Genomic DNA, 56,507 nt, shown 5'->3' with positions numbered 1-56,507 from the left:
AGTCGTCGATGTCGTGGATGCGCTCGGCATCGTCCTCGGTTTCCAGGCCCAGCCGTTCGGCCAGGACCAGGCGCACGTCGTTCAGGGCCGCGGCGAACTGCGCGGCGGCCGGCGGGGACAGCAGCAGCGGCGAGGTTTCGACGGCAAGCGCGGCGGCGCGCAGGCCCCCAACCTTGCGTTCGCGCAGCCCGCGTTCGGTGAGCCGGCGGAACTCCAGGGAGGCGTCGGCGTCGCCCTGGACAGCATCGGGCAGCAGGCGCAGTTCGGCGCGGTCGCGCGGGACCGGGAAGTGCTCGGCATGGGCGTTGGGGTCCATGCCCACGAGGGCCCAGAGCGGGTCCTCGTCGTCGGTGCGCTCGGGCTCCAGCAGGGTGACGATGTCCTGGAAGAGGCCGCGCAGCAGGTCGCGCTCGGCCTTCTCCAGTTCGCAGGTGATGCCGCGGCGGGTGTTCTTGAATGCCTTTGCCACGGTTCAGGCCTGGTCCGCCCGCTGGAAGGTGGCCCAGAGGCCGTAGCCGTGCATGGCCGCGACGTCAGCCTCGATCTTTTCCCGGGTGCCCGTGGACACCACGGAGCGGCCCTGGTGGTGGACCTCGAGCATCAGCTCGTTCGCCTTGGCCTCGCTGTAGCCGAAGTGGCTGCGGAAGACGAAGCTGACGTAGCTCATGAGGTTGACCGGGTCGTTCCAGACGATCAGGACGTAGGGGGTCTCGGTCAGGGTCGCCCCCTCCGTCTCCGGGCGGGGCAGGACATCGGTCCGCGCGGTCGCAATTGGCATGCCCCCATTCTACGTCCGCGGCGGGTTCCGGCGAGGCGCCGGATCCCGCGGGCGCCCCGGATAGAGTGTGTTGCGGGGCCGCCCTGCCGTTCGCGCGCGGGGCCGTCCCTTCGCACGCACCCCGACCCGAGGAGTCCCCCCGCCATGTGGCAGCAGCCCACCTCGCTCTTCACCGACCACTACGAGCTGACGATGCTCCAGGCCTCGCTCCGGGCGGGGACGGCGCAGCGCCAGTCGGTGTTCGAGGTCTTTGCCCGCCGCCTGCCGGAGGGCCGGCGCTACGGCGTGGTGGCCGGCACCGGGCGCATCCTCGAGGGGCTGGAGCACTTCCGCTTCGGCCAGGAGCAGCTGGAGTTCCTGGAGCGGGCCAACGTGGTGGACCGGCAGACCCTGGACTACCTGGCGGATTTCCGGTTCACCGGGGACATCCACGGGTACGCGGAGGGAGAGATCTACTTCCCGGGCTCCCCCGTGCTGATCGTCGAGTCGACGTTCGCCGAGGCCTGCGTGCTGGAGACGTTCATCCTGTCGGTGCTCAACCACGACTCCGCGATCGCCTCGGCCGCGTCGCGGATGTGCGCCGCCGCCGGTTCCCGCCCCTGCGTGGAGATGGGCTCGCGGCGCACCCACGAGGAGTCCGCGGTGGCCGCGGCCCGGGCGGCGGTCATCGCCGGGTTCGGCAGCACCTCGAATCTGGAGGCCGGGCTCCGCTACGGGGTGAAGACCATCGGCACCGCAGCGCACGCCTTCACGCTGCTGCACGATTCCGAGCGCGCGGCCTTCGAGGCGCAGGTCGCCTCCTTCGGCGCGGACACCACGCTGCTGGTGGACACCTACGACGTCGAGCAGGGCGTGCGCACCGCCGTCGAGGTGGCCGGCCCGGAGTTGGGTGCCGTGCGCCTGGACTCCGGGGACCTGGTGGAGCAGGCGCGCTGGGTGCGCGACCTGCTCGATGACCTCGGCAACGAGGACACCCGCATCATGGTGACCTCCGACCTGGACGAGCACGCGATCGCCGCCCTGCAGTCCGCGCCGGTGGATGCCTACGGCGTCGGCACCGCGCTGGTGACCGGGTCCGGGGCCCCCACCGCGTCCATGGTGTACAAGCTGGTCAGCCGCCAGAACGACGACGGCGCCTGGGGCGACGTGGCGAAGGCCGCCAAGGGCAAGGGCAGCGTCGGGGGGCGCAAATTCGCGCTGCGCCGGCTCAACGAGCGCGGCCGGGCCACCGCCGAGCTGGTCGGCATCGGCGAGGTCCCGCTGGCCGACGCCAACGACCGGCTGCTGCTGCGCCAGTTCGTCCGCGGCGGCGAGGTGCTGCCGGGCTGGACCGGAGCCGAGGGGGTCGTGCGGGCCACGCAGCGCCACCACGACAGCATCCAGGAAATGCCCGGCATCGCCCGTCGCCTGCACCGCGGCGAGCCGGTCATCCCCACCGAATACGTCGACGAGGCCTGACCCGCCGGGCGCTACTTGCGCCCGATGAACTACTTGCGCCCGACGAACCAGTCCTGCAGCTTGGACAGGCGCCGGTTCAGCTGGTCCGCGTTGGCCTGGGCGACCGCCGGGCCGCCGCAGACCTCGCGCAGCTTGTTGTGGATCATCCCGTGCGGGGTTCCGGTGCGGGCGCTCCAGGCGGAGACGTTCTTGGACAGCTGGTTGCGCAGGTCCAGCAGCTGGCGGTGGTCGACGACGTCGGCCGCCGATTCCTCCGCGTGCGCCGCCGGCCGGTTGCGGCGGCGGGTGACCTGGTCCAGCTGGCGCTGGCGCAGCAGCACGCCCACCTGGTCCGCGTCCAGCAGGCCGGGGATGCCGAGGAAGTCCTGCTCCTCCTCGGAGCCGACGGCGCCTCCGGTGCCGAACTCGCCGCCGTCGAACAGCACCCTGTCGAAGGAGGCCTGCGAGTGCAGGGCCTCGAACTTCTGCTTGGTGAGCGAATCGGAGGCCTTGTCCTCGCGGTTCGCCTCGTCCATCAGGGCCTCTTCGGGAACGAAGTCGGGGTCCTCGGCGTGCTGCTCCGGGCGGTCCAGGGCATGGTCGCGCTCGAGTTCCATCTGGTTGGCCAGTTCCATCAGCGTCGGCACCGAGGGCAGGAACACGGAGGCGACCTCGCCGCGCTTGCGCGAGCGCACGAAGCGCCCGATCGCCTGGGCGAAGAACAGCGGGGTGGAGGTGCTGGTGGCGTAGACGCCCACGCACAGGCGGGGCACGTCGACGCCTTCAGACACCATGCGCACCGCCACCATCCAGCGCGAATCCCCCGCGGAGAACTCGTCGATCTTCGCCGAGGCCTTGGCGTCGTCGGAGAGGATCACGGTGATCTTCTCCCCCGTGATGCGCTTGAGCTGGTCGGCGTAGGCGCGGGCGTCGTCGTGGTCGGTGGCGATGACCAGCGCACCGGCGTCAGGCACGGTGCGGCGGACCTCGGTCAGGCGCCGGTCGGCGGCGGCCAGGACGGAGGGGATCCATTCGCCCTGCGGGTCCAGCGCGGTGCGCCAGGCGTGGGCGGTGATGTCCTTGGTGAAGCCCGCGCCGAGCTGGGCCTCCATCTCCTCGCCGGCGGACGTGCGCCAGCGCATGGAACCGGAGTAGGCCATGAACAGCACCGGACGGACCACGTGGTCCTTGAGCGCGTTGCCGTAGCCGTAGGTGTAGTCCGCCTTGGAGCGGCGGATGCCGTCCTTGTCCTCGGCGTACTCGACGAACGGGATCGGCGCGGTGTCGGAGCGGAACGGGGTGCCGGTCAGCGCCAGCCGGCGGGTGGCCGGCTCGAACGCCTCGCGGATGCCGTCGCCCCAGCTGAGCGCGTCGCCGCCGTGGTGGATCTCGTCGAGGATGACCAGCGTCCGGGCGGCCTCGGTCTTCGCCCGGTGCAGCAACGGCTTGGAGGCCACCTGGGCGTACGTGACCGCGACGCCGATGTACCCGGCGCCATGGCGGCCGTCGGAGTTCTTGAAGTTCGGGTCGATGGAGATCCCGATGCGGGCGGCGGCGTCCGCCCACTGGCTCTTGAGGTGATCGGTGGGCGCGACGACGGTGATGCGGTTCACGGTGCCGGCGTCGACCAGCATCTTCGCCACGCGCAGCGCAAACGTCGTCTTGCCGGCACCGGGGGTCGCCACCGCCAGGAAGTCCTGCGGGGCCTGGCTGAAGTACAGCTCCAGTGCCTCCGCCTGCCACTGGCGCAGCTTGGGGGCGGTGCCCCACGCTGCGCGCTCGGGATATGCCGGTGGCATGCTCCCGCCCAAAGTGAACAGGGCATCGCCCACGGCCGACCTCCTAGAAACGCTCGGTGGCGTGTGTGGTTGCCGGCGACCGCCGGCGGTGTTCAATCCTACGCGGGGACGGGCCGGACCCGTCCCATCGACACGGCCGGCTACTTGCCGCCGTCGTCCTTGCCCCCGCCGCCCCCGGTGCGCAGGCCCTCGTAGATGGCCTTGCAGTCGGGGCAGACCGGGAACTTGTTCGGGTCGCGCCCGGGAACCCAGACCTTGCCGCAGAGCGCGATCACGGGTTCGCCGGTCAGCGCCGACTCCATGATCTTCTCCTTGCGCACGTAGTGCGCGAAGCGTTCCGCATCCCCGGGTTCGATCAGTTGGCGCTCTTCCTGGCGCTCGATCGTGGCGGTGCCGCCACCGGTGGAGTTCGGGTCGCGCGGGTCGTTGAAGGGATCCGGGGGAAGGCTCATGCGTCCCAGTCTACCGGCCGAGGGCCCCGCCGCGAGCGAAGCGAGGGGCGGGAGGGCGGTGGACGCTACCGGTTACTTGTTCAGGACTGTGGCCTGCATCAGCTCCGGGACCCGGGCATCGTACCAGCGCCCGCCCAGCCGCAGCCCGGCCACCAGCAGCACGGCACCCAGCGCCGGACCCACGACCAGTCCCGCCCAGCCGAAGGCGGCGTTCCCGGTCATCAGCTGCGCGACCAGCAGCGCGAGCGGCGGCAGCAGCAGCAGGCCCATCACCGTCATGGTCGCCAACTGCACGATCACCATCCGCATCCCGGCGCCGGGCGGGTTCTTGAACGGGCTGTCCCCCGGCTGCGGGACGGCGTAGGTGTAGCGGGCCGAGGCCACGGAGGAGACCCCGAAGCCGCTGGCCAGGGCGCCGAGCGAGAGCCCCAGCACGCCCGGCAGCAGGCGGGCCTCGCCCAGCAGCACCAGCGGCAGCACCACAGCTGCCAGGACGACCGGCAGCGCAAACACGGCGCAGGCCACCATCCGGCCGAGCCGGTCGTGCACCCCGCGGACGCCGCTGGTGGCGTGCAGCGCGAAAGCCGTGCTGTCGTAGGAGATGTCGGCGGAGATGCTGAAGGCCAGCAGGATCGCCACGATCGGTCCGAGCCAGAGCATGATCGCCGGGCTTCCGGCCTGCGAGGAACCGATCCACATCATCACCGGCAGCAGCGGGACGATCAGGATCGACACGGCGTAGCGTGGATCCCGGCGCCAGTAGAGCAGGCAGCGGGCCGCCACGGCGCCCCATGGCGTGGCGGGGAAGCGGGCGAACGTGCCCAGGCCCTCCGTGGCCTTGCCGCCGCGGGGGCCCTGCGGCGGGGTCTCCAGCGCCTGCTCCAGGGCGCGCTTCCAGAGCACGACGACGGCGGCCAGGTACGCCAGCGACAGCGCAAAGCGTGCGGCGGCCGTGCCCCAAGCCCCGGCCGCCACGTCCGCGGGCACGGCTGCGAAGGAGCCCAGCGGCGTCCAGCCCAGCCCGGCCGCCACGCGCGGCAGCCACGCCATGGCATCGTCGAACCCTTCCGAGATGAGGCTGAAGACGGGACCGAGCATGATCAGCGGCACGATCAGCAGCACGCCCGCCACGTCGCGGAAGCGGCGGCTGGAGGTCAGGGCCGCGGCCGCCGTCGTGGTCAGCCGGGCCAGCGCCAGGCACAGGACCGCGGCCAGCACGCCGCAGGGCACGGCCAGGACCGCCGCGGCCGGGACCTGGCGCCACGCCAGCGCCTGGCCCACGAAGAGGAGCAGCGTCACCAGACCCGGGATGCCGATGAAGCCGCTGAGCAGCAGCCCTGCTACCAGTTCCCAAGGCCTGACCGTGAACGTGGTGAAGCGGGCGGGGTCCAGGGTCAGGTCCACGCCGGTGGCCAGGACGGGGATCAGCGCCCAGCCCAGCACGGCGGCGGAGACGGCCAGCACCAGGATGGTGGCGGCGAACCCGGGCTCGGTGCCGCCGAGGTAGAAGAGCCCGACGCAGAGCATCGCGACCACGAACAATCCGTAGAGGCCGCCGGCGACCACGCCGACCAGCTGCCAGGGGCTGCGCCGGAAACCGTTGCGCAGCAGGGTGGCCTTGAGCTTCAGGAGGTGTGCAACCACGACAGCCCCTCGGTGTTGGAGCGGCCGCCGACGAGTTCGACGAAACGGTCCTCGAGGCTCCCGCCGTCGCGGACGTCGTCCACGGTGCCCGCCGCCAGCAGGTTTCCCCCGGCGATCACGGCCACGTGGGAGCACATGCGCTGGACCAGGTCCATCACGTGGCTGGAGACCACCACGGTTCCGCCGTGGGCCACGTAGTCGGCGAGGATCTCGCGGATGTTCGCGGCGGAGACGGGGTCCACGGCCTCGAACGGCTCGTCCAGCACCAGCACGCGCGGGGCATGGATCAGGGCGGTGGCGAGGGCGATCTTCTTGGTCATGCCGGCCGAATAGTCGACGACCAGCTTGCCGGCCGACTCCTCGAGCCCGAGCACGCGCAGCAGGTCCTCGGCGCGGGCGGCCACCGTGTCCCGGTCCATGCCGCGCAGCAGGCCCGCGTAGGTGACCAGCTGGCGTCCGGTGAGCCGGTCGAACAGGCGCACGCCGTCGGCCAGGACACCCATCAGCGCCTTGGCGTGGAGCGGGTCGGCCCACACGTCGGTGCCGTGCACCCAGACCTGGCCGGCGTCGGGGCGCAACAGGCCCGTGGCCATGGACAGGGCCGTCGTCTTGCCGGCACCGTTGGGGCCGACCAGACCGTAGAAGGACCCCGCGGGCACGTCCAGGGAAATGCCGTTGACGGCAACCTTGTCCGCGAAGCGCTTGCCGAGGCCGCGGATCGCGATCGCGGGCGCGGCAGGGGGCGTGGTGGGCGGCGTGGCCGGCGGTGTGCTCGATGGCGTGGTCATGGCACCGACGCTAGCAGCGGGCAGGACGTCCCCGCGTCATCCGAAGTGAGGAATCCGCGCCCGCGACTCCCTCCCGGGGAGTACCCGGGAGGCCGGAAGCGGACCGCTAGAACAAGACGCGGGCCAGGGCCTGGCGGGACTTGACGACGCGGGGATCCTGGACGCCGACCACGGCGTAGAGCTCCACCAGGCGCTCGCGGGCCGCCTCGCGCTCCTCGCCGGCATGGCGGCCGATGAAGGCGACCAGGCGGGCGAAGGCGTCCTCCACGTGCCCGCCCGCGACGTCGAGGTCGGCGACCGCGAGCTGTTCGGCGAGCCCGTCCGGCTGGTCGGCGGCGGCCTGGCGCACGGCCTGCAGGTCCAGGTCGGCGGTGCGCTGCAGCAGGCCGACCTGGCTCAGGCCGGTCTGCGCGTCGGCGTCGTTGGGCTTCTCCGCGAGCGCCTGGCGGTAGGCGGCCGCGGCGGCCTCGAAGTCGCCGGCGTCGATGGCCTCGATCGCCTTCTGGTGCAGCGGCGGCAGGGCCGGCTCCTCCGCGCCCTCGCCGAAGGGCGGAACGGTGCCGGCCACGCCGTGCTGCACGCCCAGCTGGAGCAGTTCCTCCAGCAGCGCGCGGATCTCCTCCGGCGCGGCCACTCCCTGGAACATCGGCACGGGCTGGCCGTTGAGCAGGGCGACGACGGCGGGGACCTGCTGGATGCGGAAGGCCTGGGCAATCGCCGGCTCGCGGTCGGTGTCCACGGTCGCCAGGACCAGGCGTCCGGCCTGGGCGTCGACGGCGGCGGCCAGCACGGCGTCGATCTCGGCGGATGCCGGAAGCCGGGCGCTGCCCAGGGAAACGACGACCGGGACGCGAGAGGACAGTTGCATCAGGTCGGCGAAGTCCTGCTGGCCCACGGCGCGGGACCAGGAACCGGCCGGGGGCTGGGCGCCGCCCGGGGCGGCAGCCGGAGCGGGCGCGGCCGCAGGGCCCGGAGCGGGTGCGGCATGGCCGAAGGCGGACAGGTCGACTGCGCCCCGGGAGGCGGGCGCTGCGGGTTCGGGCGTGGTGGTCATGGTCCTACTCTATGCCGCCGCGTCGCCGGGCCCCGTCGTCGGCGCGCCCCCGCCGCGCCCGGCCGGCGCGGCTACTTCACCTTGGCGGAGAGGAAGACGTCGTCCGCGGCAAGCATGGAAATCTTGTCCTGGCTGCCGCTGGCGGGAACGTAGAGGACCATCGGCTCCCCGTAGACCACGTCCACTCCCTTGTCGGTGGAACCCTCCCCGGCGGAAGCGTGGCTCAGCACGTCGAGCTGGATGGTTCCGCCCTCCTCCTTCGGGGTGCTGGTGACCGTGCTGGTCACGTAGGCGGTGACCAGGGCGCCGCCGTCGGGGGTGGACAGGGCAACGGTCTGCTTCTCGTCCACGCTGCGCGAGAACTTGATGTTCGCGTTCTTGTTGGCTTCCTTCAGGTCGTCCTGCGCCTTGTGCATGGAGGAGATGAAGACGTTGTCCTGGACCTTGTCCTTGGCGTCCGAATTGGCGTCGCTCAGGTAGTCCGCCACGGCCTGCACGGCGTCCTTGGGGGTATGGGAGAGTTCGGCGTCCAACGGGAGGGTGCGCACCGAGGTGTCGCCGACGGCGATGCCGGGGAAGGAGGAGCCGGGCAGGGCCGACGGGCCGGAGACCAGCTTGTAGTTGTCGCGGGCCGAGTCCTGCCGCAGGACCAGGACCTGCGGCACCTTGGCGTCCTTGACCCACGTCACGGCCATGGCGGTGCGGGGCCACTCGGTGGTGGTGGTGACGGCGGCCGAACGGACCGGGGAAGCGGCCAACGGCACCGGCGCCTCAATGTCGGCGCCCTTGGCCTGCAGCGCGTAGTTCGCCTTGCGCAGTTCCAGGGCGTTGCCGCCCACGCGGTCCTCGAGCTTGCCGGCGTCCTTGGACTTGTCCCCCTCTTCCACGGCGCCCACCACCGATTCAAGGATGCGTTCCAGCTGGGGCTGCAGCAGCACCGGGTAGGAGTCCTCGGGAGCCGCGGACTCGCTGGCCGGTCCGGAGGACGGCGACGGCGTGGGGGTTGCCTGCAGCTGCGCCTGTGCCGGCACCGCCGGCAGCACGGCCAGGGCGGCGGCCGCGGCGACGGCGGCGATCCGGGTGGCGGCGCGGCGGACGACGGGCGGTTCGCCGCGGCCCTCAGGCTCCTCGCCGGAGGGCTTCCCGCCGACCGTGCCGATGGGACCGGTGGGAGCCTCGCCGGAGGGCTTCCCGCCGACCGTGTCGATGAGGCCGGTGGGAGCGTCGCTCGCGGGCTTGCCGCCCACCGTGCCGATGGGGCCGGTGGGAGCGCCGCCGAACGCGGCCTCCTCGAAGCCGCGGCCGCCGGCCGGGGTGCCTCCCACGGAGCGGCGGCCGCCCGGCCGGGATCCCCCGCCGCCGCGGCGCATGCCGAACGCGAGGGCGATGCCGAAGATGAGCAGCAGGGCGCCGACGATCATCAGCGGAACGGCGAAGGGGGTGCTGGCGTCGTTGGGCCAGGAGACGGTGACCGCGGTGGGCGCGGGCTGGGTGCCGTCAGCGGCGATCAGCAGGGACCAGTCGCCCTCGGCCGGCTCGGTCCACTGGTGCACCAGGTGCCCTTCGGCGCTTTGCGTGGCCACCCACAGGTCGGAATCCTGGGGGTTCGGAACCGTGGCGTCGCCTGCGGTGTGTGCCGCGACCAGGGTTCCCTGTTCGGCGTCCACTCCGGAAATGGTGTTGTGGGCGGCGTTGCCGACCCAGGCGTCGACGTCGGCCGACCTGCCCAGGGACAGCGTGAACTCGCCGTCCGCGTCGATGGCAATGTCGGCCGGTGAACCGGGCACGGAAGCCACGCCGGGTCCGACCACCGTCACGGGGGCGCCCTCGAGGGGGACGGCCAGCGTTGCCGTGGCGATCTCCGGTGGCGCCCAGAAGGTCTTCTGCCCGATGCCGACCACAAGGGCCACTGCACCAAGCAGGATGGACAACACGGATATCAGCAATCGCACAATACACCTCACGGCTGGGTCGGATTCGGGGTCTGTTCCAGTCCCGGGGCGGCCGGACTCCACTCATGGCGGCGGACGGCCCACAACTCAAGGGTAACGAATCGGACAAGGCCTCGGTTCCCGAGCGTGTCCGGGACCACGGCCGCCCCCGCGGGCGGGGGTAGGCTCGGAAGGGTGACGAACGACGACCAGGGACAGCCGCCACCAGCCGATTCCGCCGGGAACGGGGCCGGTACGGAGCCCGGGCCTGCCGCCGGCGGGAACGGGCCGGAAGCCCCTTTGTCCGAGCTGCCGCCGGTCCAGCCGGCCGAGCCCGCAGTGCCTGCCGCCGCGGAACCGCTTCCCGGCCGGTTCCGCCGGCTGGTGGCGGCCCTGGCGCCGCTCGGACGCCGGTCGCGGTATGCCGTCCCGCCCGAACCCGAGGACGGTGGCCCGGAGGAAGCGGCAAGCTTCACCTCGTGGTCCAGCCACCCCATCGCCACCGGGTTCCTGGGGGCCGTGGGGGTGGGCCTGGCGCTGTTGGGGTACTTCATCCTGACGAACGTCGGCCAGTTGATGATTTGGATCGCCGTCGCGCTGTTCATCGCGCTGGGGCTGGACCCGCTGGTCCGCTGGGCCGAGGGCCGGAACGTGCCCCGCCCCCTGGGGGTGCTGGCGGCGATGGCGCTGCTGGCCGGTGGCGCCGCGGCGTTCTTCGGTGTCCTGATTCCCACCCTCGTGTCCCAGACGGGGCAGTTCGTGGAGAAGGCCCCCGACTTCGTCGAGGACTTCATGGCCTCCGAGTTCTTCCGGACCATCGACGCACAGTTCCAGATCCGGGACCGCGTCACGGAAGAGGTCAACAAGTTCTTCGCGGACAGCGGCGCGGTGGGCGGGCTGTTCGGCGGGGTGATCGGCGCCGGGACGGTGATCGCCCAAACCCTGTTCGGGACGCTGACCGTGCTGGTGCTGGCCGTGTACTTCCTGGCCTCGCTGCCGGGGATGAAGGCCTGGGCCTACCGGCTGGCCCCGCGCTCGAGCCGCGCCCGCGTCCAGGCGCTCTCGGAACAGATCACCAACAGCGTGGGCAACTACGTGATGGGCCAGGCCGCGGTGGCCTTCCTGAACGGCACCTACTCGTTCATCATCATGAGCATCCTGGGGGTGCCGTTCAGCATCCTGCTGGCCCTGGTGGTCGCGATCCTCGCGTTCGTGCCGCTGGTGGGCGCCCTGATCGCCGGCATCCTGGTCTCCCTGATCGCGCTGACCGTGGGCTGGCAGACCGGCGTCACCTACGCGGTGCTGTACTTCGGGTACCTGCAGTTCGAGGCCTACTTCATCTCCCCGCGCATCATGCAGCGCGCCGTCGCCGTGCCCGGCGCGGTGGCGGTGATCGCGGTGATCGGCGGCGGCGCGCTGATGGGCATCGCGGGGGCGCTCATGGCGATCCCGCTGGCCGCCGCGGCGATGCTGCTGCTCAAGGAGGTCTTCATCTCCCGGCAGGACCGCCGATAGCGGTTCCGCGCCCAGGTTTGCTGCTTAGGGATCCCCGGTCCCCGCGATGCCCAGCACCGCCTCGACGATCCCGTCCAGCGCCGCGGCGGCGTACCTCTCCCCCACCCACAGGTGCTTGGCGCCCTGCACGGGAACCAGGCGGGCCTGCGGGACCCGGGCGAAGCGCTGCGCGGCCTCGGCCGGGCGCAGGAAGTCGTCGTGCTCCGGGACCAGCACCGTCAGCGGCTTGCCGGAAGTCCCCCAGGCGTCCAGGTCGGCGTCGCCGGCACGGTGCAGCGGCGGGGACAGCAGCACGGCCCCCGCGGTGCGCGAGGCCAGCGGTTCCACCGCCCCGTACTTCAGCGCCAGGTCGGTGCCGAAGGACCAGCCCACCAGCCACGGCGCCGGAAGGCCCTGCGCCAGCGCGAAATCCACCGCGGCCTCGACATCGAAGCGCTCCCCGATGCCCTTCTGGAACGTCCCCTCGCTGCGCCCGCGCGGGGATTCGGTGCCGCGGGTGTTGAAGCGCAGCACCGCCAGTCCTGCCAGCGCCGGCAGCCGGAAGGACGCCTTCCTGAACACGTGGGAGTCCATGGACCCTCCGCCGGAGGGCAGCGGGTGGCACGTCACCAGCGTGGCCGCGGGCTCGCGGTCGGCCGGAAGCGCCAGTTCCCCGACCAGCCGCAGCCCGTCGGCGGTGCGCAGCACGATGTCGCGGCGCACCGCAGGAAGGACGGTGGCGCCGCGGACGGTGCCGGCGCCGAGAGGCGCGGCGCCGAGAGGGACGGCGTTGAGGGGGGCAGCGCTGGAGGCGGTCTGGGTCACCGGGCGATTCTACCGGCGGGATTCCACCGGCTTGGGGTTCCAGCGGTGCTAGAGGTAGCGGTGGCTGCGCGTGCGCCAGCAGTGGGCGTGCCAGTGGCGGCGCTCAGCGGCCGCGCGGTCCTCCCCGAACCACGCGTCGGCGCGCCAGGCGACGACGTGCTCCACCCCCGGCGCGATCTGGTGCCGGCAGCCCGGGCAGGTGTACGTCTTGGCCGCGTTGGTCGGTGAGATCCGGCGCACGTGCCAGGCCCCGTCGGGGGCCTCCTGCAGTTCGTCGATCCCGAACCTGGCCCGCTCGAGGCCGCTTCCGGCGTCGTCCGCTCCGCTGGCGGCCCGCTTTCCGCGGGCGGCGGAACGCCCTCCGGCGGCCTGGCGGCGGGGGCGGTTGGAACGGGGCATGCCCTCCATTGTGCCGCACCCGCCCGCCGATGCCGGTACAGTGGACTCCCGTGCGTTTAGTGATTGCCCGGTGCTCCGTCGACTACGAAGGCCGCCTGCGTGCCCACCTGCCGCTGGCGACCCGCCTGCTGATGGTCAAGGCCGACGGGTCCGTCCTTGTCCATTCCGACGGCGGCTCCTACAAGCCGCTCAACTGGATGAGCCCGCCCGCGTCGATGCGCGCGCTCGCTCCCGACGAGGACGAACGCGAGGCCGGCGTCGAGGACGTGTGGCACGTCCAGCACGCCAAGTCCGACGACCGGCTGGTCATCCGCATCCACGAGACCCTGCACGACACCCGCCACGAGCTGGGCATCGACCCTGGCCTGATCAAGGACGGCGTCGAGGCGGACCTGCAGCGCCTGCTCGCCGAGCAGATCACCCTGCTCGGGGCGGGGTTCACGCTGGTGCGCCGCGAATACATGACCCCGATCGGCCCGGTGGACATCCTGGCCCGCGACGCGTCCGGCGGGACCGTGGCGGTGGAGCTGAAGCGGCGCGGCGACATCGACGGCGTCGAGCAGCTCACCCGCTACCTGGAGCTGATGAACCGCGATCCGCTGCTGGCCCCGGTCCGCGGCGTCTTCGCCGCCCAGCAGATCAAGCCGCAAGCGCGCACCCTGGCCACCGACCGCGGCATTCAGTGCCTGCTGCTGGACTACGACGCGATGCGCGGCGTCGACGACAGCGACGCCCGCCTGTTCTAGCACGCGGGGCAGGCCCTCCCGTGTCGACTTCGTCGCCACGGGAGGGAACCCGGCTGCCCCGCGCTTACCGCCCGTTTCGGGTGGCGCGATGCCTATGATGGGGGCATGACTACCAGCGAAGCTTCCGGCCGCCTGGTCATCCGCGGCCACCTGATCAGCGACGACCGCAGCATCGAGGATGGCGCGGTGGCCTTCGACGGGGACCGGATAGCATTTGCCGGACCCGCCGCGGAGTTCGCCGAACAGCCCGACGCCGGCAGCTACGCGGGCGTGGACGTGCCGGCCGGTTCGCTGCTGCTGCCCGGCCTGGTGGACCTCCACTGCCACGGCGCCGCCGGCGGGGACTTCCCGTCCGCGGACCCGGAGGCCGTGCGCCGCGCGGTGGACTTCCTGCACCGGGCCGGCACCACCACGCTGCTGGCGAGCCTGGTCTCCGCCGCCCCCGATGCCATGCTGGAGGCGGCCGACACGCTGGCCGCGCTCGCCGAGGACGGCCTGATCGAGGGTATCCACGCCGAGGGGCCGTTCCTGGCCGCCGCCCGCTGCGGAGCGCAGGACCCCTCCTTCCTCACCGATCCCGACCCCGACTTCGTGGACGAGCTGGTCGCCGTCGCCCGCGGCCAGCTGCGCACCATGACCTACGCGCCCGAGCTGCCCGACGCCGACGGGCTGGTGGAGCAACTGGCCCAGCACGGCGTCATTCCCTCCATCGGCCACACCGACGCCGACGCCGAGACCACCGCGGCCTCGCTGCGGCTGGCCCGCGAGGAGCTCGCGTCCGCCGGCTTCGACGGCTTCACCGAGCGGCCCACCGTGACCCACCTGTACAACGCGATGACGCCGCCGCACCACCGCCGCCCCGGCTCCGTCACCGCCAGCCTGGAGGCGGCGGCCACCGGCGGGGCCGTCGTCGAACTCATCGCCGACGGCCACCACCTGGACCCGGCCACCGTCCGTGCGGTCTTCGCGCTGGTGGGGGCCGGGGCGATTGCCCTGGTCACCGATTCGATGGCCGCCACGGGCCTGCCCGACGGCGACTACCGGCTGGGACCGGCGGACGTGGTGGTCCGCGACGGGCAGGCCCGGCTGGGCGCGGATGGCCGCCTTGCCGGGGGAACCGCCACTCTGCTGGAGGTCCTGCGCTCCACGGTGGACGCCGGCGTGCCGCTGGCCGAGGCCCTGGTCTCCGCCACGTCTGTCCCGGCCACCGTGCTGGGACTGGCGGACGAGGTGGGCGCGCTGCACGTGGGCTTCCGGGCCGACCTGCTGGTGCTCTCCCCCGACCTGCGCCTGCGCGCGGTCTACCGCCGCGGCGTGGAGCTGGGCGCGTAACACCACAAGCCATCCAACGGCGGGCCACCGCAAAGAAACATTGCCCGCGTTTCCATGACGCCGGATGAATTCCGCGTTACATTCCGCCATTTCGGAAAAAGGTCGTTGACCTGCACACACCCCTGTGTGATGCTGTTCTCAGTCTTTGTGTTGGTGATTGTAATACCCGCAAAGCAGGTTGCGGGTGTGAAGTCGCCGCTCCACAAATGGGGGCAGTTCTTCTCACTTGGGCACCGCCCGTCCGGCGCACGGTGCGCCGGACGTATCGTCCAGACCGGAGGAGAAACATATGGCTCAGGGCACCGTGAAGTGGTTCAACGCCGAAAAGGGATTCGGCTTCATCACCCCCGACGGAGCCGAAGGCGACGTCTTCGTCCACTACTCGGAGATCCAGTCCAACGGCTTCCGCACGCTCGAGGAAAACCAGCGGGTGGAGTTCGAGATCGGCCAGGGCGCCAAGGGGCCGCAGGCCACTGGCGTCACCGCGCTCTAGTTCGTCAGATCCGGCCGCAGCCGCGGCACGGAAAAGGGGCCGCATCCCGTACGGGATGCGGCCCCTTGCGCATCTGGGGCGCGGTGACGGAACCGCTGCGGGTCCGTGCGGGCTCAGCGCCAGATGCCGATGCCGGCCACGGGGCCGGCCTCCAGCCAGGAGCTCAGTCCGGTGTAGGCGCCGTAGTCCATGGCCAGCAGGACGGTCTCGTCCCGGTAGCCGAGCATGACCACCACGCTGCCCGGAGGCACGCGCCGGATCTCGTCCTCCTCCGGCGCCCGCCAGCCGCGCATCTCCAGCGAACTGCGCAGGAAGCGCCGTGCCGGGACCGGGGACACCGAGAACAGCCGCAGGAACTCCAGCTCGTGGTCCGCATAACGACAAACCCCCATCGTCCACCGCTTGCCCGCGGTGGAGATGGAGGCGTCGAAGGTGCCCAGGGCATGCCGCAATGAAATGCGGCGCACCCCCATGGCAGCCAGTATCGCCAGGACCAGCAGCAGCGCCGCGGCCAGGACGATTAGGGGGATGCCGACCTCGTTCAAGGCGGGACTAGCGGTTCCCTGCCGTGACGGTGTCGTCCAGCTTGGCGTTGTCGGCGACGATCACGACCCGGTCCTTGTCGACGGAGAAGAAACCGCCGTCCGCCTGGAGCGTGAAGCGAGAGCCCTCGACCGGTTCGATCGACAGCTCACCGGCGGCAAGGACGGCCAGCACCGGGCTGTGGCCCGGCAGGACGCCGATCTCGCCGTCGCTGGTGCGTGCGTTGACCTTGCTCGCCGCGCCGGACCACACGAAGTGGTCCGCCGCAACGATCTCGACTTCGAGCTCAGCCATGGCTACTTGGTCGATTCCTGGATCTTGGCCCACTGGCGCTCGACGTCGTCGAGGCCGCCGACGTTGAAGAACGCCTGCTCCGCGATGTGGTCGAGGTCGCCGTCGCAGATCGCCTTGAAGCCCTCGATGGTGTCCTTGATGGACACGGTCGAGCCCTCGACACCGGTGAACTGCTTGGCGGTGTAGGTGTTCTGGGACAGGAACTGCTGGATGCGGCGGGCGCGGGCCACGACGATCTTGTCCTCTTCGGACAGTTCGTCGACACCGAGGATGGCGATGATGTCCTGCAGTTCCTTGTTCTTCTGGAGGATCTGCTTGACGCGCACGGCGGTGTCGTAGTGGTCCTGGCCGACGTACTGCGGGTCGAGGATGCGCGAGGTGGAGGTCAGCGGATCCACGGCCGGATACAGGCCACGGGAAGCGATTTCACGGGAAAGTTCCGTGGTCGCGTCCAGGTGGGCGAAGGTCGTCGCCGGAGCCGGGTCGGTGTAGTCGTCGGCGGGGACGTAGATCGCCTGCATGGAGGTGATCGAGTGACCCTTCGTCGAGGTGATGCGCTCCTGCAGGAGGCCCATCTCGTCGGCCAGGTTCGGCTGGTAGCCCACGGCGGAGGGCATGCGGCCCAGCAGCGTGGAGACCTCGGAACCGGCCTGGGTGAAGCGGAAGATGTTGTCGATGAAGAGCAGCACGTCCTGGTTCTGCACATCGCGGAAGTACTCCGCCATGGTCAGCGCGGACAGGGCCACGCGCAGACGCGTTCCCGGCGGCTCGTCCATCTGGCCGAACACGAGCGCGGTGTCCTTCAGGACGCCGGCCTCTTCCATTTCGACCCAGAGGTCGTTGCCCTCGCGGGTACGCTCGCCGACGCCGGCGAACACCGAGGTGCCGCCGAAGTTGCGCGCGACGCGGGTGATCATTTCCTGGATCAGCACGGTCTTGCCGACGCCGGCGCCGCCAAAGAGGCCGATCTTGCCGCCCTTGATGTACGGGGTCAGCAGGTCGATCACCTTGATGCCGGTCTCCAGCATCTCGGTGGAGCCTTCCAGCGTCGCGAAGTGCGGGGCCTTGCGGTGGATCGGCCAGCGCTCGGTCACCTGGAGCTCGGACTCCTCGACGTCCAGCGGCTTGCCGAGGACGTTGAAGATGTGGCCCTTGACGCCGTCGCCGACCGGGACGGAGATCGAGGCGCCGGTGTCGCGCACCTGGGTGCCGCGCACGAGGCCGTCGGTCGCCTGGAGGGAGATGGCGCGCACGAGGTTGTTGCCCAGGTGCAGGGCGGTCTCGAACGTGATGGTCTTGGTCTCACCGTTGAGCGTGACCTCGGTGGTGAGGGCGTTGTAAATCGCGGGAATGGCGTCCGCCGGGAATTCGACGTCGACGACCGGGCCGATGACGCGCGCGATGCGGCCGATGGCACCGGCCGCCGCGGCAGCGGTTCCCTGCTCATTCAGTTGGGCAGTCATGTCTCTCACTTCGCTTGTGTTTATAGCGTGGGTTGCGTTGTGCTCGGTTGGCTAGGACGCGCTGAGGGCGTCGGCGCCGCCGACGATCTCGGTGAGTTCCTGGGTGATCTCCGCCTGGCGCGCGTTGTTGCGAAGTCGCGTGTACTTCTTGATCAACTCGCTGGCATTGTCTCCCGCGGACTTCATCGCGCGCTGGCGTGCGGCCAGTTCGGACGCGGCAGCCTGCAGGAGCGCCGCGAAGATGCGGGACTCGATGTAGCGCGGCAGCAGCGCGTTCAGCACCTGTTCGGGCTCCGGCTCGTATTCGTAGAGCGGCAGCAGTTCGGCTTGGTCGGTGACCTCTTCCTCAACCACCTCGAGCGGCAGCAGGCGGATCACGGTGGGTTCCTGCACGACCATCGACTTGAACTGGGTGTAGACGACGTGGATCTCGTCGACTCCCCCGTCCTCGTAGGCGGTGCTGAAGTCCTCGAGCAGGGCCTCCCCGATTTCCTTCGCGACGGAGAACTCGGGGTTGTCGGTGCCCCCGGTCCAAACCTTCGCGTACTCGCGCGAGCGGAAGTCGAAGTACGCCTGGGCCTTGCGGCCGCTCAGGTAGACCTTGACTTCCTTGCCTTCTTCGTGAAGGAGTTCGACGAGCTGCTCCGCCTGCTTAAGCACGCTGGCGGAGTAGGAACCGGCAAGGCCGCGGTCCGAGGTCATCACCAGGACGGCCGAGCGGCGGATCTGCTCCGGCTCGGTCGTCAGCGGGTGGTCGATCTCGGACTGGGACGACACGGCAGAAACGGCACGGGTGATCGCATTGGCATACGGCGCGGACGCCGCGACGCGGCTACGCGCCTTGCCGATGCGGGAAGTGGCGATCAGTTCCATCGCCTTGAAGATCTTGCGCATCGACGTCGTCGAGGAGATCTTCTGGCGGTAGACCCGGATCTGGGCTCCCATGTTTTTCCTTTCCTTATCCGCTGGACGCGGTGCCGGCCAGGGCCGGCACCGCGTTGCGGATGGGGGTCAGCGCTTCTGCTTGACGATCTTTTCCTGGTCGACGTTCTCTTCGCCCAGTGCCGAGAACTCCTCGTGGCCCGCGGCGACGAGCTGGCTGTCGCCCACGCCGAAGAAGCCCTGCTTGAAGTCGGCGATGCCGCTCTTGAGCGCGTCCACCGTGGAGTCTTCGAGCACGTTGGTCTGGGCCAGCGTGGTCAGGACCTGGGTGCGGTGGCGCAGGTAGTCCAGGAATTCCGCCTCGAAGCGGCGGACGTCCTCGACCGGGACGTCGTCCAGGTAGCCGTTGGTGCCGGCCCAGACGGAGACAACCTGCTCCTCGACCGGGAACGGTGCGTACTGGCCCTGCTTGAGCAGTTCCATCAGGCGCGCGCCGCGGGTCAGCTGCTGCTTGGAGGCGGCGTCCAGGTCCGAGGCGAACATGGCGAAGGCCTGCATGTCGCGGTACTGGGCCAGCTCGAGCTTCAGCGTGCCGGAGACCTTCTTCATGGCCTTGACCTGCGCGGCACCACCAACGCGGGACACCGAGATGCCCACGTCGACGGCCGGACGCTGGTTGGCGTTGAACAGGTCCGACTGCAGGAAGATCTGTCCGTCGGTGATGGAGATGACGTTGGTCGGGATGTAGGCCGAGACGTCGTTGGCCTTGGTCTCGATGATCGGCAGGCCGGTCATCGAGCCGGCGCCGAGCTCGTCGGAGAGCTTGGCACAACGCTCCAGGAGGCGGGAGTGCAGGTAGAACACGTCGCCCGGGTAGGCTTCGCGTCCCGGCGGACGGCGAAGCAGCAGGGACACCGCACGGTAGGCCTCGGCCTGCTTGGACAGGTCATCGAACACGATGAGGACGTGCTTGCCGCCGTACATCCAGTGCTGGCCGATCGCCGAGCCGGCGTACGGGGCCAGGTACTTGAAGCCCGCGGAGTCGGACGCCGGGGAGGCCACGATGGTGGTGTACTCCAGCGCGCCGTTGTCCTCGAGGGTCTGGCGCACGGCCGCGATGGTGGAGGCCTTCTGGCCGATCGCGACGTAGATGCAGCGGACCTGCTTGGTGACATCGCCCGTGGCCCAGTTGGCCTTCTGGTTGATGATCGTGTCCACCGCGATGGCGGTCTTGCCGGTCTGGCGGTCGCCAATGATCAGCTGGCGCTGGCCACGGCCGATCGGGATCATCGCGTCGATGGCCTTGAGGCCGGTCTGCAGCGGCTCGTGGACCGACTTGCGCTGGGTGACGCCCGGAGCCTGGAGCTCCAGGGCGCGGCGGCCTTCGGCCTCGATGGCGCCGAGGTCGTCGATGGGCTGGCCCAGCGGGTCGACCACGCGGCCGAGGAAGGCGTCGCCGACCGGCACGGAGAGGATCTCCCCGGTGCGGTAGACTTCCTGGCCTTCTTCGATGCCGGTGAAGTCGCCAAGCACGACGACGCCGATCTCGCGGGTGTCGAGGTTCTGGGCCAGGCCCAGGGTGCCGTCTTCGAAGCGAATCAGCTCGTTGGCCATGACGGAGGGAAGACCCTCCACCTTGGCGATGCCGTCGCCAGCCGTTGTGACGTGGCCGACCTCGACGCGCTCCGCGGTGCCCGGTTCATAGGACGCCGCGAATTCGTTCAAGGCATTGCGGACGTCATCGGCGTTGATGGTCAATTCGGCCATCTGCAGTCCCTGCTCTCCTAAATTGTGATCATCGCCTTGTTTCGCAGCGACGACCGGGGTGTGATGTCTGTTCTCGGGCGCCAGGCCAGGACCCCGAAGGGTCCTAGCCTGCCAGCCTCCGGCGGAGTTCCGCGAGGCGGGTGGCGGCGGTTGCGTCAACAACCTCGTCCCCCACGGCCACGCGGACGCCACCAACTAGTGTCGGGTCGACGGTGACATTGATCTTCAGCTTGCGCCCGTAGAGGTTGTCCAGGCCGGCCTGCAGGCGGTGGAGCTGCTCCGCCGTCAGCGGACGGGTGACGCTGACCTGTGCAATCCACCGCTGCTGCCGCTTGGCAACAAGCTCCAGGAAGCGCTGCACCAGTGCCACCGGCTTGAGGCCGCGCGGGGCGGCAACAGCCTGGGCCACCAGCAGGCGGGCGACTTCGCCGATCCCGGGGACGACGTTCAGTGCCAGGGCGCTGCGCGCCTCGGCGGTCGCCCGCGAATCGTCGAGTGCGCGCTGCAGCTCGTGGTTGGACCCGACCACTTGATTGAACCGGAAAAGGTCCGCTTCAAGGGCCTCGAGGCCTGCGGGGCCGAGCCCCTGGTTCTCGGCGACGGCAATCGCCACCGAGGCGGCCAGGGTCTCCAGTGCGTCCACAATGTCACGTGCCGAGCCCCAGCGGGCGGAAGCAAGGCCGGCGGCGATGGCCACGGCGTTGGCCGAGACCTTTCCCGCCAGGAGCTGCGAAACCAGCGCAGCCTTGTCCTTGCCCTCGCGAGCCGGATCAGTCAGGGCGCGGAGCAGTCCGGGGTTGCCGTCCAGAATGCCAAGGATGCCAAAGAGGTCCTCCGCCAGGGACAGGGTCGCCGTCGGCAGCTTGGCCTCCAGCGCGGCCTGCGCCGCGGACAATGACTCGCTCGATACACCTGCCATTAGTTCGATGCACCTGCGCTCTGCTGGGACTCGAGGTCGGACAGGAAGCGGTCCACCACACGTGCGGAGCGGGCGTCGTCGGCGAGGGACTCGCCAACGATCTTGCCGGCCAGCGCGGTGGCCAGGGTACCGACCTCGTTGCGCAGGGACGCAACGGCCGCCTGGCGCTCCGCCTCGATCTGGACGTGGGCCTGCTCGGTGATGCGCGCGGACTCGGCCGCCGCCTTCACCTTGAGGTCGGCCAGGATCTGTGCACCTTCGGCGCGCGCTTCCTCACGGATGCGGTTTGCCTCGGTGCGGGCGTCGGTCAGCTGCTGCTTGTACGACTCCAGTGCGGCATTGGCCTCGGCCTGTGCGGCCTCGGCCTTGGCGATGCCGCCTTCGATGGCTGCCGAACGCTCTTCATAGGTCTTCTCGAATGCCGGAACGACAAACTTGTTGACGATGAACAGCAGGATGGCGAAGCCGACGACCGTCACCACGATTTCCCACACGTTGGGAATCAGCGGGTTGGCTGCTTCAGCTGCGAGGATAACTGCGTTGTTCATATTTCACCCGTCTTTCTATAACCAGAGCCTGCGTTATGGAAGGGGTGCCCTTAGGCGCCGATAACGAAGGCGAACACCAGGCCGAGGATGGCGAGGGCCTCGGTCAGGGCCAGGCCCAGGAAGGCGATCGGCTGCAGGACGCGCTGGGCCTCCGGCTGGCGGGCAACACCGTTGATGTAGGCGGCGAAGACGAGACCCACACCGATACCACCACCGATGGCGGACAGACCGTAGCCGATGAGGTTGAGAGAGCCGTGAACTTCCATTGTTTTCCTTTCAAGATGCCGTGCGCCTTACTGGCCCGCGACAGGTTGCTGGTTTTGCATCGATCCCCGCGAGGGGATGGTCTAGTGGTCCTCGGCCAGGGAGCCTTGGATGTAGATCGCGGTCAGCAGGACGAACACGTAGGCCTGCAGGACCTGGATCATGACTTCGAACAGGTACATCCCGACGCCGCCCGCGAAGGTCAGCACGCCCAGCGCCTTCAGCGGCCCGTCAGCGTCAAGGAAGAGGTAGGCGGTGCCGGCGGCGGAAAGGGCGATGATCAGGTGGCCCGACAGCATGGTCGCGAAGAGACGGAGGCTGTGCGTGATCGGGCGGACCAGGAAGGTGGAGATGATCTCGATCAGGATGATCAGCGGCAGGATCGCCTTCGGCACGCCGGAGGGCACGGTGGCGACCTTGAAGTAGCGCAGGCCGTGCTTCTTGAGGCCGAGGCCGATCCAGAAGACGTACACGATGCCGGCCAAGGCGTAGGCGGTGCCGACGTGCGAGGTGGTCGGCAGCTGGATCAGCGGGATCGAGCCGAAGAAGTTGTTCACCAGGATGAAGAAGAAGAGGGAGACCAGCAGCGGCACGAAGGGCTTGAAGTCCCGTTCGCCGATGACGTCCTTGCCGACGGAGTTGCGGACGAAGCCGTAGCCCCACTCGCCCAAGAACTGGAACTTGCCCGGAACCATCTTCCCGCGGCGCGCGGCCGCAACGAAGAACCAGGAGATCAGCACGACGGACAGCAGGACCAGCAGCATCTGCTTGTTGAAGCCCGCGCCCTCCCCCATCCAGGGAATGATGTTGGGCAGGTGCAGATCTTCTAGACCGGGGGCCTCAAAGCTGCCATTTTCAGTTTCCGCCGGAAGCGCAAGCGCGATCAACGCGTTTCCTCTCTGCAGGTGTCCGTCATTGGGCATGGTGGGTGGTCCGCCGCGGCGCGGCTGTCCCCCAAATGAAGTTTTTGGGCTGTCACGATTTTTCCTCCGCGCCGCGCCCGGGGGCGCGGTCGTCTCGGTGGAGGCGGGCCAGGTAATACCCTCCGCCCGCGCCCAAAACGGCGCCGACGATCCAGATCCAGCGGGTATGCAACAGGAAGTCCAACCCCCACCCTATCAAACCCCAGGCGAGGATCCCGCCAAGGACATAGGTGGTAACGGCCCGCCGCCAGGTCATTCCGGCGGCGCGCGGGCCCTCGGTGTTTTCAGTGCCCACGGGGGCCTCCCCCCTGCGTCCCAGGCCCGTCAATGGGGCCGCTGCCGTCGGTGGGGTCGCCGTAGAGGCGCAGGCGCAGCTTCGAGAAGGCGCGCAGCTCGGCGGCCTGCCACACCACCACGGACGCGACGGCGGCCACGAAGAACCACCGCGTGTCCAGCCACTCGGGACGCCCGAACCCGAAGGCGAGGACACCGAAGCCAAGTACCTTGACGACGTACCCGGCCAGGAAGGCGCCGAGCGCGGCCGAGGGGTTGCGCCGGCCGACGAGGTGGCCGATCAGCAGGCTGATGCCGAAGAACACCGCAACGAGCAGACCGCCCAGGGCGGCGCTGGCCGCGGCCGCCGGCGTTCCGGCCACGAAGCCGGCGACGACGGCGAGCACCGCCACGAGGGCCGCGGTGGCCAGCAGGCACGTGCGCAGGATCGCCAACCACGGCCCCGGGGTGGCCCCGGAGACGGAGGGCACGGATGGCCTCCCGCTGCCGTTGGTGGTCATGGTGGTCCCGTCGCTTACGGTGCGTGAATCTAGTGATTGGCGCCGGAGTGGGCACCAGCGAAAATTCTACACGAGATAGAACTTCCATTCGGTTCCGTGACGCCCGGGTCGACTGTGCCGCCGGTCACACGCTGCGTTCGCTAGCTTCCGTCCCTGCCGCCGCGCGCGTGGCGCAGCAGCGGGCGCATGGTCAGCCACGCGGCTCCGACCAGCAGCACGGCCAGCACGGGGATCAGCACGCGCGCGTCGAAGAAGTTGAAGGACACCGTGCCGAAGGCGACCAGCGCCGACCACAGGTACAGCATCAGCACCGCCTGGCGGTGGGTGTAGCCGCCGTCGACCAGCTTGTGGTGCAGGTGCCCGCGGTCCGCGGAGAACGGCGAACGTCCCCGGGCGGTGCGCCGGATCACGGCCAGGAACAGGTCGGCCACCGGCAGCAGGATCACCGCGATGGGCAGGATGATCGGCATGTAGGCGGGCACGTTGCGGAAGCGGAAGCCCTCCAGCGCGTCGAGGTCGGTGGTCACCGCGATCGTCGCCACGGCCATCATCAGGCCGATGATCATGGCACCGGACTCCCCCATGAAGATCTTCGCGGGGTTGAAGTTGTGCGGCAGGAAGCCCAGGCACGCGCCCAGCAGCAGGGCCATCAGCAGGGCCGAGTAGTTGGAATGGTCGTACTCGTTGATGGTGCGCGCCAGGACGTAGCAGTAGATGAAGAACGCGGCGGCACCGATGGCGGCCATCCCCGCCGCCAGCCCGTCCAGGCCGTCGACGAAGTTGATGGCGTTCATGGTAAGGACCACCAGGAAGGTGGTGAGCGCGATCTGGAGCGGCTCGTTGGAGATGTGGATCCAGCCCACGGGCATGGCCTCCAGCCGGACGCCGGAGAACGCGACGACCAGTCCCACCAGCGTCTGGCCGGCGAACTTGACGTACCAGCGCAGGTCCCAGATGTCGTCGGCCACGCCGATCAGCAGGATCAGGCAGGCGGCGGTGACGACGCCCAGCACCTGGGACGTATGGCTGAAGACGCCGCTCAGGAACGGGATCTGGGAGGCCACCAGCAGGCCCACCAGGATGCCGGCGATCATCGCGACCCCGCCGAGCTTGGGGATGGGGCTCTGGTGGACGTCGCGGTCGCGCAGCGGGGCCGATCCCATGACCCTCAGGCCCAGCCGGCGCATCACCGGCGTGAGCATGTAGGACGTCGCGAACGCGACGCCCATGAGCAGGATGTAGACCCTCATGGCTGCGTGGCCGGCTCCTCGCGGAGGCCGAGCACGGAGGGAACCACGCGGCGCAGCTCGTCCAGCGGCAGGGCTCCTTGGCGGACGACGGCGGGCACCTCGCCGGTGCAGTCGACGATCGTGGAAGCCAGGGGCTCCCCCGCCACCGGACGCTGGCCGTCCTCGAGGTAGACCTCGACGGAGCCGCCGAGCTGATCCTCGGCCTCGGCGGCGGTGGCCGCGGCGGAGTGTCCGGTGCGGTTGGCCGAGGACACGGCCAGCGGGCCGGTGGCCTCGAGCAGTTCGCGGGCCAGCGCGTCGTCCGGGATGCGCAGCGCGACGGTTCCGCGGGTCTCCCCCAGGTCCCAGGTCAGCGACGGCTGGGAGCGCAGGATCAGGGTCAGCGGGCCGGGCCAGAACGCCTCGGCCAGCGCGCGGGCGTCGTCGTTCACGTCGATGGCCAGCCCGTCCAGGGTGGCCGCGCGCGGGATCAGGACCGGTGGCGGCATGGTGCGGCCGCGGCCCTTGGCCGCCAGCAGCGTGGCGACGGCCTGCGGGGAGAACGCGTCGGCGGCAATGCCGTAGACGGTGTCAGTCGGCAGCACCACGCACTGCTTGGCCGCGATGGCTGCGCGGGCGGCCTCGAGGCCGGCGGTCTTTTCCGTTGCGTTCTGGCAGTCAAAGCGTGATGTCACGGGGGTCATTCTTCCATGCGAGTCTGTGGATGGCGGCGGATGCCGGAGGTGCAGCGGTCGCGGCCGGTGAGGTCCCGGTGGGTCTGAACCTCGTCCCAGGCGCCGCTGGCGCGCAGCAGCGCGGCGACCGCCGGGGCCTGCACCTCGGCGTGCTCCATGACGAAGAACCCGCCGGGCTTGAGCAGCCGGGCCGCGGTCGCCGCCGCCGCCGCGGGCAGGCGCATCCCGTCCTCGCCGCCGCCGTAGAGGGCCATTCGGGGATCGTGGTCCCGCGCCTCGGGCTCGTTGGGGACCGCCGCGGCGGGGATGTACGGCGGGTTGCTGACCACGATGTCGAACGTCCCGTCGCGTTCGGGCAGGGCGGTGGCGAGGTCCCCGAGGACCAGTTCCACCCCGTGCGGGGCCAGGTTGCGTTCGGCCCAGGCGTGGGCAAGGTCACTGAGCTCCACCGCGACCACGCGGGCCCCGGGCACCTCGGAGGCGATGGCGGCCGCGATGGCGCCGGATCCGGTGCCGAGGTCGGCGACCACCGGCGCGGGCAGCAGCGCGGCACGGTCGATCGCCAGCTGGGCCACCGCCTCGGTCTCCGGGCGCGGAACGAAGACGCCCGGGCCCACGGCCAGTTCGAGGTGGCGGAAGTGCGCGACGCCGGTGAGGTGCTGCAGCGGGATGCGCAGGCAGCGCTCCCCCACCAGGTCGTCGAAGCCTTCCGGAACGCCCGCCCCGGCCAGCGCCAGCGCGGCCACGCGGCCGCGCCCGACGCCAAGCAGGTGGGCGGCCAGCAGCTCGGCGTCCACGCGCGGGGTCGGCACCCCGGCCTCGGCCAGCCGGGCCGCGGCCTCGCGCAGCGCCTGGCCCAGGTCCCGGCCTTCACCTTGCGGGCCGGTTCCGTGCGGGCCGGTTCCGGCCGGGGGCACCGCGGGCCTACTTCTTCTCGTCGGCGAGGGCGTCGAGGCGGGACTGCTCGTCCACCTCGATGCAGGACTGGATGACCGGCTCGAGGTCGCCGTTCATGACCGCGTCCAGGTTGTACGCCTTGTAGCCGGTGCGGTGGTCGGCGATGCGGTTTTCCGGGAAGTTGTAGGTGCGGATGCGCTCGGAGCGGTCCATGGTGCGCACCTGGGACGCGCGCACCGCGGAGTTTTCGGCGTCGATGATCTCCTGCTGGTGGGCCAGCAGGCGCGAGCGCAGCACGCGCATCGCGGCCTCGCGGTTCTGCAGCTGCGACTTCTCGTTCTGCATCGCCACCACGATGCCGGTGGGCAGGTGGGTGATGCGCACCGCGGAGTCGGTGGTGTTGACGGACTGCCCGCCCGGGCCGGAGGAGCGGTAGACGTCGATCTTGAGGTCGTTCTGGTGGATCTCGATCTCTTCGGGCTCGTCGACCTCAGGCAGCACCAGCACGCCGGCGGCCGAGGTGTGGATGCGGCCCTGGGACTCGGTGACGGGAACGCGCTGGACGCGGTGCACCCCGCCCTCGTACTTCAGGTGCGCGTAGACGCCCTCGGCCGGGTCGTTGGAGCCGCCCTTGATGGCCACCTGGGCGTCCTTGTAGCCGCCCAGGTCGGACTCGTTGTAGGAGATCATCTCCGTCTTCCAGCCCTTGGACTCGGCGTAGCGCGTGTACATGCGCAGCAGGTCGGCGGCGAACAGGGCCGCCTCGTCGCCGCCTTCGCCGCCCTTGACCTCGAGGATCACGTTGCGGGCGTCGTTGGGGTCGCGCGGGATCAGCAGCCGGCGCAGCTTCTCCTCGGCGGCCGGCAGCGACTCCTCGAGCTCGGCGACCTCGTCCGCGAAGTCGGGGTCCTCGGCGGCCATCTCGCGGGCGGCGTCGAGGTCCTCGGTGATCTGCTTCCAGCGCCGGTGGGCCTCGACGATGCCGTTCAGCTGGGCGCCGCGGCGGCCGAGCTTGCGGGCCAGCGCCTGGTCCTGGTAGACGGCGGGGTCGCTGAGCTGGCGCTGCAGATCGGCGTGTTCGTCGAGCAGGCCTTGGACGGATTCGAACATTTTGGTCATTCTCTTTCTCAGGCGGGTGGGGGGAAATGCACGACGGCGGCATGAGGCTCGCGCGGGCGCCGTCGTCCCTCCCGCGTTAACGGCCGAAGCCCAGGCCCGCCGTGCGGTGCACGGCGGGCCTGGGCGGCTGGGACGCTAGTTGTCCTTGGTTCCGAGCGTGGTGCGGTTGACCAGCATGAGGAACTCGGCGTTGGACTGGGTGTCGCGGATCTTGCCCGTGAGCAGCTCCAGCGCCTGCTGGGTGTCCAGGCCGGAGAGCACGCGGCGCAGGCGCCACATGATCTTGACCTCGTCCTGGGACAGCAGGTTCTCCTCGCGGCGGGTGCCGGAGGCGTTGACGTCCACGGCCGGGAAGATGCGCTTGTCCGCCAGCTGGCGGGACAGGCGCAGTTCCATGTTGCCGGTGCCCTTGAACTCCTCGAAGATGACCTCGTCCATCTTGGATCCGGTCTCGACGAGGGCGGTCGCCAGGATGGTCAGCGACCCGCCGTTCTCGATGTTGCGGGCGGCGCCGAAGAAGCGCTTCGGCGGGTACAGCGCCGAGGAGTCCACGCCGCCGGAGAGGATGCGGCCGGAGGCGGGGGCGCTCAGGTTGTAGGCGCGGCCCAGGCGGGTCATCGAGTCCAGCAGCACCACGACGTCCATGCCGAGTTCCACCAGGCGCTTGGCGCGCTCGATGGCCAGTTCGGCGACGGTGGTGTGGTCGTCGGCGGGACGGTCGAAGGTGGAGGCGATGACTTCGCCCTTGACCGTGCGCTGCATGTCCGTGACCTCTTCCGGACGCTCGTCGACGAGCACCATCATGAGGTGGACTTCCGGGTTGTTGATCGTGATCGCGTTGGCGATCGACTGCAGGATGAGCGTCTTGCCGGCCTTCGGCGGGGAGACGATCAGGCCGCGCTGGCCCTTGCCGATGGGGGCGACCAGGTCGATCACGCGCGGGCCGACCAGCTTGGGGTCGGTCTCCAGGCGCAGCCGCTCCGAGGGGTAGAGCGGGACGAGCTTGTTGAACTCGATGCGGTCCTTGTTCTCTTCGACCGGCTTGCCGTTGACCGTGGTCATGCGCACCAGGGCGTTGAACTTCTGGCGGGCGCCGCCTGCGTTCTCGCCATCGCGCGGGGCGCGGATGGCGCCGACGACGGCGTCGCCCTTGCGCAGGTTGTAGCGCTTGACCTGGTTCAGCGAGACGTAGACGTCGTTCTGCCCGGGCAGGTAGCCGGAGGTGCGCACGAACGCGTAGTTCTCCAGCACGTCCAGGATGCCGGCCACGGGCAGCAGGACATCGTCCTCGGTCAGCTCGGTGTCATCGACCTCGACCTGGCCGCGGCCGCGGCCGCGGCGGCGCTCGGTGCGGTCGTTGCGGTCGCGGGTGCGCTCGTTGCGGTCGCGGGTGCGCTCGCGGCGGGAGTCGCGGGTGCCCTGCTGATCGCGCTGGACGGCCTCGCGCTGCTGGCCCTGCTCACGGGATTCGCGCTGCTGGCCCTGCTCGCGGGATTCGCGCTGCTGGCCCTGCTCACGGGATTCGCGCTGCTGGCCCTGCTCGCGGGATTCACGCTGCTGGCCCTGCTGGCCCTGCTCGCGGGATTCGCGCTGCTCGCCGGCCTCGGTCTCGCGCTCCTCGCGGCGGTTGCGGTTGCGGTCGCGGCGGTTGCGGCCGGTGCGCTCGGGGCGCTCCTCGGCGGGGGCCTGGGCGGACTCGCCCTCGGCGGCTTCGGCGGGGGCCTCGGCGGCGGCCGTTTCCGGGGCGGCGGTTTCCGGGGCGGTCGTTTCCGGCGCAGTGGCGCGGCGGCCGCGGCCGCGGCGGGCGGCGGGGGCCTGGGCGGTGCGGCCTTCGGTGGCGTCGACGGCAGGGGTGGCCTCCGCGGCCGGAGCGGCCTCGGTGGGCTCCACCAGGGCCGGTGCGGCCTGGGCGGCGGCGGTCGCGGCGGCGGTGATGCCGTTGCTGGTGGCGCGGCGGCTGCGGGTCCGGCGTGCGGGCGGGGCCTCGACCGCGGCGGGGGCCTCGGCGGCCTCGGCCTGCGCGGGCGCCTTCTCGGCGGCCTTGGCCCGTGCCGGAGCCTTGGCCTCCTTGGCGGCGGCCTCGCGGTCCGCGACCGAGCCTCCGCGCTGGTGGCTGGAAATCGCGGCGACCAGGTCGCCCTTGCGCATCCGCGACGCTCCGGTGATGCCGAGCTGGGAGGCAAGCGCCTGCAGCTGGGCGAGCTTGAGGCCGGCCAGGCCCGAGCTCTTCGGTGCCTCTGCGGAAGTGGTGTCCACGCCTGCGGGCAGGCTGGTGGTTTCGGTCACGAAGGTTCCTTCCCCCTCGTCGGGCGGACCGTATCGGAACGGACCGCAGTGTTGTTGTTCCGGTCGCAGCCTCAGATGCTGCGCCGGTTGCCGGCCCGGTGGCAGGGAGTGCCACCGCAGCCGTGCGGGCTTCAAACCGTGTTGGGGCTGCAGGCCGGAATGGTTCGGCGAACAGCCGGAGTGAAGGCGACCTGCGGTGCTTGAAGCGGTTCTCGGCAGGAAGTGCCTGCCCGATGAAGAGCCCGTCCGATCCGGGCCGGTAAGGGCCCGCCGGAAGCTACCGCTGGTGCACTTCCACTTTAGCACCCGCCGCGTCCACGCCCGGCATCCAGACACGCCAGCGCACGGCGTCGTCGTCGGCGTTGGAGGATTCGATCAGGTCCGCGGCGCGTTGGGCCTGCGCTGCGTCGGCCGCGAGCACCAGCACGGTGGGTCCGGCGCCGGAGACCACGGCCGCCATCCCCTCGGCGCGCAGGAGCGCGATCAGCGCCGCGCTCTGGGGCATCGCCTCGGCGCGGAACCCCTGGTGGAGGTGGTCGACCGTGCCGTCGAAAAGCAGGCCGGGTTCGCCGGTGAGCGCCCGCACCAACAGCGCGACGCGGGCGCCGTTGGCGGCAGCGACGTCGTGCGGCACGGAGGCGGGCAGCAGCCCGCGCGCCCGGTGCGTGGACAGTTCGACGTCGGGGACCGCGACCACCGGGACGATGCCCGCATCGATCGGCGCGCCCACGCTGCGGAATTCCGCGCCGTCCTGCCAGGACAGGGTCAGCCCGCCGTAGATGGCCGGGGCGACGTTGTCCGGGTGCCCCTCCAGCAGGGCCGCGGCCTCGAACAGGGCGTCGGGACCGCCGCCGAACCCGGCCGGGAGCAGCGCGTCGGCGGCGGCCAGCGCCGAGACGATGGCCGCGGCGGAGGAGCCGAGCCCGCGGCCGTGCGGGATCCGGTTGTCCGCCTCGATCTCCAGGCCCGCGGGCTCGAAGCCCAGTTCGGCCCAGCGGCGCAGGATGGTGCGCGCCACCAGGTGGCTCGCATCGGTGGGCAGCGTGTCCGCCCCCTCGCCCGTGACCGAGACGACGACCCCCTCCCCCGCGACGGTGCGCACCTTCAGGGTGTCGCGCAGCCCCAGCGCCAGCCCGAGGCAGTCGAAGCCGGGGCCGAGGTTGGCGCTCGTGGCGGGGACGGAGACCGTGATGGCCTGGCCGGCGGCCACGCGCCGGACGGTGTTGCCTTCGGGCACTGGGATCCTTCCTGGCGCCGCTTAGGCGAGCCCGAGCGCGGACGCGACAGCGACGACGTCGAAGTCGACCTTGGTGGGCTGGACGTCGGTGCCGTCCTCGTTGCGCAGGGCCCACTGGGGGTCCTTGAGGCCGTGGCCGGTGACCGTGATGACGATCCGCTTGCCCGCCGGGACCAGGCCCCGTGCGTGGTACTTGAGCAGGCCGGCCACGCCGGAGGCGGAGGCGGGCTCCACGAAGACGCCCTCCTTGGCGGAGAGCCAGCGGTGCGCGGCGAGGATCTCCTCGTCGGTCACCGCGTCGATCAGGCCGCCGGACTCGTCGCGGGCGGCGATCGCCTGGTCCCAGGACGCCGGGTTGCCGATGCGGATCGCCGTGGCGATGGTGTCCGGCTCGGTGATCGGGTGCCCGGCGACCAGCGGGGCCGCGCCGGCGGCCTGGAAGCCCCACATGATGGGGGTCTTGGTGGCCACGGCCGGCAGTTCGCCCGCGGTGGAGGAGGCGTACGGGGCGGCGTATTCCTTGTAGCCCTTCCAGTACGCGGTGATGTTGCCGGCGTTGCCCACCGGGAGCAGGTGGTAGTCCGGGGCGTCGCCCAGGAAGTCCACGACCTCGAAGGCGCCGGTCTTCTGGCCCTCGATGCGGGCCGGGTTGACCGAGTTCACCAGGAACACCGGGTAGTTCTCGCTGAGCTTGCGGGCGACCTCGAGGCAGTTGTCGAAGTTGCCGTTGACCTGCAGCAGTTCGGCCCCGTGCGCGATCGCCTGGGAGAGCTTGCCCATCGAGATCTTGCCGTCCGGCACCAGCACCGCGCACTTGATGCCGGCCTGCGTGGCGTAGGCGGCGGCGGAGGCGGAGGTGTTGCCGGTGGAGGCGCACACCACGGCCTGGGCGCCGGCCTCGACGGCGGCGGTGATCGCCATGGTCATGCCGCGGTCCTTGAAGGACCCGGTCGGGTTCATGCCCTCGACCTTCAGGTAGACCTCCGAACCGGTGAGCTTGGACAGCGCCGGGGCGAAGACCAGGGGGGTGCCGCCCTCGCCCAGCGTGATCACACGCGTGGACTCGGTAACGGGCAGGCGGTCGGCGTATTCGCGGATGACTCCGCGCCACTGGTGGGCCACTTAGTTTCCTTCAACTCGCAGGACAGAGGTTACGGCGGTGACGACATCGAGCTGCTCGATGTCGGCGACGGTGGCGGCGAGGGCCGCCTCGGGGCCGCGGTGGGTCCCGATGCGCAGGGTCGCGGAGTCCCCGGAGCCGTCGGCCACCGGGTGCGTGGTCTGGCGCATGGTCTCGATGGAGACCCCGTGCGCGGCGAAGATCTGCGCGATGCGGGCCAGCACGCCCGGCTGGTCCTTGACCTCGAGCCCGATGTAGTAGCTCGTGGTGGCCTGCGCGATCGGCAGCGCCGGGATGGTGACGTCGTGGCTGCGGGTGCGGCCGCGGCCGCCGATGACCAGGCGCCGGGCCAGCGCGACGGTGTCGCCGAGGACGGCGGAGGCGGTGGGGCGCCCGCCGGCGCCCTGGCCGTAGAACATCAGCTGTCCGGCGTTCTCGGCCTCGACGAACACCGCGTTGAACGCCCCGTGGACGCTGGCCAGCGGGTGCAGGCGCGGGATCAGGGTCGGGTGCACGCGCACGCTGATCCCGTCGCTGCCGTCGGCGGCGGGAAGCCGCTCGGCGATCGCCAGCAGCTTGATGACGTACCCGGCGTCCTGGGCGGCGGCGACGTCGTCGGCGGTGATCGAGGTGATGCCCTCGCAGTGCACGTCGGCGGCGTCGACGGTGGTGTGGAAGGACAGCGCCGCCAGGATGGCGGCCTTGGCCGCGGCGTCGTGCCCGCCGACGTCGGCCGTCGGGTCCGCCTCGGCGTAGCCGAGGCGCTGGGCCTCGGCCAGCACGTCCCCGAACGCGGCACCGGTGGTGTCCATCGCGTCCAGGATGAAGTTGGTGGTGCCGTTGACGATGCCCATCACCTTGGTGATGTGGTCCCCGGCGAGGCTGTCGGTAATGGGGCGCAGGATCGGGATGGCGCCGGCCACGGCGGCCTCGTAGGACAGCTGCACGCCGGCCTCCTCGGCCAGCACGGCCAGGTCGTGCCCCTGGGCGGCCAGCAGCGCCTTGTTGCCGGTCACCACGGCGGCCCCGTGGGCGATCGCGGAGCGGACCAGCGTGCCGGCCGGCTCCAGGCCGCCCATCAGTTCGATCACGATGTCGGCGTCGGCGATGAGCGCCTCGGCGTCGGTGGTGAACAGCTCGCGCGGCAGCTCGACCTCGCGCTGGGCGTCCGGGTTGCGCACGGCGATGCCGGCCAGCTTCAGGCGGGCACCGACGCGGGCGGTGAGGTCCTCGGCATCCTCGAGCAGGATCCGGGCCACCTGGGACCCGACGTTGCCGCAGCCGAGCAAGGCCACCTTGAGTGTCTTCACGAGTTGTCTACGCTCCCATGTCACGGGCCAAAAGGTCTTCTTCGGTTTCCCTGCGGATGATCAACCGGGCCTGGCCGTTGCGCACCGCGGCAACCGCGGGCCGGCCCAGGTAGTTGTAGTTGCTGGCCAGGGCCCAGCAGTAGGCCCCGGTGGCGGGCACCGCGATCAGGTCGCCCGCAGCGACGTCCTCCGGCAGGTAAACGTCCCTGACGACTATGTCACCGCTTTCGCAGTGTTTTCCAACCACGCGGGAAACAATCGGTTCCGCATCCGTCACACGCGAGGCCAGGACCGCGGTGTAGTCCGCGTCGTACAGCACCGGGCGCGCGTTGTCGCTCATGCCGCCGTCGACCGCGACGTAGCGGCGCTCCGCGGTGCCGGTCTCGGTGTCCACCGCAACGGTCTTGCGCACGCCGGCCTCGTAGAGGGTGAACGTCGTCGGACCGACGATCGCCCGTCCCGGCTCGATCGAGATCCGCGGCACGGCCAGCCCCAGCCGGGCGCAGGCGGAGCGCACGACGGCGGCCATGGCCGCGGCGAGCTCGGCCGGCTCCCGGGGGGTGTCCTGCTCGGTGTAGGCGATGCCGTAGCCGCCGCCGAGGTCCAGCTCGGGCAGTTCGACGCCGTGGGTGTCCTTGACCCCGGCCAGGAAGGCCAGCAGGCGCTCGGCGGCCAGCGCGAAGCCCTCCGGCTCGAAGATCTGCGAGCCGATGTGGCAGTGCAGGCCCAGCAGGTTGATCGCGGGGTGGCGCAGCGCGCGGGTGACGGCAACGGCCGCCGGGGACGTGCCCTCGGCGGTGCCGTCGGCGCCCGGGACGGTGTCCCCCTCCGCCATGGAGAGGCCGAACTTCTGGTCCTCGTGGGCGGTGGCGATGAACTCGTGGGTGTGCGCGTGCACGCCCGGGGTCAGCCGGAGCATGACGTTGGCGGTGCGCCCCAGCCGGGTGGCGACGGTGCCGAGCCGCTCCAGCTCGTCGAGGCTGTCCACGATGATGCGGCCCAGCCCCAGCCCCAGGGCGGTTTCGATCTCCGCGACGGACTTGTTGTTGCCGTGCAGGCCCAGGTTGGCCGCGGGCACGCCGGCGCGGCGGGCGACGGCGAGTTCGCCGCCGGAGGCGGTGTCCAGGCGCAGCCCCTCCTCGGTCACCCAGCGGGCGACCTCCACGGACAGGAACGCCTTGCCGGCGTAGTAGACGTCCACTCCCCCGCACAGGTCGGCGAACGCGGCGTCGTAGGCCTGCTTGAAGGCGCGGGCGCGGGCGCGGAAGTCGTCCTCGTCGAGCACGTACAGGGGGGTGCCGAAGCTCTCCTTGAGCTCGGCGACGGGGATGCCCTGGACCTCGAGCTGGCCGTCGGCACCGCGGGCGACGCCGGAGGCCCACTCGATCGGGCGCAGCGCGTTGGCGTCGGCGGGGTAGGACAGCCAGTCGGGGGCAAGCTGGGAAACGGCCATGGCTACATCTTCTCCGGGGCGGTCACGCCGAGCAGTCCCAGGCCGTTGGCCAGGACCTGGCTGGTGGCGTCGTTGAGCCACAGGCGGGTGCGGTTGACGTCCTCGACAGGCTCCCCGGACAGCGGGGAGACGCGGCAGGACTGGTACCAGCGGTGGTAGGCGCCGGCGATCTGCTCCAGGTGGCGGGCGACCCGGTGCGGTTCGCGGAAGGACGCGGCCTGCGCCACCACGGAGGGGAACTGGCCCAGGTAGGCGAGCAGTTCGTTCTCGGTCTCGTGCGTCAGCAGCGAGCCGTCGAACACGGAGCGGTCCACCTCTGCCGATTCGGCGTTGCGGGCCGCGGCGCGGGAGCGGGCGTGGGCGTACTGGACGTAGAACACCGGGTTGTCGTTGGTGTTCTTCTTCAGCAGTTCGGGGTCGATCGCCATCGGCGAGTCCGCGGGGTAGCGGCCCAGCGAGTAGCGCAGCGCGTCGGCGCCGAGCCAGTCGATGAGGTCGCGCAGTTCGATGATGTTGCCGGCGCGCTTGGACAGGCGGGCTCCGTTGACGGAGATCAGCTGGCCGATCAGGATCTCGATGTTCGCCTCCGGATCGTCCCCGGCGGCGGCCGCGATGGCCTTGAGGCGGTTCACGTAGCCGTGGTGGTCCGCCCCCAGCAGGTAGATCTTCTCCGGGAAGCCGCGGTCCTTTTTCGAGAGGTAGTAGGCGGCGTCGGCGGCGAAGTAGGTCGGCTCGCCGTTGGCGCGGATGAGCACGCGGTCCTTGTCGTCGCCGAAGTCGGTGGTGCGCAGCCACACCGCGCCGTCGCGGTCCTCGATGTGCCCCTGTTCGCGCAGGCGCTCCACGGCGTCCTCCACCGCGCCGCCGGCGTGCAGGGACTGCTCGGAGAAGTAGGTGTCGAATTCGACGCCGAAGTCGGCCAGGGTGCGGCGGATGTCCGCCATCTGGTCCTCGTAGGCGAGCTGGCGGATGATCGGCAGCGCCGCGTCCTGCGTGAGCTCGCGGATGCCGGGGTGCGCGGCGGCGACGTGGTCGGCCAGGTCCTTGATGTACTCGCCCGGGTAGCCGCCCTCGGGCACGTCGAGCCCGTGCAGGCGGTTGTACACCGACAGGGCGAAGATGTTCATCTGGTTGCCGGCGTCGTTGATGTAGTACTCGCGGGTGACGTCGGCGCCGCTGGCCTTGAGCACGCGGGCGATCGAGTCGCCCAGCGCGGCCCAGCGGGTGTGGCCGATGTGCAGCGGGCCGGTCGGGTTGGCGGAGACGAACTCCATGTTGACCGTGTGCCCGGCGAGGGCGTCGTTGGTGCCGTAGGCCGCGCCGGCCTCGACGATCGCCTTGGCCAGGCCCCCGGCCGCCGCGGCGTCGAGGGTGATGTTCAGGAAGCCGGGGCCGGCGATGTCCACGGAGGCGACCTGCGGGACGGCCTCGAGCCGGCCCTTGAGCAGCTCGGCCAGGGCGCGCGGGTTCATGCCGGCCTTCTTGCCCAGCTGCAGCGCGATGTTGGTGGCCCAGTCTCCGTGCTCCCGGCTCTTGGGCCGTTCCACCCGCACCTCGGCGGGAACCTCGACGGCGAGGTCGCCGGCGGCGACGGCCTCATTCAGGCAGGTGGCAATGGCTGAGGAGAGTTCTTCTGGAGTCACCAGACAAGGATACCTGCGCCGAACGCCCGTTTTTCCGCCGGTTGCGGCGCGCCGGGAGGACGCATTTGCGGAAGGCGGGCCATGTGCTGATAAGCTCGTCTACGTTCCCGGCCGGGACGGAAATTCCCGGCTCGCCCTCGTAGCTCAGGGGATAGAGCGTCTGCCTCCGGAGCAGAAGGTCGAAGGTTCGAATCCTTTCGAGGGCACCAGCAAAGAACCCGGCCCCACGGTAGTGGGGCCGGGTTCTTTTTTGCGTTCCCACGCACGAACCCCGCCCCGGGCGTTGCCGGGGCGGGGTTCGTGGTTATGGGAGCCGGATGGCTACCGGAGCCGCGCGGTTACTGAAGCATCGTGCGGTCGTCCAGCTGCGCGCCCTTGATCTTCTCGAACTCGTGGAGCAGGTCCGGGACGGTCATCTGGGACTTGCGCTCCTGGTCCAGGTCCAGGATGATCCGGCCGTCGTGCATCATGACCAGGCGCGTGCCAAGCGTCAGCGCCTGCTCCATGTTGTGCGTGACCATCAGGGTGGTCAGGTGGTGGCGGTCGACGAGTTCCGCCGTCAGCCGGGACACCAGCGCCGCCCGCTGGGGGTCCAGCGCCGCGGTGTGCTCGTCCAGGAGCAGGATCTTCGGTCCGCTGAAGGTGGCCATGAGCAGGGACAGCGCCTGGCGCTGGCCGCCCGAGAGCAGGCCGACCTTGGCCTTGAGGCGATTTTCCAGCCCCAGTTCGAGCGACTTGAGCTCCTCCGCGAAACGCTCGCGCTTGGCCTTGGTGACGCCCAGGCCCAGCCCGCGGCGCTTGCCGCGCTCGAGCGCCATGGCCATGTTCTGCTCGATGCTCATGGTCGGCGCGGTGCCGGCCATCGGATCCTGGAAGACGCGCCCGATGTACTTCGCGCGCTGGAAGTCGGCGAGCTTGGTGACGTCGGTGCCGTCGATGACCACGGAGCCGGTGTCCGGGCGCAGCTTGCCGGAGATCATGTTCAGGATGGTCGACTTGCCCGCGCCGTTGGAGCCGATGACGGTGACGAACTCGCCGGGGGCCAGGTGCAGCTCCACGCCGCGCAGCGCCTTGCGCTCGTTGACCGTGCCAGGGAAGAAAGTCTTGGTGATATTGCTGAGGTCCAACATGGCTAGGCCACCGTCTCCTTCTCGGCGGGAGCGGCCGGCTTGAGGCGGGCCGCCAGTTTCCTGAAGCCGCTCCATTGTGGCAGGACCAGGGCGATGACCACCAGTACCGCGGAGACCAGCTTCATGTCGTTCGGCTGCAGGCCGGCCTGCAGGGCCAGCTGAATGACCACGCGGTACAGCACGGAGCCCAGGACCACGGCGAGGGTGGCGACCATGATGACGCGGTGCCCGAAGATCGCCTGGCCGATGATGACCGAGGCCAGGCCCGCGACGATGATGCCGATGCCCATGCCGATGTCGGCGAAGCCCTGGTACTGGGCGATGAGCCCGCCGCACACCGCGACCAGGCCGTTGGACAGCGCCAGGCCCAGGATCTTCTGGTTGTCGGTGCTGACGCCGAGGCTGCGGATCATCTCCTCGTTGTCGCCGGTGGCCTGCATGGCCAGGCCGGTGTCCGTGTGCAGGAACCAGTCCAGGGCGAACTTGATGGCCAGCGCCACCAGCAGGAAGGTGGCCACGCTCAGCCAGGTGCCCAGCAGGCCGGCGTCCTTCAGCGGCGTGATCAGGGTGTCCTCGCGCAGCAGCGGCAGGTTCGCCTTGCCCATGATGCGCAGGTTGATCGAGTAGAGGGCGATCATGGTCAGGATGCCGGCGAGCAGCCCGTTGATCTTGCCCTTGGTGTGCAGCAGGCCGGTGACGATGCCGGCCGCTGCGCCGGCGAAGAACGCCAGCACGGTTGCCGCGATGGGCGGCATGCCGTTGATGATGCCAACGGCGGCAACGGCGGCGCCGGTGGTGAAGGAGCCGTCGACCGTCAGGTCGGGGAAGTCCAGGATGCGGAAGGTCAGATAGACCCCCAGCGCCATGATCGCGTAGATCAGGCCCAGTTCAACCGCGGTGATCATGGGTGGGAACCTTGGTTTCTCTCGTTGGTGTGGCGGCGGCCGGCCGGGATGCCGGCCGGCCGCCGGTGGGTGGTGCGTGCGCCGGGACTACTTGTCCGGGCCTACTTGTCGAAGGTGACGTCGGCCTTGTCGGCGAAGCCGGCCGGCAGGGTGACGCCCATGCGCTCGGCGGCGGCGGTGTTGACGTAGAGCTGCAGCTCGGACTGGGTTTCCACCGGCATGGTCTCCGGGGTGGCCTCTCCCTTGAGGATCTTCACGGCCATCTCGCCGGTCTGGTAGCCCAGCTTCTCGTAGCTGATGCCGTAGGTGGCCACGGCCCCGCGCTCGACGGAGTCGCCTTCGGCGGCGATGGTGAGGATCTTCTTGTCCTCGGCCACCTGCAGCAGGGACTCCAGCGCGGAGACGACGTTGTTGTCGGTCGGCACGTAGAACGCGTCGACATCCAGCGACTGCGCCGCCTGCTGGACCTCGCCGGAGGTGCTGACGGCGGATTCCTTGACTTCGAGGCCCAGCTCGGCGGCGGCGGCCTTGGCGGCCTTGACCTGGACCTCGGAGTTCACCTCGCCGGAGGAATAGACGATGCCGACGGTCTTGGCGTCGGGGTTCAGTTCCTTGACCAGCTGCAGCTGCTCCTTGACCGGGTTGGCGTCGGAGGTGCCGGTGGCGTTGCCGCCCGGGGACTCCAGCGACTCGACGAGGTCCGCGGACACCGGGTCGGTCACCGCGGTGAACAGGATCGGAGCATCGGTGACCGCGTTGTAGACCGCCTGGGCGCTCGGGGTCGCGATGGCCAGGACCAGGTCCTTGCCGTCGGAGGCGAACTTGCCGGCGATGGAGGTGTTGGTGGCGGCGTCGCCCTGGGCGTTCTGCTCGTCATAGACGACCTTGTCGCCGGTGTAGCCGGCGTCGGCGAGCGCCTGCTTGAAGCCCTTGGCCGTCGCGTCCAGCGAGGGGTGCGCGACGTACTGGACGATGCCGATCTGCACCGGGCCCTCGGCCGAGGCGGAGGTGGCGCCGGAGCCGGAGCCCGAGGGGCCGCAGGCGGTCGCCAGCAGGGTGGTCGCCAGCAGGCCGGCGGCCAGCTTGGCGGAGGTGCGGAGTTTCATGAATGGTCCTTTCACAACGTGCGGCGGGAGAGCGCAACGGACGGCGCCGTGGGGCGGTGCAACAAGGCCTTGACGCACGTGGCCCCCAAAGACTGCCTCGATGGTACCTGTGAACCATCTCACACTGTCCACTGCTCCCCCGCCGGTCAAGACGACTTACGATCGTAGCCTCATTCGGATGGACATTCCGCACCCGCGGGCCGGACCATGGGCCGCTTTCGTCCACGCCGCCCGGGGTGCGGCCGGCACCGGACTTGACGGCACCGGGTTTGAATAACGGCATTAGACTTGGCGGAACGATGGCTGTGACGATCACCTACCCCGAAGCCCTTCCCGTTTCCGCGCGCCGCGAGGACATCATGGAGGCGGTCCGCCGCCACCAAGTGGTGGTCGTGGCGGGCGAGACCGGATCCGGCAAGACCACCCAGCTGCCCAAGATGCTCCTCGAGCTCGGCCTCGGCGAGGGGGGCATGATCGGGCATACCCAGCCGCGCCGCCTGGCCGCGCGCACCGTGGCCGAGCGCATCGCCGAGGAGCTCGGGACCGAGATCGGCCAGGAGGTCGGCTTCCACGTCCGCTTCACCGGCGAGGTGTCCAGGTCCACCCAGGTCAAGGTGATGACGGACGGCATCCTGCTCGCGGAGATCCAGCGCGACAAACTCCTGAAGCGCTACAACGCGATCATCATCGACGAGGCCCACGAGCGCAGCCTGAACATCGACTTCCTGATGGGCTACCTCAGGCGCATCCTGCCGCAGCGCCCGGAGCTGAAGGTCGTCATCACCTCTGCCACGATCGACCCCGAACGCTTCGCCCGGCACTTCGCGCTCGAGGACGGCACCGGGGAATCGGTCCCCGCCCCCGTGATCGAGGTGTCCGGGCGCACCTACCCGGTGGAGATCCGCTACCGCCCGCTCAACCCGTCCGAGGGCATGGACCCGGACGATCCGGACCCGGACGAAGCCGCCGAGGACCGGGATCCGCTGGACGCGGTGTGCGACGCCGTCGACGAGCTCGCCCGGGAGGCGCCCGGGGACATCCTGGTGTTCTTCTCCGGCGAGCGCGAGATCCGCGACGCCGCCGACGCGCTGCGGGCGCGCGTGCAGGCCAACCGCCGGCTGGCGGGGACCGAGATCCTGCCGCTCTTCGCCCGGCTGTCCCTGGCCGAGCAGCACCGGGTGTTCCATCCGGGCGCGAACCGGCGGATCGTCCTGGCCACCAACGTGGCCGAAACGTCGCTGACCGTGCCGGGCATCAAGTACGTCATCGACACCGGTACCGCCCGCATCTCCCGGTACAGCCACCGCACCAAGGTGCAGCGGCTGCCGATCGAGCGCGTCTCGCAGGCCTCCGCCAATCAGCGCTCCGGCCGCTGCGGCCGCGTCAGCGACGGCATCGCGATCCGGCTGTACTCGGAGGAGGACTTCGCCGCCCGCCCCGAGTTCACCGACCCCGAGATCCTGCGCACCAACCTGGCCGCCGTCATCCTGCAGATGAGCGCCATGGGCGTGGTGCGCTCGCCCAAGGACGTGGCGGACTTCCCGTTCGTGGAGGCTCCGGACGCCAAGGCCGTGAACGACGGCGTCACGCTGCTGCGCGAGCTCGGCGCGGTCCGCGAGGGCCGGGAGGGCGGCATCACCCCGGTGGGGCGCCAGCTGGCGCAACTGCCGGTGGACGTGCGGCTGGGCCGGATGATCGTGGAGTCCGGCGGGCGCGGCTGCGCCAAGGAGGTCATGGTGCTGGCCGCCGCGCTGACCATCCAGGACCCGCGCGAACGCCCGTCGGAGGAAACCGGCAAGCGCGAGCAGGCCACCGCGCTGCACAAGCGGTTCGTGGACGCCAACTCCGACTTCACCGGGTACCTGAACCTGTGGCGGTACCTGCAGGAGCAGCAGAAGGAACTTTCCTCTTCCGCGTTCCGCCGGCTGTGCCGCAACGAGTTCATCAACTACCTGCGCGTGCGCGAGTGGCAGGACCTGTTTGCGCAGCTGCGCCAGCTGGCCAAGCCGCTGGACATCACCCTCACCACCGGTCCGGTGGACCCGGTGGGGCTGGACCGGCAGATCCACACGTCCCTGCTGGCGGGCCTGCTCAGCCACATCGGCAGCTACGACGAGCGCAAGCGCGAGTACGCCGGGGCCCGCGGCACCCGCTTCGCGGTCTTCCCCGGATCGGCCCTGTTCAAGAAGTCCCCCGACTGGGTGATGGCGGCCGAACTGGTGGAGACCAGCCGGCTGTGGGCGCGCACCGCCGCGAAGTTCGACCCGCTGTGGGTCGAGGAGGTTGCCGGGCACCTGCTCAAGCGCTCCTACTCGGAGCCGCACTGGTCGCGGCGCCTGGGCTCGGTGGTCGGCTTCGAGAAGGTCACCCTCTACGGGGTGCCGGTCATTCCGCAGCGGCGCGTGCAGTACGGGCGGATCGACCCTGAGCTTTCGCGCGAACTGTTCATCCGGCACGCCCTGGTCGAAGGCGACTGGAAGACCCACCACAAGTTCTTCCACCGCAACCGGGCCCTGCTGGCCGACATCGAGGAGCTGGAGACCCGGATGCGCCGGCGCGACCTGCGCGCCTCCGACGAGGACCTCTTCGAGTTCTACGACGCCCGCGTCGGGGCGGACGTGGTCTCCGAACGGCACTTCGACCGCTGGTGGAAGCAGGCCCGGCAGGAGAACCCGGCGCTGCTGGACTTCGACCCGGACGCGCTCCTGCAGGCCGCCTCCGAGGACCTGGACGAATCCGCCTACCCGCGCACGTGGCGCCACGGCACCCTGGACCTGGACCTGACGTACGAGTTCAACCCGGTCGCCGGGGCCGGGGAATCCGACGGCGTGAGCGTGCGCGTGCCGGTGCTGTTCCTGAACCAGCTGGATCCGGCCCGGTTCCGCTGGCAGATCCCCGGCCTGCGCACCGACCTGGCCACCGCCCTGATCAAGTCCCTGCCCAAGGCGGTCCGGAAGAACTTCGTGCCCGCCCCCGACGTGGCCAAGCAGGCCGTCGCGGCGCTGGAGGCCGACTTCGACCCGGCCACAGACCAGCTGGAGGCCTCCCTGGAGCTGGCCCTGCGCCGGCTCAAGGGCCACGTCATCCCGCCCGGGTCCTGGAACTGGGACGCCGTGCCGGCGTACCTGAAACCGACGTTCCAGGTGGTCGACGCGCAGGCCCGGATCCTGGACGAATCCAAGGACCTCGCCCGGCTGCAGGAAACCCTGGCCGCCGAGAACCGCAAGGCGCTCGCCGCCTCGCTGGGAGCCGGCGGCACGGCGCTGGCGGGCCTGGGCACTTCAGGGAAACCGGGCGCGGCAGGAAAGCCGGGCAAGCCGGTACCCGAGCGCGGCCCCAAGGCTCCCCGGTCCCCCCAGGGCGGCGTGGCGGCAGCCTCGGTGTGGGAACGGTCGGGCCTGACCGACTGGACCGCGGAGGTGGGCGTGGACGGCACGATCGAACGCAAGGTGGTCACGAACATCGCCGGGCAGCGGGTGACGGCCTACCCCGCCCTGGTGGACCAGGGCACCGCGGCGGGGCTGACCGTGTTCCGCAACGAGGGCGAGCAGCTGGCCGCGCACCGCGCCGGCGTGGTGCGCCTGTTGCTGCTCAAGGTGCCCTCCCCGGCCCGCTACGTGCTGGAGCACCTGAACAACCAGGAGAAGCTGGTGTTCACCCAGAACCCGCACGGCTCCGTCGCCTCGCTCCTCGAGGACTGCACGCTGGCGGCCGTGGACAAGCTGGTCCCGGCCGCGCTGCCGTGGACGCGCACCGAGTTCGCCGCGCTCTACGAAGCGGTGCGCGCAGACCTCATCGACACCGTCTTCACGGTCACCGCCGTCGTGGAGCGGGTGCTCTCCTCGGCCCGCCGGATCGAGAAGCGGATCAAGTCGGCGGCCTCGCTGGCCCTGGTCAATGCGCTCAGCGACATCAAGGCCCAGCTGGGCCAGCTGGTGTACCCGGGGTTCGTGGCACGGACCGGATATGCGCAGCTGGCGCAGCTGCCGCGCTACCTGCAGGCGATCGAGAAGCGCCTGGACAAGCTGGAAGCCGGCGGCGTGGCGCGCGACAACGTCGGCATGCTCGCCGTGCAGGCCCTGGAGGACGACTACGACGCCGCGCTCGCCGCGCTGGTGCCGGGCACCCGCACGCCGGCGGCGCTGGCGGCCGTGAAGTGGATGATCGAGGAGTTCCGGGTGAGCCTCTTCGCGCAGGAACTGGGTACGGCCTTCTCCGTTTCGGAGAAGCGCATCCGCACCGCCCTGCGCGAAGCGACGGCGTAGCCGGGCCCTGAGGCCTGAGGCCTGAGTGTCAGGCTTCCGGGACGAATTCCCCGTGCCCGGCATCGCGCAGGGCCGCCCGGATCTTCTCCGCGGCGACGTCCATCACGGCCGGGTCGGGGTTCTGCTGGACGCGCTTGAAGTCGTACTCGGCCTCGGAGTTCGACGGCCACACGTGCAGGTGCAGGTGGTTGATCTCGAAGCCGGCGACGATCAGGCCCGCCCGCGCGGAACCGAAGGCCTCGATCTGGGCCTGGCCGATCGTCTGGGCCACGGCGGTGACCTTGGCCAGCAGGTCCGCCGGCGCGTCCGTCCAAAGGTCGAACTCGGCACGCGGAACTACGAGCGTGTGGCCGTCAGCGAGCGGGCCGATGGACAGGAACGCGACGACGTCCTCATCCTTCCATACGAAGCGGCCCGGCAGCTCGCCGTTGATGATACGCGTGAACAGGGTGCTCATGGGGATCCTTACTCGGCGGGCGCGGCCGGGGCGGGCACGTGCGGGGCGGGAGCGGCAGGCGCCGGCAGCGTGGAGACGTCCAGCACGAAGCGGTAGCGGACATCGCCGGCGACCATGCGGTCCCAGGCGGCGTTCAGCCCGGCCGCGTCCACGACTTCGATCTCCGCCGCCACCGCGTGCTCGGCGCAGAAGTCCAGCATCTCCTGGGTTTCGGCGATGCCGCCGATCGGCGAGCCGGTGTAGCGCAGGCGCCGCCCCAGCAGCGGGCGGGGATTGACCGGCGGCATGGGCTCGGCGGGCAGGCCCAGCTGGACCAGCGTCCCGTCGCGGCGCAGCGTGGCGAAGTACGGGTCCAGATCGTGCGCGGCCGCCACGGTGTCGATGATCAGGTCCAGCGTGTGCCGCGCCGACGCCATCGCCTCGGGGTCCCCGGAGACGACCACGGTGTCCGCCCCGAGCGCCCGGGCGGCCTCCACCTTGGACGCGCTGGTGGTGAAGACGGTGACGGAGGCGCCCAGCGCCTTGGCCAGCTTGACCGCCATGTGGCCCAGTCCGCCCAGGCCCACCACGCCGACGCCGGAACCGGGCCGGGCGCCGAAGTGGCGCAGCGGCGAGTAGGTGGTGATGCCGGCGCACAGCAGCGGGGCGGCCGCGGCCGGGTCCAGGGACTCGGGCACGTGCAGCACGTAGCCCTGGTTCACGACGATCGAGGAGGAGTAGCCGCCCTGCGTGTATTCGCCGGTGCGGTGGTCGATGGCCGAATAGGTGCCCACGCCCCCGCGCTCGCAGAACTGCTCCAGTCCCTCCTTGCAGGAGTCGCACTCGCGGCAGGAGTCCACCAGGCAGCCGACGCCGACGCGCTCGCCCACGGTGAAGCCGGTGACCTCGGCCCCGACGGCGGCCACGCGGCCGACGATCTCGTGGCCCGGGACCAGGGGCAACTGCCGGGCCCCCCACTCCCCGCGTCCGGAGTGCACGTCGGAGTGGCAGAGGCCGCAGAACTCGATGTCGATGACGACGTCGTCCGGCAGCGCCGCGCGGCGCGGCACCTCCAGGGCGACCAGCGGACCGCCGCGCTCGGCGATGCCGTAGGCGGAGGCCTGGTGGGCGGCCTCGGGGCGGGCGGCGGTGGCGCGGGCAAGCGCGCCCAAGGGCGGGGGTACGGGTCGACCGATCATGTCTCGAACTTACCCGCCGCCGGTGCGCCCCGCCACCGCGGACGACACCCGGCGTCGCGCCTGCCTACGGATGGGGGCCGGTCGCGGCGGGACGGGCCGGGTCGGCCGACCACTGCGACCACGACCCCGGGTACAGGGCGGCGTCGATCCCGGCCGCGGCCAGCGCGGCGATCTGGTGGGCCGCGGTCACGCCGGAGCCGCAGTAGACGGCCACCGGCATCCCGCCCGGCGCGCCCTCCTGTTCCGCGGCCGAACCAATACCCAGTGCGGCAAAGCGCCCGCGCAGCGCGTCGGCGGGCAGGAAGCAGCCGGACGCGTCCAGGTTCTCGGTAGTGGGCGCGCTGCGGGCGCCGGGGATGTGCCCGGCGCGGGGGTCGACCGGCTCGGTCTCGCCGCGGTAGCGTTCGGCCGCGCGGGCATCGAGCAGGGTTCCGGGCCAGGTGGCGACGTCCCCGATCTCCGCGACCGGCAGGTGGCCCCAGCCGGCGTCCGCGGTGCCTTCGGCGGGTTCAACGTCGCCGGCCTCCACGGGCAGGCCGGCTTCCGTCCAGGCGGTCAGGCCGCCGTCGAGCATGTACGCCTCCAGGCCCGCATGGCGCAGCAGCCACCAAGCGCGGGCGGCGGCCAGGCCGCCGCCGGCGTCGTAGGCAACAACCGCCTCCCCCTCGCGCACGCCCCAGCGGCGCACGGCGCGGGCGAAGGCCTCCGGCTCCGGCAGCGGGTGCCGCCCGGCCTCCGGGGTGGCGGAGGCGGCGAGCTCGGTGTCCAGGTCCGCATAAACGGCACCGGGCAGGTGGCCGGCCAGGTACTTGTCGCGGCCGTGCGGGTCGCCCAGGGCCCAGCGCACGTCCAGCAGGACGGTCGGCTCCCCCACCGCCAGCCGGTCGGCCAGGGCCCCGGCCGCGATCAGGGGGCTGCCATGCCGGGCGCTCATACCTCGCGGGCTTCCTTCTTGGGCGCTCATACCTCGCGGCCGACGCCGGATTCGAGGCGCTCGTAGCTGGTCCCGTAGATGCCGCCGAAGCGGCCCACGTGGCCGTCGACCAGGGCCAGGCCGCGCTCGTTGAGCAGCCCGTCGTGGATCGGGTACACCTTTTCGGGGCGGACGGCGATGACGAAGTCGATCACCTCGCCGGACTTGGACCACGGCGCGTGGGCCGGGACCAGCAGCGTCGTGACCTTGACGTCGTGCGGGACGATGAACGAATCGCCCGGGTGATAGAGGGAGTCGTCGATGACGTAGCCGACGTTGTGCACCACGGGGATGTGCGGGTGGATCAGCGCGTGCTGGCCGCCGTAGGTGCGCACCCCGAAGCCCGCGAGGTCGAAGACGGTTTCGGGGACCGCGTCCAGGATGCGGGAGGCGGAGTCCCCGGCCTCGGAGCGCAGCGTGGCGGCCAGGGACGCCGGGGCGTACAGGACCAGGTCCGCCTCGGCGGCCAGGACCGGCAGGACACGGGCGGTGTCGATGTGGTCCGCGTGCTCGTGGGTGACCAGGATCGCGTCGGCGCCTTCGAGGGCCGCGGCAACGTCGCTGAACGTTCCGGGATCGATGACCAGGACCCGGCCGTCCTTCTCGAGGCGGACGCAGGCGTGGCCGTACTTGGTGAGCTTCATGCGGCCCAGCCTATCCGGGGCGCCCCGCGGTGACCACGCTTTTTCCGCCCTCCGGAACGGGCGGGCCCGGCGGGCGCAGCCCCGCGCTGGTAGGCTGGTGGGCACCGCCGACCCGAACCGCAGGAGCCCATAGCGCATGGCCAGCACGGTCCCCGAAAAGCACCGCACCACACGGCAGCGCACCGCCGTGACGGCGGCGCTGGCCGACGTCGACGACTTCGTCAGCGCCCAGGAGCTGCACCGCCGGTTGCATGGAGTGGGGGCCAAGGTGTCCCTCGCAACGGTCTACCGCCTGCTCCAATCGATGGCCGAGGCCGGCCAGGTCGACGTCCTGCGCAACACCGACGGCGAGGCCGTCTACCGCAAGTGCCGCGCCGAGCACCACCACCATCACCTGGTTTGCCGCCATTGCGGCCGCACCGTGGAGGTGGAGGCCCCGGCGGTGGAAAGCTGGGCCGCCCGCGTCGCGGCCGAGCACGGCTACACCGCCCCCACCCACACCGTGGAGATCTACGGCCTCTGCCCCGCCTGCGCCCAGTTGAGGGGGGACGTGCCGGCCGAGGACGGGCTGGCGTCGGACGGAGTCACGCCGGACGGGGTGACGGCGGGTCCTCCCGGGTCCCCGTAGCCGTTCCCCAAGCCGTCCCCCGGGGCCGGGAGCCATCCGCGCACGATGCCGCCGTAGGTGCCCGGGGCGGCCGGTTCGATGTTCCGTTCGCGCACGCCCAGGACCCCGGTCCAGGCCTTGTGGATGAAGTCGTAGCTTTCCACGTCCGCGTCCTCCTCGTCCGGCTCGCGGTAGGCCATCCAGCTGTCCCCGCCGGCATGGAAGACGTCCAGCAGGTAGCGGGTGCCGTCGAGCACCTGGCGGTCGTTCGCCGGGGTGCACCCGTACTGGCGCAGCGAGTCGACGAATTCGGCGACCAGGTCCAGCTCCCCCATCTCCAGCACCGCGTAGAAGTTTGCGCGGTGGAACTGGTACAGGGCCGGCGAATCCTGCACGTATAGCGGGAAGCGATGGTTGCCCGTGGGGATGTAGGCGATGTGGGTGGCCAGGTAGGCGTTGTCGATGAACTTCTCGTTCCGTGCGCCGCCCTCGTAGGTGGAGGCGTTCGGCAGCGGGTAGGTCCGCAGGAACTCCCAGAGCCGGGGCGGAAGGTCGGTGGCCCCGGCCGGCATCTGCAGCCCCGGCACCAGCTGGCCCTCGATGAACAGCAGGCTCCAGATGACCAGGTCGAAGACCTCCTCGTCGTTGGTCCGCTTCTCCCCGGCCAGGACGGGGGCGTAGTCGATGCCCATCGCGGCCTTGAGCGATCCGCACCGGTTCGCGACGGCGTTCGTGAGCTCCACCATCTTGGCGGTCCGCTCGTCGTTGTCCTCGTACCGGCTGCCCGCGTAGGCGGTCAGCGGCAGCACGTCCTCGTACTCCTCGCACTCCATGGATTTGGCCGTGCGTTTCAGGTACGGCTGGATCAGCCGGGAGAGGTTGCGCCGCGCGCCGTCGCCGGCCGCGGTGTCCAGCTCGGCGGTGTTGGCGCTGGAGTAGGTCACCTCCACCAGGGACCCCACGGAGTCTTCCCAGATCTCCTCGACCGCCGACGGTTTCCGCGCGTAGAGGTCCAGCATTTCCCCGAGGCCGGTCCGGATGGAGAACTCCGCTTCGCGGGCCTCGGCCTGGGTCCACGGCCCGTCCGCGAGCTTCTGCTCCTGCTCGGCGCTGGGGCGCCAGCTTTCCGGCATGCCCTCCGGCGCCAGGACGCACGGCGACCCGGCGTCGGCGATCCCCGGCGCGGCGCAGGAAGCGCACAGGAGCAGGACAAGGACGATCCAGGGTTTTTTCACGACGCCGCCTCCCCCGGGGGTCCGGTTCTGGTGGCCCCAGAGTATGGGGCCGCCTAGGGCTTTGTCACCGGTTGGGGGCCGGCTAGGCGGCGACGGCTTGCGGGCGTTTGGCGCGGCTGGCGGCCACGGTCCGGCGCCAGCCGACCAGCCGGCACACCAGGTAGATCAGGAAGGAGATGGTAGTGACGTAGGGGCTGATCGGCAGCCGCCCGGCCAGGGCCAGCAGGATGCCTCCGACGACGCTCAGGACCGCGAAGGCGACGCTGAGCACCACGGTCAGCATGGGACGGGAGGTCACGCGCAGGGCGGCCGCGGCCGGGGTGACCAGCAGCGAGAGCACCAGCAGGGCGCCCACGACCTGGATGGACAGCGCCACGGACAAACCCAGCAGGAGCATGAACGCGACGGAGAGCCGGCCCGCCGGCACTCCGCGCGCCGCGGCGACGGCAGGATCCACGCTGGCGAAGGTGAGCGGGCGCCAGATCACCGCCAGGCCGATCACCACCACGACGGCGCAGCCGGCCAGCAGCCCCAGCTGGACGCTGTCCACCGCCACGATCTGGCCGGTGAGCAGGCCGAACTTGTTGGCGCTGCGGCCCTCGTAGAGGGCCAGAAACAGGATGCCCAGGCCCAGCCCGAACGGCATCAGGACGCCGGTGATCGAGTTGCGGTCCTTCGCGGAGGCGCCCATCAGGCCCAGCAGCAGCGCGGCGGCGATGGCGCCGGCCACCGAGCCCCACACCACGTTGGCTCCGAGGAGCAGGGCCAGGGCGGCCCCGGCGAAGCTGAGTTCGGCGATGCCGTGGACGGCGAAGGCCATGTCCCGCATCATGACGAACACGCCGACCAGCCCGCCCACCAGGCCAAGGATGGCCCCGGCGATCAGCGAGTTGGTGACCAGCGGAAGCAGTTCGGCGTAGTTCTCGAAGCTGAAGACGGTCCCGAGGAGGTCGTTGAGGTCCATGTCCTAGCTTCCTGCCATGGCGTCGTGGGCGGCCGTTTCGCTCCCGTGGTGGTGCTCCACCGTGTCCGGCATGCCCACGACCACGATCCGGCCGTTGCTGCGGAAGACCTCGATGGGGCTGCCGTACAGCTCCGAAAGCGTTTCGCTGGTCATGACCTCGCTCGGGGTCCCCACGTGGAAGCGCCCGCCGGCGAGGTACAGGACCCGGTCGACGTACTGCAGGATCGGGTTGATCTCGTGGGTGACGAAGACAACGGCGCTGCCGCGGTCGCACGCCTGCCGGTGGATCAGCGCGGAGACGGCCTGCTGGTGGCGCAGGTCCAGCGAAAGGAGGGGCTCGTCGCACAGCAGCAGGCGCGGGTCGTCGGAGAGCGCCTGGGCCGCGCGCAGCCGCTGCTGCTCGCCGCCGGAGAGCACGCCGACGGGCCGGTCCGCGTATCCGGTCGCGCCGACCAGTTCCAGCAGGGCGTCGACCTTCTCCTTGAGCCGCTTGCGGAAGATGCGCGGCCCCCAGCGGTGGCCGTCGATGCCCAGGGCCACCAGGTCGCGGGCGCGCAGGGGCGTGTTCCCCGGGAAGGCCTTCTGTTGCGGGATGGTCCCGATCAGCCGCGAGCCGCGCGTCGCCGGGCGCCCGCACACCTCGACGCTGCCGGAGCTGAGCTGCTGCAGGCCCAGGAGGACCTTCAGCAGGGTGGTCTTGCCGGAGCCGTTGGGGCCGAGCACGGCCAGGAACTCGCCGGGGGCGACGTCCAGGTCCAGGCCGTCCCACAGGACGCGGTCCCCGAAGTGCAGGCCCGCCCCGCGCAGGCGGACGACCGGTTCACCGGTGTTCTGCTTAGCCGGCAAGCGCCGCCTCCAGTGCGTCGACGTTGGAGTTCATCCAGGACACGTAATCGGTACCTTCCGGCAGGGTTTCGGTGAAGTCCACCACGGGGACCCCCGCGTTGACGGCCGCTTGGCGCACGGCTTCGGTCTGCGGGCCGGACGTCTGGGCGTTGTACGCCAAAACAGCATACTCTCCGCCCGCCAGGCCGTCCTGCAGTTCCTTCAGCAGCAGCGGCGGAACGTCCCCGCCCTCCTCGATGGCCTCGCTGAAGCCCTCGGGGGTGCCGTCCTCGAGCCCGGCCTCGGTCAGCAGGTAGTAGGGCACCGGTTCGGTCATCGCGAAGTGCCGTCCGGCGTTGCCGGTGGACAGCGCCTGGATCCTGGCCTCGGCGGGCTCCAGGGCGCGGGCGAAGCCTTCGGCGTTGGCGCGGAACGCCGCGGCGGATTCCGGCCGCAGGGTTCCCAGCCGTCCGGCGACCTCGCCGGCGACCGCCTCCATCGTGTGGAGGTCGTACCACACGTGCTCGTTGAACGCCGCGTGGGTGTGGCCGTGGTCCTCCTCCGGGGCGGGATCCCGCGTCTCCTCCTCGGCGTGGGCCGCCTCGGAATAGTCGACGGCGGACAGCACGGTGGCCTCGGGCAGCGACAGGTCCGCGGCCAGCACCTCGATGAAGGGGTCGTAGCCGCCGCCGTTGGCGACCACCAGGTCGGCCTTGGACAGCAGCAGCTTGTCCTGCGCGGTGGCCTCGTAGGAGTGCGGGTCCTGGGAGGTCTTGTCGACCACGGCCTCGACGTCGACCTCCTCGCCACCCACGGCCCGCACGAGGTCGGCGTAGACGCTGGTCGAGGCAACCACCGCGATGCGCCCGTCCCCCGTGTCCGTGGCATCCGCCGTCGTGTCCGTACCGCAGCCCGCCAGGGCCAGGGCAGCCGCCACGGACAGCGGCAGGAAGAGGTGGCGGCGCGGGGAGGATCGCATGGGTGTGGAGTGCCTTTCGCAGCGGAGGGAATGGGGGCCGCCGAAGCGGCCCCCTCAGCCTAGCTCAAATGCGACTGATTTTCATTATCGGTTCCCTCGTTGCGCCGGCGCTGGCCCTGGGCCTGCGTCGCATCGCGGATCTCGCCGACCAGCTGCTCCAGCACGTCCTCCAGGAAGAGCACGCCCCGGGTGGTGCCCTGCGCGTCGATGACGCGGGCCAGGTGGGAGCCTGTGCGCTGCATGGTGGCCAGCGCGTCCTCGATCTCCGCCCCGCCGCCCAGGTTCGCCAGCGAGCGCAGCTTGGTCACCGGGATCGGCTCGTCGTAGCGGGTGGGCGGGATCGCCATCACGTCCTTGAGGTGGAGGTATCCGGAGATGTTCTCCTCCTCGTCGAGGATGGTGAAGCGGGAGAACCCGGTGCGGCCCACCGCCTTCTCGAACTGTGCGGGGGTGGTCTCCACCGGCAGCGAGACCAGCCCCTCCAGCGGAACCATGATGTCCCCGGCCGTCTGCCCGGAGAACTCCAGCGCGCCGGAGATCACCCCGGCCTCGTCCTCCACCAGGCCGTGGCGGGTCGATTCCTGGACGATCGACTGGACCTCCTCCAGCGTGAAGGAGGAGGTGACCTCGCTCTTGGGCTCCACGCCCATCAGGCGCAGGATGCTGTTGGCGAGCCAGTTCAGCGAGCCCACGACGGGGTGGACCACCCGGGACATCCACACCAGCGGCGGGGCCAGCAGCAACACGGCCTTGTCGGCGGCGGAGACGGAGATGTTCTTGGGGACCATCTCGCCGAAGGTCACGTGCAGGAAGGTGACGATCATCAGCGCGACCACGAAGGCCACGGGGTCCGCGAACTCCTCGGGCACGCCGAGGAACTCCAGCGGCACCGCGAAGAGGTGGTGGATCGCCGGTTCGGCGACGTTGAGGATCAGCAGCGAGCAGACCGTGATGCCCAACTGGCACACGGCCAGCATCAGGGACACGTCCTCCATGGCCCGCAGGGCGATCGCTGCGCGCTTGCTGCCGGCCTCGGCCCGCGGTTCGATCTGGCTGCGGCGGGCGGACATGACGGCGAACTCCGCGCCGACGAAAAACGCGTTGCCGACCAGCAGGACGGCCAGCCAGAAGATTCCCATCCAGTCGCTCATCGGACCTCCTCCGTCCGTGCGCCGGCGGCCGCGACGAAACGGACCCGGTCGACGCGGCGTCCGTCCATCCGGACCACGGCCAGCATTCCGCCGCCGACGGGGACCTCGTCGCCCGCCGCCGGGATCCGGCCCAGGGCGGACATGACGTAGCCGCCGATCGTCTCGTAGGACGCGTCGTCGGGCACCACCAGGCCGCGGATCTGGTCGCGGACCTCGTCCGGGCGCAGCAGGCCCGGCAGGTACCAGCTGCCGTCAGCCGACTGGAGGACCCCGGGCTGGGTGCGGTCGTGCTCGTCGGACACCTCGCCGACGATCTCCTCCACCAGGTCCTCGAGGGTGACCATGCCGGCGGTGCCGCCGTACTCGTCCAGGACCATCGCCATCTGCAGGTTGGCCTCGCGCAACTGGGACAGCAGGGCGTCCAGGTGCACGGTTTCGGGCACGGAGATGATGTCGGACATGATGGTGGCCGCCACCAGTTCCCCGCGCTTGGCGCGCGGAACGGCGACCGCCTTCTTTACGTGGCAGACACCCAGGACGTCGTCGGCGGATTCGCCGATGACCGGAAAACGGGAGTAGCCGGTGCGCCGCGCCGTCTCAATGACGTCGGCCAGCGGCTCGTCGTCGCGCACCGTCTCCATCCGGATGCGCGGGGTCATCACGTCGGCGGCGGAACGCTCGGAAAAGCGCAGCGTGCGGGCCAGGAAGTTCGCCGTCTCGGCGTCCAGCGTGCCCAGTTCCGCGGAGCGGCGCACCAGGGAGGCCAGTTCCGCCGGGCTGCGGGCGCCGGAGATCTCCTCCTTGGCCTCGAGGCCGAAGAGGTGCAGGACGCGGTTGGAGAACCCGTTCAGCAGCACGATGGCGGGCTTGAACACGGCGGTGAACACCAGTTGCGGCGCGGCCAGCGCGCGGCCCACGGGCAGGGCCTTGGCGATCGCCAGGTTCTTCGGGACCAGTTCGCCGATCACCATCGAGAGCAGCGTGGCCAGGACCATGGCGACGATCAGCGACGTCGGCCCGGCCGCGGCGCCGAGCCCGAGGGCCTCCAGCGGCGGGGTCAGCAGCCGCCCGACGGACGGCTCCATCACGTAGCCGGTCAGCAGGGTGGTCAGCGTGATGCCGAGCTGGCACGAGGACAGCTGGGTGGAGAGGGACCTGACGCAGTGCATCAGCGGCACCGCGCCCTTGTCCCCGGCATCGATGGAACGTTGCACGCTGGCCTGGTCGAGGGCGACGAGGGAGAATTCAACGGCGACGAAGAAGCCGGTGCCCAGGATCAGCAGCAGGCCTGCGGCCAGGAGGAGCCATTCCATCTAGGCGTCCCCCCCGGCGGGCGAACACGGGTGGGCAACCGGTCTGGAAGGCTCCGATGTGGGAGCGGTGGGCGAGTCATAACGGGAGATGCCGGCGCGACGCCCGGAGGCGATAGGCCGGCACGGTGTGTGGCTGTCCATAAGGATTCCATTCTACGGCACCCGCACCCGGCGGCCGCGGGACGCTCCGCGTGCCGGAGGACGAAACCTGCGTGATCCACGCCTCAAAAGTTCGCTTGCTCCGGCTGTAAGTCATTACACTGTCTGGCAGGTCTAGGACTATGTCGTCGCCGCTCCCCGGATACCGACCGGGCACCGGCGGCGGCCGGCTACCAGGGAAGAGGCGTTTAAACCGTGCCAGATCAACCACACCACCGTCTGACCGAAGAGTTCGGCGGGAACGAATGGCTCGTCGATGAGCTTTACGAGCAGTTCCTCAAGGACAAGAACTCGGTCGACAAGAAGTGGTGGGACATTTTCGAGTCCTTCGATGGCGCGGGGCCCGCGCTGCCGACCGCCCCCGCAGCCGCCCCCGCCGCAACCCATGCGCGCGTGGTGGACACCACCCCCAGCACCCCGGCCGCGTCCGCGGAATCCACCGCCCCCGCCACCCCCGCCGCAGCGCCGGCGGCCCCGGTCCCGGCCGAACCCACCCGCCCGGCCACCAAGGCCATCCCGATCCCGGCCGAGCTGCCTAAGTCGGCCGCCGGTTCGGCGCCCACCGAAGAGGACGTCGTCACGGCGCTGAAGGGCCCGGCCAAGGCCATCGCCACGAACATGCAGGCCAGCCTCGAGGTGCCGACCGCGACGACCGTCCGCGCCGTGCCCGCCAAGCTGCTCATGGACAACCGCGTGGTGATCAACAACCACCTGGCCCGCGCCCGCGGCGGCAAGGTCTCCTTCACGCACCTGATCGGCTACGCCGTCGTGCGGGCCCTGAAGCTGTTCCCGTCCCAGAACGTCACCTACGACGAGATCGACGGCAAGCCCGTCGCCGTCCAGCCGGCCCACGTGAACTTCGGCATCGCCATCGACATGCCGAAGCCGGACGGATCCCGCCTGCTGATGGTGCCGAACATCAAGAAGGCCGAGACGCTGAACTTCTCGGAGTTCTGGAACACCTACGAGGACCTGATCAAGCGTGCCCGCAGCGGCAAGCTGACCGCCGACGACCACGCCGGCACCACCGTCTCGCTGACCAACCCGGGCGGCATCGGCACCGTGCACTCGGTGCCCCGCCTGTCCAAGGGCCAGGCCACCATCGTCGGCGTCGGCGCCCTCGAGTACCCGGCCGAGTTCCGCGGCTCCAGCGCCAAGACGCTGTCCACCCAAGGCGTCGGCAAGATCATCACGCTGACCTCCACCTACGACCACCGCGTCATCCAGGGCGCCGGCTCCGGCGAGTTCCTGCGCCTGGTCGAGTCCCTGCTGCTGGGCGAACAGGGCTTCTACGACGAGATCTTCGAGTCCCTGCGCATCCCCTACGAGCCGGTGCGCTGGAGCGTCGACAACCAGGTCGACGTCGAACTGCAGATCAGCAAGGTGGCCCGGATCCAGCAGCTGATCCACGCCTACCGCGTGCGCGGCCACCTGATGGCCGACACCAACCCGCTGGAGTACGTCCAGCGCCGCCACCCGGACCTCGACATCCAGACCTACGGGCTGACCCTCTGGGACCTGGACCGCGAGTGGGTCACCGGCGGCTTCGGCGGCGCGTCCCGCCTGCCGCTGCGCAAGATCCTCGGTGTCCTGCGCGACGCCTACTGCCGCACCACCGGCATCGAGTACATGCACATCCAGGATCCGGTGGAGCGCCAGTGGTTCCAGGACGAACTGGAGCACGAGTACACCAAGCCGACCCGCGAAGAGCAGCTGCGCATCCTCGGCCGCCTGAACGCCGCGGAGGCCTTCGAGACCTTCCTGCAGACCAAGTTCGTCGGCCAGAAGCGCTTCTCCCTGGAGGGCGGCGAGTCCCTGATCCCGCTGCTGGACGCGATCATCTCCGACGCGGCCGACGAGCGCCTGGACGAGGTCGCCATCGGCATGGCGCACCGCGGCCGCCTGAACGTCCTGACCAACATCGCCGGCAAGACCTACGCCCAGGTCTTCCGCGAGTTCGAGGGAACCCAGGACCCGCGCTCGGTGCAGGGCTCCGGCGACGTGAAGTACCACCTCGGCACCGAGGGCAAGTTCGTTTCCGACCACGGCAACGAGACC

At 70.6% G+C, this 56,507-nt stretch carries 52 protein-coding genes and 1 tRNA gene (2 of these 53 running past the window's edge); 9 read left to right on the top strand and 44 right to left on the bottom strand.

The window, feature by feature from the left end:
- Together ABD912_RS10485 and clpS are read right to left on the bottom strand one after the other, a co-directional pair.
- Positions 1–469 carry the 5' portion of a DUF2017 domain-containing protein gene (locus ABD912_RS10485; RefSeq protein ID WP_345150609.1) on the bottom strand. 101 nt of this gene lie to the left of the window's left edge, so 469 of the gene's 570 nt are visible here — the first part of the coding sequence; the start codon lies at positions 467–469; the stop codon falls past the left edge of the window.
- Positions 470–472: 3 nt separating this feature from the next.
- The gene (gene clpS / locus ABD912_RS10480; RefSeq protein WP_345150608.1) at positions 473–778 is read right to left on the bottom strand and encodes an ATP-dependent Clp protease adapter ClpS; all 306 of its coding nucleotides are present in this window, start codon (positions 776–778) and stop codon (positions 473–475) included.
- A gap of 144 nt (positions 779–922) precedes the next feature.
- On the opposite strand from clpS, the gene ABD912_RS10475 reads away from it, so the two are divergent.
- Positions 923–2,236 (top strand): nicotinate phosphoribosyltransferase, encoded by a 1,314-nt coding sequence (locus ABD912_RS10475; RefSeq protein ID WP_345150607.1) that lies wholly within the window; start codon positions 923–925, stop codon positions 2,234–2,236.
- Positions 2,237–2,265: 29 nt separating this feature from the next.
- Here the strand turns inward: ABD912_RS10475 and ABD912_RS10470 are convergent, their stop codons facing one another.
- The 6 genes from ABD912_RS10470 to ABD912_RS10445 form a co-directional block, all read right to left on the bottom strand.
- Positions 2,266–4,014: a DEAD/DEAH box helicase gene (locus ABD912_RS10470; protein WP_425548048.1), complete on the bottom strand. Its 1,749-nt coding sequence runs from the start codon at positions 4,012–4,014 to the stop codon at positions 2,266–2,268.
- 140 nt (positions 4,015–4,154) lie between these two features.
- Entirely contained in the window at positions 4,155–4,466 is a 312-nt protein-coding gene (locus ABD912_RS10465; protein WP_345150602.1) for a DUF3039 domain-containing protein, read from the bottom strand.
- Between the two features lie 72 nt (positions 4,467–4,538).
- Positions 4,539–6,110, bottom strand: a complete 1,572-nt coding sequence (locus ABD912_RS10460) for a transporter (RefSeq protein WP_345150601.1) — start codon at positions 6,108–6,110, stop codon at positions 4,539–4,541.
- Positions 6,092–6,898: an ABC transporter ATP-binding protein gene (locus ABD912_RS10455; protein ID WP_345150599.1), complete on the bottom strand. Its 807-nt coding sequence runs from the start codon at positions 6,896–6,898 to the stop codon at positions 6,092–6,094. Before ABD912_RS10455 ends, ABD912_RS10460 begins: the two co-directional genes overlap by 19 nt.
- 106 nt (positions 6,899–7,004) lie before the next feature.
- Entirely contained in the window at positions 7,005–7,952 is a 948-nt protein-coding gene (locus ABD912_RS10450) for a co-chaperone YbbN (RefSeq protein WP_345150598.1), read from the bottom strand.
- A 71-nt stretch (positions 7,953–8,023) separates the two neighbouring features.
- Complete coding sequence (locus tag ABD912_RS10445) at positions 8,024–9,904, bottom strand: hypothetical protein (protein WP_345150597.1); 1,881 nt, start codon at positions 9,902–9,904, stop codon at positions 8,024–8,026.
- A 279-nt stretch (positions 9,905–10,183) separates the two neighbouring features.
- On the opposite strand from ABD912_RS10445, the gene ABD912_RS10440 reads away from it, so the two are divergent.
- Complete coding sequence (locus tag ABD912_RS10440; protein WP_345150596.1) at positions 10,184–11,398, top strand: AI-2E family transporter; 1,215 nt, start codon at positions 10,184–10,186, stop codon at positions 11,396–11,398.
- Positions 11,399–11,422: 24 nt separating this feature from the next.
- On the opposite strand, the gene ABD912_RS10435 is transcribed toward ABD912_RS10440, so the two are convergent.
- Together ABD912_RS10435 and ABD912_RS10430 are read right to left on the bottom strand one after the other, a co-directional pair.
- Positions 11,423–12,202, bottom strand: coding sequence for an alpha/beta hydrolase (locus ABD912_RS10435; protein ID WP_345150594.1), 780 nt, complete (start codon positions 12,200–12,202; stop codon positions 11,423–11,425).
- 48 nt (positions 12,203–12,250) lie between these two features.
- Positions 12,251–12,601 (bottom strand): hypothetical protein, encoded by a 351-nt coding sequence (locus ABD912_RS10430; protein ID WP_345150593.1) that lies wholly within the window; start codon positions 12,599–12,601, stop codon positions 12,251–12,253.
- Positions 12,602–12,651: 50 nt separating this feature from the next.
- On the opposite strand from ABD912_RS10430, the gene nucS reads away from it, so the two are divergent.
- The 3 genes from nucS to ABD912_RS10415 all read left to right on the top strand — a co-directional run bounded on the left by nucS (position 12,652) and on the right by ABD912_RS10415 (position 15,172).
- The gene (nucS, locus tag ABD912_RS10425) at positions 12,652–13,347 is read left to right on the top strand and encodes an endonuclease NucS (protein WP_345150592.1); all 696 of its coding nucleotides are present in this window, start codon (positions 12,652–12,654) and stop codon (positions 13,345–13,347) included.
- 105 nt (positions 13,348–13,452) lie between these two features.
- Positions 13,453–14,679 (top strand): N-acetylglucosamine-6-phosphate deacetylase, encoded by a 1,227-nt coding sequence (locus tag ABD912_RS10420; RefSeq protein ID WP_345150591.1) that lies wholly within the window; start codon positions 13,453–13,455, stop codon positions 14,677–14,679.
- Positions 14,680–14,968: 289 nt separating this feature from the next.
- Positions 14,969–15,172: a cold-shock protein gene (locus ABD912_RS10415; protein WP_345150589.1), complete on the top strand. Its 204-nt coding sequence runs from the start codon at positions 14,969–14,971 to the stop codon at positions 15,170–15,172.
- 113 nt (positions 15,173–15,285) lie between these two features.
- Here the strand turns inward: ABD912_RS10415 and ABD912_RS10410 are convergent, their stop codons facing one another.
- The 21 genes from ABD912_RS10410 to argS all read right to left on the bottom strand — a co-directional run bounded on the left by ABD912_RS10410 (position 15,286) and on the right by argS (position 36,558).
- The gene (locus ABD912_RS10410) at positions 15,286–15,717 is read right to left on the bottom strand and encodes a DUF2550 domain-containing protein (RefSeq protein ID WP_345150587.1); all 432 of its coding nucleotides are present in this window, start codon (positions 15,715–15,717) and stop codon (positions 15,286–15,288) included.
- Between the two features lie 7 nt (positions 15,718–15,724).
- The gene (locus ABD912_RS10405) at positions 15,725–16,009 is read right to left on the bottom strand and encodes a F0F1 ATP synthase subunit epsilon (RefSeq protein ID WP_149957769.1); all 285 of its coding nucleotides are present in this window, start codon (positions 16,007–16,009) and stop codon (positions 15,725–15,727) included.
- A 2-nt stretch (positions 16,010–16,011) separates the two neighbouring features.
- On the bottom strand, positions 16,012–17,472 hold the full coding sequence (gene atpD, locus ABD912_RS10400) for a F0F1 ATP synthase subunit beta (protein WP_345150584.1): 1,461 nt from the start codon (positions 17,470–17,472) through the stop codon (positions 16,012–16,014).
- 51 nt (positions 17,473–17,523) lie between these two features.
- On the bottom strand, positions 17,524–18,417 hold the full coding sequence (locus tag ABD912_RS10395) for a F0F1 ATP synthase subunit gamma (protein ID WP_345150583.1): 894 nt from the start codon (positions 18,415–18,417) through the stop codon (positions 17,524–17,526).
- Positions 18,418–18,483: 66 nt separating this feature from the next.
- Entirely contained in the window at positions 18,484–20,121 is a 1,638-nt protein-coding gene (gene atpA / locus ABD912_RS10390) for a F0F1 ATP synthase subunit alpha (protein ID WP_345150581.1), read from the bottom strand.
- 103 nt (positions 20,122–20,224) lie between these two features.
- A complete protein-coding gene (locus tag ABD912_RS10385) occupies positions 20,225–21,040 on the bottom strand; it encodes a F0F1 ATP synthase subunit delta (RefSeq protein ID WP_345150579.1) in 816 nt (271 codons plus the stop codon).
- Positions 21,040–21,588: a F0F1 ATP synthase subunit B gene (locus ABD912_RS10380; protein WP_345150577.1), complete on the bottom strand. Its 549-nt coding sequence runs from the start codon at positions 21,586–21,588 to the stop codon at positions 21,040–21,042. Before ABD912_RS10380 ends, ABD912_RS10385 begins: the two co-directional genes overlap by 1 nt.
- 50 nt (positions 21,589–21,638) lie before the next feature.
- Positions 21,639–21,854: an ATP synthase F0 subunit C gene (locus ABD912_RS10375; RefSeq protein WP_345150576.1), complete on the bottom strand. Its 216-nt coding sequence runs from the start codon at positions 21,852–21,854 to the stop codon at positions 21,639–21,641.
- Between the two features lie 81 nt (positions 21,855–21,935).
- Positions 21,936–22,739, bottom strand: a complete 804-nt coding sequence (gene atpB, locus ABD912_RS10370; protein ID WP_345150575.1) for a F0F1 ATP synthase subunit A — start codon at positions 22,737–22,739, stop codon at positions 21,936–21,938.
- A gap of 88 nt (positions 22,740–22,827) precedes the next feature.
- Entirely contained in the window at positions 22,828–23,070 is a 243-nt protein-coding gene (locus ABD912_RS10365; RefSeq protein ID WP_345150574.1) for a hypothetical protein, read from the bottom strand.
- Complete coding sequence (locus tag ABD912_RS10360; RefSeq protein ID WP_345150573.1) at positions 23,060–23,569, bottom strand: hypothetical protein; 510 nt, start codon at positions 23,567–23,569, stop codon at positions 23,060–23,062. Before ABD912_RS10360 ends, ABD912_RS10365 begins: the two co-directional genes overlap by 11 nt.
- 140 nt (positions 23,570–23,709) lie before the next feature.
- Positions 23,710–24,819, bottom strand: a complete 1,110-nt coding sequence (locus ABD912_RS10355; RefSeq protein ID WP_345150572.1) for an MraY family glycosyltransferase — start codon at positions 24,817–24,819, stop codon at positions 23,710–23,712.
- Positions 24,816–25,502 (bottom strand): L-threonylcarbamoyladenylate synthase, encoded by a 687-nt coding sequence (locus ABD912_RS10350; RefSeq protein ID WP_345150571.1) that lies wholly within the window; start codon positions 25,500–25,502, stop codon positions 24,816–24,818. The genes ABD912_RS10355 and ABD912_RS10350 overlap by 4 nt, the downstream gene beginning before the upstream one ends.
- Positions 25,499–26,410: a peptide chain release factor N(5)-glutamine methyltransferase gene (prmC, locus tag ABD912_RS10345; RefSeq protein ID WP_345150570.1), complete on the bottom strand. Its 912-nt coding sequence runs from the start codon at positions 26,408–26,410 to the stop codon at positions 25,499–25,501. Before prmC ends, ABD912_RS10350 begins: the two co-directional genes overlap by 4 nt.
- Positions 26,411–26,417: 7 nt before the next feature.
- Positions 26,418–27,500 (bottom strand): peptide chain release factor 1, encoded by a 1,083-nt coding sequence (gene prfA, locus ABD912_RS10340; protein WP_345150569.1) that lies wholly within the window; start codon positions 27,498–27,500, stop codon positions 26,418–26,420.
- A gap of 144 nt (positions 27,501–27,644) precedes the next feature.
- Positions 27,645–29,795, bottom strand: coding sequence for a transcription termination factor Rho (rho, locus tag ABD912_RS10335; protein ID WP_345150567.1), 2,151 nt, complete (start codon positions 29,793–29,795; stop codon positions 27,645–27,647).
- Positions 29,796–30,072: 277 nt separating this feature from the next.
- The gene (gene thrB / locus ABD912_RS10330) at positions 30,073–31,032 is read right to left on the bottom strand and encodes a homoserine kinase (RefSeq protein ID WP_345150565.1); all 960 of its coding nucleotides are present in this window, start codon (positions 31,030–31,032) and stop codon (positions 30,073–30,075) included.
- 21 nt (positions 31,033–31,053) lie between these two features.
- Positions 31,054–32,154 (bottom strand): threonine synthase, encoded by a 1,101-nt coding sequence (thrC, locus tag ABD912_RS10325; RefSeq protein ID WP_345150564.1) that lies wholly within the window; start codon positions 32,152–32,154, stop codon positions 31,054–31,056.
- On the bottom strand, positions 32,155–33,462 hold the full coding sequence (locus ABD912_RS10320; protein WP_345150562.1) for a homoserine dehydrogenase: 1,308 nt from the start codon (positions 33,460–33,462) through the stop codon (positions 32,155–32,157).
- A gap of 7 nt (positions 33,463–33,469) precedes the next feature.
- Positions 33,470–34,915 carry a diaminopimelate decarboxylase gene (gene lysA / locus ABD912_RS10315; RefSeq protein ID WP_345150561.1) on the bottom strand — a complete coding sequence of 482 codons (1,446 nt, stop codon included), beginning with the start codon at positions 34,913–34,915 and terminating at the stop codon, positions 33,470–33,472.
- A gap of 2 nt (positions 34,916–34,917) precedes the next feature.
- Entirely contained in the window at positions 34,918–36,558 is a 1,641-nt protein-coding gene (gene argS / locus ABD912_RS10310) for an arginine--tRNA ligase (protein ID WP_345150560.1), read from the bottom strand.
- Between the two features lie 133 nt (positions 36,559–36,691).
- Here argS and ABD912_RS10305 point away from each other — a divergent pair.
- A tRNA-Arg gene (locus ABD912_RS10305) sits at positions 36,692–36,767 on the top strand.
- 129 nt (positions 36,768–36,896) lie between these two features.
- Here ABD912_RS10305 and ABD912_RS10300 read toward each other — a convergent pair.
- The 3 genes from ABD912_RS10300 to ABD912_RS10290 form a co-directional block, all read right to left on the bottom strand.
- Positions 36,897–37,688, bottom strand: coding sequence for an ABC transporter ATP-binding protein (locus tag ABD912_RS10300; protein ID WP_345150559.1), 792 nt, complete (start codon positions 37,686–37,688; stop codon positions 36,897–36,899).
- 2 nt (positions 37,689–37,690) lie between these two features.
- Positions 37,691–38,593, bottom strand: a complete 903-nt coding sequence (locus ABD912_RS10295) for an ABC transporter permease (RefSeq protein ID WP_345150558.1) — start codon at positions 38,591–38,593, stop codon at positions 37,691–37,693.
- Between the two features lie 101 nt (positions 38,594–38,694).
- A complete protein-coding gene (locus ABD912_RS10290; RefSeq protein ID WP_345150557.1) occupies positions 38,695–39,699 on the bottom strand; it encodes an ABC transporter substrate-binding protein in 1,005 nt (334 codons plus the stop codon).
- A 299-nt stretch (positions 39,700–39,998) separates the two neighbouring features.
- Here ABD912_RS10290 and hrpA point away from each other — a divergent pair, with 299 nt between their 5' ends.
- On the top strand, positions 39,999–43,964 hold the full coding sequence (gene hrpA / locus ABD912_RS10285; protein WP_345150555.1) for an ATP-dependent RNA helicase HrpA: 3,966 nt from the start codon (positions 39,999–40,001) through the stop codon (positions 43,962–43,964).
- Positions 43,965–43,992: 28 nt separating this feature from the next.
- Here the strand turns inward: hrpA and ABD912_RS10280 are convergent, their stop codons facing one another.
- From ABD912_RS10280 to ABD912_RS10265, 4 genes are all read right to left on the bottom strand, one after another.
- Positions 43,993–44,421, bottom strand: coding sequence for an HIT family protein (locus ABD912_RS10280; RefSeq protein WP_345150553.1), 429 nt, complete (start codon positions 44,419–44,421; stop codon positions 43,993–43,995).
- An 8-nt stretch (positions 44,422–44,429) separates the two neighbouring features.
- Positions 44,430–45,599, bottom strand: a complete 1,170-nt coding sequence (locus ABD912_RS10275; RefSeq protein WP_345150551.1) for an NAD(P)-dependent alcohol dehydrogenase — start codon at positions 45,597–45,599, stop codon at positions 44,430–44,432.
- A gap of 64 nt (positions 45,600–45,663) precedes the next feature.
- Complete coding sequence (locus ABD912_RS10270) at positions 45,664–46,533, bottom strand: sulfurtransferase (RefSeq protein WP_345150549.1); 870 nt, start codon at positions 46,531–46,533, stop codon at positions 45,664–45,666.
- 26 nt (positions 46,534–46,559) lie between these two features.
- Positions 46,560–47,216 carry an MBL fold metallo-hydrolase gene (locus ABD912_RS10265; RefSeq protein WP_345150548.1) on the bottom strand — a complete coding sequence of 219 codons (657 nt, stop codon included), beginning with the start codon at positions 47,214–47,216 and terminating at the stop codon, positions 46,560–46,562.
- 136 nt (positions 47,217–47,352) lie between these two features.
- Between ABD912_RS10265 and ABD912_RS10260 the strand changes: the two genes are divergently transcribed.
- On the top strand, positions 47,353–47,844 hold the full coding sequence (locus ABD912_RS10260; RefSeq protein ID WP_345150547.1) for a Fur family transcriptional regulator: 492 nt from the start codon (positions 47,353–47,355) through the stop codon (positions 47,842–47,844).
- On the opposite strand, the gene ABD912_RS10255 is transcribed toward ABD912_RS10260, so the two are convergent.
- The 6 genes from ABD912_RS10255 to ABD912_RS10230 form a co-directional block, all read right to left on the bottom strand.
- Complete coding sequence (locus ABD912_RS10255; RefSeq protein ID WP_345150546.1) at positions 47,727–49,058, bottom strand: hypothetical protein; 1,332 nt, start codon at positions 49,056–49,058, stop codon at positions 47,727–47,729. The genes ABD912_RS10260 and ABD912_RS10255 overlap by 118 nt on opposite strands.
- A gap of 82 nt (positions 49,059–49,140) precedes the next feature.
- Complete coding sequence (locus ABD912_RS10250) at positions 49,141–50,022, bottom strand: metal ABC transporter permease (protein ID WP_345150545.1); 882 nt, start codon at positions 50,020–50,022, stop codon at positions 49,141–49,143.
- Positions 50,023–50,025: 3 nt separating this feature from the next.
- Complete coding sequence (locus ABD912_RS10245; protein WP_345150544.1) at positions 50,026–50,868, bottom strand: metal ABC transporter ATP-binding protein; 843 nt, start codon at positions 50,866–50,868, stop codon at positions 50,026–50,028.
- Complete coding sequence (locus ABD912_RS10240; RefSeq protein WP_345150543.1) at positions 50,858–51,826, bottom strand: metal ABC transporter solute-binding protein, Zn/Mn family; 969 nt, start codon at positions 51,824–51,826, stop codon at positions 50,858–50,860. Before ABD912_RS10240 ends, ABD912_RS10245 begins: the two co-directional genes overlap by 11 nt.
- A gap of 59 nt (positions 51,827–51,885) precedes the next feature.
- Positions 51,886–52,977 carry a hemolysin family protein gene (locus ABD912_RS10235; RefSeq protein ID WP_345150542.1) on the bottom strand — a complete coding sequence of 364 codons (1,092 nt, stop codon included), beginning with the start codon at positions 52,975–52,977 and terminating at the stop codon, positions 51,886–51,888.
- Positions 52,974–54,290: a hemolysin family protein gene (locus tag ABD912_RS10230; RefSeq protein ID WP_345150540.1), complete on the bottom strand. Its 1,317-nt coding sequence runs from the start codon at positions 54,288–54,290 to the stop codon at positions 52,974–52,976. Before ABD912_RS10230 ends, ABD912_RS10235 begins: the two co-directional genes overlap by 4 nt.
- Positions 54,291–54,644: 354 nt before the next feature.
- On the opposite strand from ABD912_RS10230, the gene ABD912_RS10225 reads away from it, so the two are divergent.
- A protein-coding gene (locus ABD912_RS10225) for a multifunctional oxoglutarate decarboxylase/oxoglutarate dehydrogenase thiamine pyrophosphate-binding subunit/dihydrolipoyllysine-residue succinyltransferase subunit (RefSeq protein WP_345150539.1) crosses the window boundary here: on the top strand, positions 54,645–56,507 show its 5' portion. Its footprint extends 1,887 nt past the window's final position; 1,863 of the gene's 3,750 nt are visible here — the first part of the coding sequence; it begins with the start codon at positions 54,645–54,647; its stop codon lies beyond the right edge, outside the window.

This window comes from Arthrobacter ginkgonis (assembly GCF_039540195.1).
Lineage (GTDB): Bacteria > Actinomycetota > Actinomycetes > Actinomycetales > Micrococcaceae > Zafaria > Zafaria ginkgonis.
Note: the sequence above shows the minus strand (reverse complement) of the source record. Positions and strands in the feature narration are given on the sequence as shown.

What these genes read in the sequence shown, in the direction of transcription:
- clpS (WP_345150608.1), bottom strand. Translation starts at nt 778, where the DNA reads ATGCCAATTGCGACCGCGCGGACCGATGTCCTGCCCCGCCCGGAGACG.
- ABD912_RS10475 (WP_345150607.1), top strand. Translation starts at nt 923, where the DNA reads ATGTGGCAGCAGCCCACCTCGCTCTTCACCGACCACTACGAGCTGACG.
- ABD912_RS10470 (WP_425548048.1), bottom strand. Translation starts at nt 4,014, where the DNA reads ATGCCACCGGCATATCCCGAGCGCGCAGCGTGGGGCACCGCCCCCAAG.
- ABD912_RS10465 (WP_345150602.1), bottom strand. Translation starts at nt 4,466, where the DNA reads ATGAGCCTTCCCCCGGATCCCTTCAACGACCCGCGCGACCCGAACTCC.
- ABD912_RS10455 (WP_345150599.1), bottom strand. Translation starts at nt 6,898, where the DNA reads ATGACCACGCCATCGAGCACACCGCCGGCCACGCCGCCCACCACGCCC.
- ABD912_RS10450 (WP_345150598.1), bottom strand. Translation starts at nt 7,952, where the DNA reads ATGACCACCACGCCCGAACCCGCAGCGCCCGCCTCCCGGGGCGCAGTC.
- ABD912_RS10430 (WP_345150593.1), bottom strand. Translation starts at nt 12,601, where the DNA reads ATGCCCCGTTCCAACCGCCCCCGCCGCCAGGCCGCCGGAGGGCGTTCC.
- ABD912_RS10420 (WP_345150591.1), top strand. Translation starts at nt 13,453, where the DNA reads ATGACTACCAGCGAAGCTTCCGGCCGCCTGGTCATCCGCGGCCACCTG.
- ABD912_RS10415 (WP_345150589.1), top strand. Translation starts at nt 14,969, where the DNA reads ATGGCTCAGGGCACCGTGAAGTGGTTCAACGCCGAAAAGGGATTCGGC.
- ABD912_RS10405 (WP_149957769.1), bottom strand. Translation starts at nt 16,009, where the DNA reads ATGGCTGAGCTCGAAGTCGAGATCGTTGCGGCGGACCACTTCGTGTGG.
- atpD (WP_345150584.1), bottom strand. Translation starts at nt 17,472, where the DNA reads ATGACTGCCCAACTGAATGAGCAGGGAACCGCTGCCGCGGCGGCCGGT.
- ABD912_RS10395 (WP_345150583.1), bottom strand. Translation starts at nt 18,417, where the DNA reads ATGGGAGCCCAGATCCGGGTCTACCGCCAGAAGATCTCCTCGACGACG.
- atpA (WP_345150581.1), bottom strand. Translation starts at nt 20,121, where the DNA reads ATGGCCGAATTGACCATCAACGCCGATGACGTCCGCAATGCCTTGAAC.
- ABD912_RS10385 (WP_345150579.1), bottom strand. Translation starts at nt 21,040, where the DNA reads ATGGCAGGTGTATCGAGCGAGTCATTGTCCGCGGCGCAGGCCGCGCTG.
- ABD912_RS10380 (WP_345150577.1), bottom strand. Translation starts at nt 21,588, where the DNA reads ATGAACAACGCAGTTATCCTCGCAGCTGAAGCAGCCAACCCGCTGATT.
- ABD912_RS10375 (WP_345150576.1), bottom strand. Translation starts at nt 21,854, where the DNA reads ATGGAAGTTCACGGCTCTCTCAACCTCATCGGCTACGGTCTGTCCGCC.
- ABD912_RS10360 (WP_345150573.1), bottom strand. Translation starts at nt 23,569, where the DNA reads ATGACCACCAACGGCAGCGGGAGGCCATCCGTGCCCTCCGTCTCCGGG.
- ABD912_RS10355 (WP_345150572.1), bottom strand. Translation starts at nt 24,819, where the DNA reads ATGAGGGTCTACATCCTGCTCATGGGCGTCGCGTTCGCGACGTCCTAC.
- ABD912_RS10350 (WP_345150571.1), bottom strand. Translation starts at nt 25,502, where the DNA reads ATGACCCCCGTGACATCACGCTTTGACTGCCAGAACGCAACGGAAAAG.
- prfA (WP_345150569.1), bottom strand. Translation starts at nt 27,500, where the DNA reads ATGTTCGAATCCGTCCAAGGCCTGCTCGACGAACACGCCGATCTGCAG.
- lysA (WP_345150561.1), bottom strand. Translation starts at nt 34,915, where the DNA reads ATGGCCGTTTCCCAGCTTGCCCCCGACTGGCTGTCCTACCCCGCCGAC.
- ABD912_RS10300 (WP_345150559.1), bottom strand. Translation starts at nt 37,688, where the DNA reads ATGTTGGACCTCAGCAATATCACCAAGACTTTCTTCCCTGGCACGGTC.
- ABD912_RS10295 (WP_345150558.1), bottom strand. Translation starts at nt 38,593, where the DNA reads ATGATCACCGCGGTTGAACTGGGCCTGATCTACGCGATCATGGCGCTG.
- ABD912_RS10290 (WP_345150557.1), bottom strand. Translation starts at nt 39,699, where the DNA reads ATGAAACTCCGCACCTCCGCCAAGCTGGCCGCCGGCCTGCTGGCGACC.
- hrpA (WP_345150555.1), top strand. Translation starts at nt 39,999, where the DNA reads ATGGCTGTGACGATCACCTACCCCGAAGCCCTTCCCGTTTCCGCGCGC.
- ABD912_RS10280 (WP_345150553.1), bottom strand. Translation starts at nt 44,421, where the DNA reads ATGAGCACCCTGTTCACGCGTATCATCAACGGCGAGCTGCCGGGCCGC.
- ABD912_RS10275 (WP_345150551.1), bottom strand. Translation starts at nt 45,599, where the DNA reads ATGATCGGTCGACCCGTACCCCCGCCCTTGGGCGCGCTTGCCCGCGCC.
- ABD912_RS10270 (WP_345150549.1), bottom strand. Translation starts at nt 46,533, where the DNA reads ATGAGCGCCCGGCATGGCAGCCCCCTGATCGCGGCCGGGGCCCTGGCC.
- ABD912_RS10265 (WP_345150548.1), bottom strand. Translation starts at nt 47,216, where the DNA reads ATGAAGCTCACCAAGTACGGCCACGCCTGCGTCCGCCTCGAGAAGGAC.
- ABD912_RS10260 (WP_345150547.1), top strand. Translation starts at nt 47,353, where the DNA reads ATGGCCAGCACGGTCCCCGAAAAGCACCGCACCACACGGCAGCGCACC.
- ABD912_RS10250 (WP_345150545.1), bottom strand. Translation starts at nt 50,022, where the DNA reads ATGGACCTCAACGACCTCCTCGGGACCGTCTTCAGCTTCGAGAACTAC.
- ABD912_RS10240 (WP_345150543.1), bottom strand. Translation starts at nt 51,826, where the DNA reads ATGCGATCCTCCCCGCGCCGCCACCTCTTCCTGCCGCTGTCCGTGGCG.
- ABD912_RS10235 (WP_345150542.1), bottom strand. Translation starts at nt 52,977, where the DNA reads ATGAGCGACTGGATGGGAATCTTCTGGCTGGCCGTCCTGCTGGTCGGC.
- ABD912_RS10230 (WP_345150540.1), bottom strand. Translation starts at nt 54,290, where the DNA reads ATGGAATGGCTCCTCCTGGCCGCAGGCCTGCTGCTGATCCTGGGCACC.